General features: G+C 65.5%; 56 protein-coding genes and 2 pseudogenes (1 of these 58 cut by a window edge). 32 read left to right on the plus strand and 26 right to left on the minus strand.

The window, feature by feature from the left end; all coding sequences use genetic code 11:
• Positions 1-216: hypothetical protein (locus tag AC50YA_RS07125; protein WP_494981617.1), on the plus strand; the 216-nt coding region annotated here is incomplete at its 5' end.
• Positions 217-1,027: 811 nt separating this feature from the next.
• Here the strand turns inward: AC50YA_RS07125 and AC50YA_RS07130 are convergent.
• Complete coding sequence (locus AC50YA_RS07130) at positions 1,028-1,465, minus strand: VOC family protein (RefSeq protein ID WP_494981837.1); 438 nt, start codon at positions 1,463-1,465, stop codon at positions 1,028-1,030.
• A 118-nt stretch (positions 1,466-1,583) separates the two neighbouring features.
• Between AC50YA_RS07130 and AC50YA_RS07135 the strand changes: the two genes are divergently transcribed.
• The gene (locus AC50YA_RS07135; protein ID WP_494981618.1) at positions 1,584-2,144 is read left to right on the plus strand and encodes a dihydrofolate reductase family protein; all 561 of its coding nucleotides are present in this window, start codon (positions 1,584-1,586) and stop codon (positions 2,142-2,144) included.
• Between the two features lie 848 nt (positions 2,145-2,992).
• Here AC50YA_RS07135 and rpsN read toward each other — a convergent pair.
• From rpsN to AC50YA_RS07160, 5 genes are all read right to left on the minus strand, one after another.
• Positions 2,993-3,298: a 30S ribosomal protein S14 gene (gene rpsN / locus AC50YA_RS07140; RefSeq protein WP_026266887.1), complete on the minus strand. Its 306-nt coding sequence runs from the start codon at positions 3,296-3,298 to the stop codon at positions 2,993-2,995.
• A gap of 4 nt (positions 3,299-3,302) precedes the next feature.
• On the minus strand, positions 3,303-3,470 hold the full coding sequence (rpmG, locus tag AC50YA_RS07145; RefSeq protein WP_013602737.1) for a 50S ribosomal protein L33: 168 nt from the start codon (positions 3,468-3,470) through the stop codon (positions 3,303-3,305).
• On the minus strand, positions 3,470-3,706 hold the full coding sequence (gene rpmB, locus AC50YA_RS07150; protein ID WP_056342125.1) for a 50S ribosomal protein L28: 237 nt from the start codon (positions 3,704-3,706) through the stop codon (positions 3,470-3,472). Before rpmB ends, rpmG begins: the two co-directional genes overlap by 1 nt.
• A gap of 253 nt (positions 3,707-3,959) precedes the next feature.
• The gene (locus tag AC50YA_RS07155; protein ID WP_494981619.1) at positions 3,960-4,721 is read right to left on the minus strand and encodes an SGNH/GDSL hydrolase family protein; all 762 of its coding nucleotides are present in this window, start codon (positions 4,719-4,721) and stop codon (positions 3,960-3,962) included.
• 59 nt (positions 4,722-4,780) lie between these two features.
• Positions 4,781-5,272, minus strand: a complete 492-nt coding sequence (locus AC50YA_RS07160; protein ID WP_494981620.1) for a MarR family winged helix-turn-helix transcriptional regulator — start codon at positions 5,270-5,272, stop codon at positions 4,781-4,783.
• Positions 5,273-5,353: 81 nt separating this feature from the next.
• Between AC50YA_RS07160 and AC50YA_RS07165 the strand changes: the two genes are divergently transcribed.
• A complete protein-coding gene (locus AC50YA_RS07165; RefSeq protein ID WP_494981621.1) occupies positions 5,354-5,641 on the plus strand; it encodes a YciI family protein in 288 nt (95 codons plus the stop codon).
• A 115-nt stretch (positions 5,642-5,756) separates the two neighbouring features.
• On the opposite strand, the gene AC50YA_RS07170 is transcribed toward AC50YA_RS07165, so the two are convergent.
• The 5 genes from AC50YA_RS07170 to AC50YA_RS07190 all read right to left on the minus strand — a co-directional run bounded on the left by AC50YA_RS07170 (position 5,757) and on the right by AC50YA_RS07190 (position 10,766).
• A complete protein-coding gene (locus AC50YA_RS07170; protein WP_494981622.1) occupies positions 5,757-6,878 on the minus strand; it encodes an ABC transporter ATP-binding protein in 1,122 nt (373 codons plus the stop codon).
• Positions 6,879-6,887: 9 nt separating this feature from the next.
• Positions 6,888-7,715 carry an ABC transporter permease gene (locus AC50YA_RS07175; protein WP_494981623.1) on the minus strand — a complete coding sequence of 276 codons (828 nt, stop codon included), beginning with the start codon at positions 7,713-7,715 and terminating at the stop codon, positions 6,888-6,890.
• On the minus strand, positions 7,702-8,586 hold the full coding sequence (locus AC50YA_RS07180; protein ID WP_494981624.1) for an ABC transporter permease: 885 nt from the start codon (positions 8,584-8,586) through the stop codon (positions 7,702-7,704). The genes AC50YA_RS07175 and AC50YA_RS07180 overlap by 14 nt, the downstream gene beginning before the upstream one ends.
• Position 8,587: 1 nt before the next feature.
• On the minus strand, positions 8,588-9,679 hold the full coding sequence (locus tag AC50YA_RS07185; protein ID WP_494981625.1) for an extracellular solute-binding protein: 1,092 nt from the start codon (positions 9,677-9,679) through the stop codon (positions 8,588-8,590).
• A 229-nt stretch (positions 9,680-9,908) separates the two neighbouring features.
• Positions 9,909-10,766 carry an SGNH/GDSL hydrolase family protein gene (locus AC50YA_RS07190; RefSeq protein WP_494981626.1) on the minus strand — a complete coding sequence of 286 codons (858 nt, stop codon included), beginning with the start codon at positions 10,764-10,766 and terminating at the stop codon, positions 9,909-9,911.
• 552 nt (positions 10,767-11,318) lie between these two features.
• Between AC50YA_RS07190 and AC50YA_RS07195 the strand changes: the two genes are divergently transcribed.
• Together AC50YA_RS07195 and AC50YA_RS07200 are read left to right on the plus strand one after the other, a co-directional pair.
• Positions 11,319-11,594, plus strand: coding sequence for a hypothetical protein (locus AC50YA_RS07195; protein WP_494981627.1), 276 nt, complete (start codon positions 11,319-11,321; stop codon positions 11,592-11,594).
• Positions 11,557-12,234 carry a glycoside hydrolase family 16 protein gene (locus AC50YA_RS07200; protein ID WP_494981628.1) on the plus strand — a complete coding sequence of 226 codons (678 nt, stop codon included), beginning with the start codon at positions 11,557-11,559 and terminating at the stop codon, positions 12,232-12,234. Before AC50YA_RS07195 ends, AC50YA_RS07200 begins: the two co-directional genes overlap by 38 nt.
• A 368-nt stretch (positions 12,235-12,602) precedes the next feature.
• Here AC50YA_RS07200 and AC50YA_RS07205 read toward each other — a convergent pair whose 3' ends face one another.
• The 5 genes from AC50YA_RS07205 to AC50YA_RS07225 form a co-directional block, all read right to left on the minus strand.
• Complete coding sequence (locus AC50YA_RS07205; protein WP_494981629.1) at positions 12,603-13,643, minus strand: siderophore-interacting protein; 1,041 nt, start codon at positions 13,641-13,643, stop codon at positions 12,603-12,605.
• Positions 13,640-14,455: an ABC transporter ATP-binding protein gene (locus AC50YA_RS07210; RefSeq protein ID WP_494981630.1), complete on the minus strand. Its 816-nt coding sequence runs from the start codon at positions 14,453-14,455 to the stop codon at positions 13,640-13,642. The genes AC50YA_RS07205 and AC50YA_RS07210 overlap by 4 nt, the downstream gene beginning before the upstream one ends.
• Before the next feature lies 1 nt (position 14,456).
• Positions 14,457-15,494, minus strand: coding sequence for a FecCD family ABC transporter permease (locus AC50YA_RS07215; protein ID WP_494981838.1), 1,038 nt, complete (start codon positions 15,492-15,494; stop codon positions 14,457-14,459).
• Between the two features lie 89 nt (positions 15,495-15,583).
• Complete coding sequence (locus AC50YA_RS07220) at positions 15,584-16,705, minus strand: FecCD family ABC transporter permease (RefSeq protein ID WP_494981631.1); 1,122 nt, start codon at positions 16,703-16,705, stop codon at positions 15,584-15,586.
• Positions 16,706-16,715: 10 nt separating this feature from the next.
• The gene (locus AC50YA_RS07225) at positions 16,716-17,807 is read right to left on the minus strand and encodes an iron-siderophore ABC transporter substrate-binding protein (protein ID WP_494981632.1); all 1,092 of its coding nucleotides are present in this window, start codon (positions 17,805-17,807) and stop codon (positions 16,716-16,718) included.
• Between the two features lie 210 nt (positions 17,808-18,017).
• Here AC50YA_RS07225 and AC50YA_RS07230 point away from each other — a divergent pair, with 210 nt between their 5' ends.
• The gene (locus AC50YA_RS07230) at positions 18,018-19,988 is read left to right on the plus strand and encodes an MFS transporter (protein ID WP_494981633.1); all 1,971 of its coding nucleotides are present in this window, start codon (positions 18,018-18,020) and stop codon (positions 19,986-19,988) included.
• Positions 19,985-20,530, plus strand: coding sequence for a TetR/AcrR family transcriptional regulator (locus AC50YA_RS07235; RefSeq protein WP_494981634.1), 546 nt, complete (start codon positions 19,985-19,987; stop codon positions 20,528-20,530). The genes AC50YA_RS07230 and AC50YA_RS07235 overlap by 4 nt, the downstream gene beginning before the upstream one ends.
• A 106-nt stretch (positions 20,531-20,636) precedes the next feature.
• Here AC50YA_RS07235 and AC50YA_RS07240 read toward each other — a convergent pair whose 3' ends face one another.
• From AC50YA_RS07240 to AC50YA_RS07250, 3 genes are all read right to left on the minus strand, one after another.
• Positions 20,637-24,104 (minus strand): ATP-binding protein, encoded by a 3,468-nt coding sequence (locus tag AC50YA_RS07240; protein ID WP_494981635.1) that lies wholly within the window; start codon positions 24,102-24,104, stop codon positions 20,637-20,639.
• On the minus strand, positions 24,101-25,057 hold the full coding sequence (locus AC50YA_RS07245) for a DUF4194 domain-containing protein (RefSeq protein ID WP_494981839.1): 957 nt from the start codon (positions 25,055-25,057) through the stop codon (positions 24,101-24,103). Before AC50YA_RS07245 ends, AC50YA_RS07240 begins: the two co-directional genes overlap by 4 nt.
• A 143-nt stretch (positions 25,058-25,200) precedes the next feature.
• Positions 25,201-26,661, minus strand: a complete 1,461-nt coding sequence (locus tag AC50YA_RS07250) for a DUF3375 family protein (RefSeq protein WP_494981636.1) — start codon at positions 26,659-26,661, stop codon at positions 25,201-25,203.
• 250 nt (positions 26,662-26,911) lie between these two features.
• On the opposite strand from AC50YA_RS07250, the gene AC50YA_RS07255 reads away from it, so the two are divergent.
• The 3 genes from AC50YA_RS07255 (at position 26,912) to AC50YA_RS07265 (ending at position 30,154) form a co-directional block, all read left to right on the plus strand.
• Positions 26,912-27,214 (plus strand): hypothetical protein, encoded by a 303-nt coding sequence (locus AC50YA_RS07255; RefSeq protein ID WP_494981637.1) that lies wholly within the window; start codon positions 26,912-26,914, stop codon positions 27,212-27,214.
• Positions 27,215-27,277: 63 nt separating this feature from the next.
• The gene (locus AC50YA_RS07260) at positions 27,278-29,308 is read left to right on the plus strand and encodes an acyl-CoA dehydrogenase family protein (protein ID WP_494981638.1); all 2,031 of its coding nucleotides are present in this window, start codon (positions 27,278-27,280) and stop codon (positions 29,306-29,308) included.
• Positions 29,309-29,359: 51 nt separating this feature from the next.
• Positions 29,360-30,154 (plus strand): TIGR04086 family membrane protein, encoded by a 795-nt coding sequence (locus tag AC50YA_RS07265; protein WP_494981639.1) that lies wholly within the window; start codon positions 29,360-29,362, stop codon positions 30,152-30,154.
• A gap of 7 nt (positions 30,155-30,161) precedes the next feature.
• On the opposite strand, the gene AC50YA_RS07270 is transcribed toward AC50YA_RS07265, so the two are convergent.
• Entirely contained in the window at positions 30,162-30,563 is a 402-nt protein-coding gene (locus AC50YA_RS07270; RefSeq protein WP_494981640.1) for a YchJ family protein, read from the minus strand.
• 230 nt (positions 30,564-30,793) lie between these two features.
• Here AC50YA_RS07270 and AC50YA_RS07275 point away from each other — a divergent pair, with 230 nt between their 5' ends.
• The 5 genes from AC50YA_RS07275 (at position 30,794) to AC50YA_RS07295 (ending at position 35,905) form a co-directional block, all read left to right on the plus strand.
• The gene (locus AC50YA_RS07275; RefSeq protein WP_494981641.1) at positions 30,794-31,657 is read left to right on the plus strand and encodes a hypothetical protein; all 864 of its coding nucleotides are present in this window, start codon (positions 30,794-30,796) and stop codon (positions 31,655-31,657) included.
• A gap of 170 nt (positions 31,658-31,827) precedes the next feature.
• Complete coding sequence (locus AC50YA_RS07280; RefSeq protein ID WP_494981642.1) at positions 31,828-32,892, plus strand: aldo/keto reductase; 1,065 nt, start codon at positions 31,828-31,830, stop codon at positions 32,890-32,892.
• An 83-nt stretch (positions 32,893-32,975) separates the two neighbouring features.
• Positions 32,976-33,980: an aldo/keto reductase family protein gene (locus tag AC50YA_RS07285; RefSeq protein ID WP_494981643.1), complete on the plus strand. Its 1,005-nt coding sequence runs from the start codon at positions 32,976-32,978 to the stop codon at positions 33,978-33,980.
• Between the two features lie 275 nt (positions 33,981-34,255).
• Positions 34,256-34,642, plus strand: a complete 387-nt coding sequence (locus AC50YA_RS07290) for an RNA-binding S4 domain-containing protein (protein WP_494981644.1) — start codon at positions 34,256-34,258, stop codon at positions 34,640-34,642.
• 192 nt (positions 34,643-34,834) lie between these two features.
• Positions 34,835-35,905: an amidohydrolase family protein gene (locus AC50YA_RS07295; RefSeq protein ID WP_494981645.1), complete on the plus strand. Its 1,071-nt coding sequence runs from the start codon at positions 34,835-34,837 to the stop codon at positions 35,903-35,905.
• On the opposite strand, the gene AC50YA_RS07300 is transcribed toward AC50YA_RS07295, so the two are convergent.
• A complete protein-coding gene (locus AC50YA_RS07300; RefSeq protein ID WP_494981646.1) occupies positions 35,902-36,408 on the minus strand; it encodes a hypothetical protein in 507 nt (168 codons plus the stop codon). The genes AC50YA_RS07295 and AC50YA_RS07300 overlap by 4 nt on opposite strands.
• A gap of 118 nt (positions 36,409-36,526) precedes the next feature.
• Between AC50YA_RS07300 and AC50YA_RS07305 the strand changes: the two genes are divergently transcribed.
• Complete coding sequence (locus AC50YA_RS07305; RefSeq protein ID WP_160676430.1) at positions 36,527-37,144, plus strand: uracil-DNA glycosylase family protein; 618 nt, start codon at positions 36,527-36,529, stop codon at positions 37,142-37,144.
• Positions 37,145-37,243: 99 nt separating this feature from the next.
• On the opposite strand, the gene AC50YA_RS07310 is transcribed toward AC50YA_RS07305, so the two are convergent.
• Complete coding sequence (locus tag AC50YA_RS07310; RefSeq protein ID WP_494981647.1) at positions 37,244-38,485, minus strand: type II toxin-antitoxin system HipA family toxin; 1,242 nt, start codon at positions 38,483-38,485, stop codon at positions 37,244-37,246.
• Positions 38,482-38,757: a helix-turn-helix transcriptional regulator gene (locus AC50YA_RS07315; RefSeq protein ID WP_494981840.1), complete on the minus strand. Its 276-nt coding sequence runs from the start codon at positions 38,755-38,757 to the stop codon at positions 38,482-38,484. The genes AC50YA_RS07310 and AC50YA_RS07315 overlap by 4 nt, the downstream gene beginning before the upstream one ends.
• Before the next feature lie 189 nt (positions 38,758-38,946).
• Between AC50YA_RS07315 and aspA the strand changes: the two are divergent.
• From aspA to AC50YA_RS07375, 12 genes and pseudogenes are all read left to right on the plus strand, one after another.
• Positions 38,947-39,159, plus strand: a pseudogene (aspA, locus tag AC50YA_RS07320) (aspartate ammonia-lyase); the annotation flags it as partial.
• A gap of 223 nt (positions 39,160-39,382) precedes the next feature.
• On the plus strand, positions 39,383-39,811 hold the full coding sequence (locus tag AC50YA_RS07325; RefSeq protein ID WP_494981648.1) for a cation:dicarboxylate symporter family transporter: 429 nt from the start codon (positions 39,383-39,385) through the stop codon (positions 39,809-39,811).
• A complete protein-coding gene (locus AC50YA_RS07330; protein WP_494981841.1) occupies positions 39,784-40,665 on the plus strand; it encodes a dicarboxylate/amino acid:cation symporter in 882 nt (293 codons plus the stop codon). Before AC50YA_RS07325 ends, AC50YA_RS07330 begins: the two co-directional genes overlap by 28 nt.
• Before the next feature lie 28 nt (positions 40,666-40,693).
• Positions 40,694-40,960 carry a winged helix-turn-helix domain-containing protein gene (locus AC50YA_RS07335; RefSeq protein WP_494981649.1) on the plus strand — a complete coding sequence of 89 codons (267 nt, stop codon included), beginning with the start codon at positions 40,694-40,696 and terminating at the stop codon, positions 40,958-40,960.
• A 136-nt stretch (positions 40,961-41,096) separates the two neighbouring features.
• Positions 41,097-41,831: a FadR/GntR family transcriptional regulator gene (locus tag AC50YA_RS07340; protein WP_494981650.1), complete on the plus strand. Its 735-nt coding sequence runs from the start codon at positions 41,097-41,099 to the stop codon at positions 41,829-41,831.
• A 19-nt stretch (positions 41,832-41,850) separates the two neighbouring features.
• Positions 41,851-42,951 carry an asparaginase gene (locus AC50YA_RS07345; protein WP_494981651.1) on the plus strand — a complete coding sequence of 367 codons (1,101 nt, stop codon included), beginning with the start codon at positions 41,851-41,853 and terminating at the stop codon, positions 42,949-42,951.
• An 11-nt stretch (positions 42,952-42,962) separates the two neighbouring features.
• Positions 42,963-44,474 (plus strand): amino acid permease, encoded by a 1,512-nt coding sequence (locus tag AC50YA_RS07350; protein WP_494981652.1) that lies wholly within the window; start codon positions 42,963-42,965, stop codon positions 44,472-44,474.
• 177 nt (positions 44,475-44,651) lie between these two features.
• Positions 44,652-44,900, plus strand: a complete 249-nt coding sequence (locus AC50YA_RS07355; protein WP_494981653.1) for an SCO4226 family nickel-binding protein — start codon at positions 44,652-44,654, stop codon at positions 44,898-44,900.
• 96 nt (positions 44,901-44,996) lie between these two features.
• Positions 44,997-45,485: a universal stress protein gene (locus tag AC50YA_RS07360; RefSeq protein WP_494981654.1), complete on the plus strand. Its 489-nt coding sequence runs from the start codon at positions 44,997-44,999 to the stop codon at positions 45,483-45,485.
• A 131-nt stretch (positions 45,486-45,616) separates the two neighbouring features.
• Positions 45,617-46,933 (plus strand): ATP-binding protein, encoded by a 1,317-nt coding sequence (locus AC50YA_RS07365; RefSeq protein WP_494981655.1) that lies wholly within the window; start codon positions 45,617-45,619, stop codon positions 46,931-46,933.
• Positions 46,934-47,077: 144 nt separating this feature from the next.
• Entirely contained in the window at positions 47,078-48,691 is a 1,614-nt protein-coding gene (locus AC50YA_RS07370) for an HNH endonuclease signature motif containing protein (protein ID WP_494981656.1), read from the plus strand.
• Between the two features lie 120 nt (positions 48,692-48,811).
• A pseudogene (locus tag AC50YA_RS07375) lies at positions 48,812-50,067 on the plus strand (low temperature requirement protein A).
• Here AC50YA_RS07375 and AC50YA_RS07380 read toward each other — a convergent pair.
• Both AC50YA_RS07380 and gluQRS read right to left on the minus strand, forming a co-directional pair.
• Entirely contained in the window at positions 50,048-50,725 is a 678-nt protein-coding gene (locus AC50YA_RS07380; RefSeq protein ID WP_494981657.1) for an HD domain-containing protein, read from the minus strand. The pseudogene AC50YA_RS07375 and the gene AC50YA_RS07380 sit on opposite strands and share 20 nt — an antisense overlap.
• A 43-nt stretch (positions 50,726-50,768) precedes the next feature.
• Positions 50,769-51,653, minus strand: coding sequence for a tRNA glutamyl-Q(34) synthetase GluQRS (gene gluQRS, locus AC50YA_RS07385; protein ID WP_494981658.1), 885 nt, complete (start codon positions 51,651-51,653; stop codon positions 50,769-50,771).
• A 326-nt stretch (positions 51,654-51,979) separates the two neighbouring features.
• On the opposite strand from gluQRS, the gene AC50YA_RS07390 reads away from it, so the two are divergent.
• From AC50YA_RS07390 to AC50YA_RS07400, 3 genes are all read left to right on the plus strand, one after another.
• Entirely contained in the window at positions 51,980-52,438 is a 459-nt protein-coding gene (locus tag AC50YA_RS07390) for an Lrp/AsnC family transcriptional regulator (protein ID WP_494981659.1), read from the plus strand.
• Between the two features lie 176 nt (positions 52,439-52,614).
• Positions 52,615-54,015 (plus strand): WXG100 family type VII secretion target, encoded by a 1,401-nt coding sequence (locus tag AC50YA_RS07395; protein WP_494981660.1) that lies wholly within the window; start codon positions 52,615-52,617, stop codon positions 54,013-54,015.
• 137 nt (positions 54,016-54,152) lie between these two features.
• Positions 54,153-54,665, plus strand: a complete 513-nt coding sequence (locus AC50YA_RS07400) for a hypothetical protein (RefSeq protein WP_494981661.1) — start codon at positions 54,153-54,155, stop codon at positions 54,663-54,665.
• A gap of 45 nt (positions 54,666-54,710) precedes the next feature.
• On the opposite strand, the gene AC50YA_RS07405 is transcribed toward AC50YA_RS07400, so the two are convergent.
• Positions 54,711-55,166 (minus strand): Lrp/AsnC family transcriptional regulator, encoded by a 456-nt coding sequence (locus tag AC50YA_RS07405; protein WP_082575850.1) that lies wholly within the window; start codon positions 55,164-55,166, stop codon positions 54,711-54,713.
• A gap of 104 nt (positions 55,167-55,270) precedes the next feature.
• Here AC50YA_RS07405 and AC50YA_RS07410 point away from each other — a divergent pair, with 104 nt between their 5' ends.
• Positions 55,271-55,855: the 5' portion of a LysE family translocator gene (locus AC50YA_RS07410; protein ID WP_494981662.1), read on the plus strand. Its footprint extends 69 nt past the window's final position; 585 of the gene's 654 nt are visible here — the first part of the coding sequence; the start codon lies at positions 55,271-55,273; its stop codon lies off the right edge, out of view.

A 55,855-nucleotide genomic window follows, 5' to 3' on the forward strand; every position in this document is an offset into this window, starting at 1 on the left:
ATCAACAAACTTGGCACACTATTGAGTTCTCAAACAACAGACACACCCGGCACCACCACAACCATTCAATCGGCCGTGGATCGCTCCGGAGCAACTTTTCAAAGTTACCCGGTTTCCCGCCCCGATGCAAATCCATATTCCAGGACCCGCACCAGCAGAAAACACATCCCCCACCAAACCGAGGCGCTCAAAAGAACAACCAACATATGGTCTTGAATTCGGGGGGTTTGGCCGCCCGCGGTAACCAGCTCTTCGCTGTTCCCCTCGCGGCGACTTAGAAAACAATACACCCACCCAACCCCCACCGCAAATCCACCCCCACACAGGGTCCTATGCCCCCAGGATCCGCGTCGTGGCGGGGAATCTGAGGGGCTCACCGGGGTCCCTGTGCAGTAATCGGCCAGAATGGGTTTCTGTTGGCTGGATCACACCAAGCGGGGATCAGCCAGCAGCCGGGAAGGCGAAGGCTGTGGCCTTTCCGGTGGCAGGTCGGGCTCTCTGCCTTGTTGTAGTTTTGCCCTACAGTGCGCCTGCACGTGTGCTGGTGATCTTAGCCAGCGGCTGCCCGCTGTCTACAGGCATTCGCCGACCCATTCGCCTCAGTTCCTGCCCCGTAGGGACGCTGAGCACTGCTGTCCATCAACATCTGCACGGATGCCACGACGCGTTGGTTTGCGTGCAGGTTCGGGAGGACTGCTGTGGGCGCCGGCCACAGCGGTAGTGGAGGCCAGGATCGTCCCCTGCCAGTGGGCCGCAGCAGTACCAGGTTGATTGAATAACCAAGCAAAACCACGCTTCCCGGGCATCCCATTCCGTGTCGCCTCAGTCACGAGTCCCGAGCTTCGGAGACGAGTGGTTCACCGTAAGCGCGCTCTACCGCCGCGGTCGATACCACCCCCACTGGCCGGATCCAAAGCAGCCGGCGGTCGGCAGGGCTGCGCGCTCGTCGCGGCCGGGCGTCGTTGGCTACGGAGCGGGGGCCGGCACGCGGTGATGCCGATGCCGATGCCGGTGCTCGGAGTGCCCTTCAGCGGAGCTCCTCGACCAGCCCGATGATGATGCCGGCGGGGCCGCGAACGTAGCAGTACCGGTAGATGTCCCCGTACAGCGCCACCTCGCCCACGAGTTCAGCGCCGTGGGCGCGCAGGCGGTCCAAAACGCCCTCAACGGCGTCGACGACGAACGTGAGGCGAGGGATGCCCGGGGTGTTCATCGGCGCCCTCGGCGCAATGCTGATGGCCACCGGCGTATGGAACGTCGACAGCTCGACCCGGCCGTGGCCGTCCGGGGTCCGTACGACGGCGATGTCCGCCCGGACGCCGTCCAGCCCGACGAGCTGGTCCACCCATTCGCCCTCGACTGCTGCCTCGCCCTCCAGTTCCAGGCCAAGTTCGACGAAGAACGCAATAGCAGCCGCGAGATCCTCGACCACAACGCCGACGTGATCCATCCGGTAGATCGTCATGCCACACAGTGTAGGGGACCGAGGATTCTTGCCGTCGGCGAACACCGCGCCGGCCGGGACCTGCGCTACGAGATGGGGCGCGTTGACCGCCCGCCAGCGGGCTACTACAGTCGGCGCCATGCGAAAACTCGTAGTCCAGCAGTGGGTTACCGTCGACAACATCGCCGCGGAGGAGGACGGCGGGCTCAGCTTCGTGTCAGGGGAGCCCTTTGCCGAAACGGACACCAGTGCGTTCAAGGCGAGTGTGATGGGGTTCATCGACTCTGTCGACACGATGATCCTCGGCGCGAATACCTACCAGCAGAACAAGGACTACTGGCCGTACGCCGATGAACAGGGCGAGTACGGCGAGAAGCTCAACAACCTCGCCAAGTTCGTCGCCTCGTCGAAGCTGGATGACGCCCCCTGGGGCGACTTTCCCGCCGCGACCGTGACGCCCGACCCGGTCGCAACCATCCGGGAGCTCAAGGAGCAGAGCGGCAAGGACCTCTGGCTGTGGGGGAGCTTGAAGCTCATGCACTTCCTGCTGGACGCCGGCATCGTCGACGAAGTCCGGATGCTGGTCTGCCCGGCGTCACGCGGCAAGGGAAAGCGCATTTTCGAAGGGTTGGCAGGACCTGTTGCTGCTCGAGGCCACCTCGTTCGAAAACGGAGTGGTACTCCTGCGCTACGAAATTAAGAACTAAGCGGAAAGTCCGCATCGTCGACTCTTCCTGGAAGGTCCAGGACGCGGCAGAGGACCTCACCCCCGGACGGGGAGTCGCAGTCCTTCCGAAGGTACTGGCACTGGAAAGGTGCGGTGCCGGTAGGCGGAACTCCGCCGGGAAATCAGGACACCGAGGTCTCAGTCGGCATGGTCGGCGACCGCATAACCTGGGATGTCCACCGTATCGAAGCCGCTGACCCGTGCCCGAGAACTACGACGCAGCATTGACCGAATCACACCAGCCCCGCGCACAGGAACGCAGATGGCCAAAGGCCATATCAGCCATGGATGAGCTCGCTCACAGGCACCAACAATGGCGGCGTCCAAGACGTTTCTTCCTGGTCTGCGACCGGACTCAACCGGGAACATGAGGCAATCTACTTGCACGCGAAGTTGGGCCTGATGTGCGGGAGTGTGTTGGAGTTCACTGCGGGTGGTGTGGGTGGGGCCGGGCTTTGGTGGTGGGTGTTCGGGGTGTGTTTTGGTGTGGGTGGTTAAAGTGGGAGAGCCTCCAAACAGTGTGTTTGGAGGCTCTCAACCGTAATGATGTTCCGGCGGTGACCTACTCTCCCACANTCAGGATCCGCGTCGTTCCGGGCCCAAAACCGGCATCGGCAGCCAAAACCGGGCGCCGCCGTCGTACGTGACTTCTGTGTGCTGCACCACAACCGCCGACGCCGCGTGCGGATCTTGACAAGCTCGACCACCCGGGGGGCTCGATCACCAGAGGAGGCTCGATCCCCGGAGGCCTTAAATGCAGAAGGGCCGGCAACCAAACGGTTGCCGGCCCTTCTCAAGCAGCTGGAATCAGCGGTACTGAATTACCAGGAAGACTTGGTGATGCCCGGGAGCTCACCACGGTGAGCCATGTCGCGGAAGCGAACACGGGAGATACCGAACTTCTGGAAGGTACCGCGGGGACGGCCGTCGATGATGTCGCGGTTACGCAGACGGACGGGCGACGCGTTGCGGGGAAGCTTCTGCAGGCCGAGGCGTGCTGCTTCGCGAACTTCGTCGGTCGAGTTGGGGTCAACCAGAGCCTTCTTCAGTTCGAGGCGCTTTGCAGCGTAACGCTCAACGATGACTTTACGCTGTTCGTTCTTTGCGATCATTGACTTCTTAGCCATGTGTTTAGCGCTCCTCTCGGAATTCGACGTGCTGACGGATCTTGGGATCGTACTTCTTCAGAACCATACGGTCCGGGTCGTTACGACGGTTCTTCCGCGTCACGTAGGTGTAACCCGTGCCCGCAGTCGACTTGAGCTTGATGATCGGACGTACGTCCTTGTCCTTAGCCATTAGAGCTTCACTCCCCGAGCAAGGATGGCGGCGACGACTACGTCGATGCCGCGCACGTCGATGGTCTTGATGCCCTTTGCAGAAAGCTGCAGCGTGACGTTACGGCGCAGGGACGGAACCCAGTAGCGCTTCTTCTGAATGTTCGGATCGAACCGACGCTTGTTGCGACGGTGCGAGTGCGAAATGCTGTGCCCAAAGCCCGGCTCGGCTCCGGTCACTTGGCAGTGTGCTGCCATGACTTCTCCTCAAGAATTGAATGTAATGATCCGCATATCTGCTGCAGGATCATGCGGCTAAGTGCGACCCAAAGTGATCAGGGTGAACGGTTAGTCACGCAACTTGAGCCCCTAACTACCGGCTACCCTGGAGAAAATTACCGGGCCACCGGAGCAATTGCGCACGCTCCGCGCACTTAGCGCTTACCAAGTCTACGAGTTCATGCAATTAAAGGCCAATCCGGGCTCGGACGGTGTATAAGGGCGCGTTGCTTCAGGGGCGGGTGAGCTGGGCGTACTTGGGGGCCAGGCCGTCGCCCGAGGACTTGCCGGTGACGCGGCGGACCACCCACGGGCCGGCGAATTCGCGGACCCAGCGGGCGTTGGCGCGGATGGCCTCCGCCCGGTTCAGCTCGGGCACCGGAGTCATGGGCGGGACTTCGATCGAGTGGTCGTGCTCCAAGACGGTGAGGACCCGTTTGGCCATGTTGGCGTGCCCGGCGGCGGACATGTGCATCCGATCTTTGGCCCACATGCCCCAGTCGTAGTACTCGTTGAAGCGCCAGTAATCCACCAGCAAGGCTCCGTGGTCCCCGGCAATGCCGCGGACCAGTTCGTTGTAGATGGCGGTGCGGCCGCGCATGGTGCTGAAAACCTTGGAGCCGCGCGCGTCGAAGCCGGTGAACATCACCACGGTGGCGCCGGTCGCCGCCAGCTTGCGGATGCCGGCGTCGTACTCCGCCAGCAGATCGTCGATGTCGATCCTGGGCCGCAGAATGTCGTTGGCACCTGCGTAAATGGTCACCAGGGTGGGGTTAAGGTCGACGGCGGCGTCCACCTGCTCTGCCATGATCTGGCGGAGCTTCCTGCCGCGGATGGCCAGATTGGCGTAGCCGAAGCCGGGATCCGCCGCGCCCAGCTGCTCCGCTACGCGGTCCGCCCAGCCGCGCACACCGTTGGGGCGGCCGGGATCGTCATCCCCAACCCCCTCCGTGAAGGAGTCGCCGAGCGCTACGTACCGGGTCGAAAAGTCCATGGCGTCAGTCTTTCATCTGTTGCCGAGAGCAACCAAGACGGGCGTGCCAGGGCGGCGGCTTAGGGCCGGTTTTCGGTGTCCCGGAGGATCCAGTGGCCACCGTCCAGCCGGGCCACGATCTTTTCGCCGATGCGTGCCAGATCGTGGACGTCGCGTTCCGTCAGGGCGTCCAGGAACTTGGTACGGACTGCCTCCACGTGCCCGGGTGCGAGCGCCTCCAAAGTGGCCATGCCGACGTCGGACAGGTGTGCGGTGGTGACACGGGCATCGCGGGGGTGCGGACGCCGCTCCAGCCATCCGCGCTTCTCCAGTTTGGCAACCACGTGCGAAAGCCGGGACAGGGACGAACTGGTGCGGGCGGCCAGTTGGCTCATCGGCAGGAAGCGGCCCTCAGCTTCGGACAGCATTGCCATGACGTTGTAATCGAACAGGGACACCTTGCCGGCGTTGTGGAGCTGGTTGTCCAGGGCAGCCGGCAGCATCGTGTTGATGCTCAGGAGCGCCAGCCAGGCACGGCGTTCGTCGGCGTTGAGCCAGCGCGGTTCGGTCATGCGTACATTCTAGAAGCAGAGCGCGGTTGAGAGTTCAAGTGACGCACCCGCTCCGTGGACCCATCCGAGTAGGCTGACCCTATGTATGTTGTGTCGCTGACCTACAAGGTGCCCGAAGACATTGTGGACTTCCATTTGAACGGCCACGTTGAATGGCTGAAGAAGGCCTTTGACGACGGCGTTTTTGTCGCCGCCGGACGCAAGGTACCCCGGACGGGCGGGCTGCTGCTGTCCAGGGCGGACCGTCCAACGTTGGAGGCGAGCCTGGCCAGGGACCCGTTTTACGTCAACGGCGTGGCTGAGTTCGAAATCATGGAATTCGCGGCCAACAGGGTGGCCCCGGGCTTCGAAAACCTGCTGGACACGTAGGCCTTCTCGGCATCTTTCCTGGGAGCACGCCCTCCCGCGGCGGCTCTGGCCTCCGGGCCGGTGGGCGCAGGCTCCGGGGAACTGCCCGGTATCCCCGGCAGTCCCCCGGGAGGACCTACTGCTCCAGAACCAGGAGCTGCGCTTTGTCCGGCTCCCAGGCGACGAACAGCTCCGCGCCGGACGTGGGGCGACCCGACGCGTCCGAACTGAGTTCGCGCACCTGCAGCTCGTGGCCGCCGGCCGTCAGCCTGTGGCGCACCGTGGCGCCCAGGTTGGTCGAGGACACCAGCGTTGCCAGGCCGCAGTTGTCCGCGCTTGCCTCGGAGCTGAACTTGAGGTGTTCGGGACGGATGGACACGGCGTATTTCTCGCCGGTGACGCCGCGGTCGCGAACCCTTCCCAGGCCCAGGCCGCCGAGGTCAACCAGCGCCTCTCCGTCCTTGCGTTCCAGGACGGTGCAGGGGATCAGGTTGGTGTCGCCCAGGAAGCTGGCCACCCAGTCCGTGAGCGGGTGGTTGTAGACCTCCTCGGGCGGGCCCGACTGGACGATCCTGCCATCCTTCATAACCACGATCCGGTCGGACATGGCCATGGCCTCGTCCTGGTCGTGCGTGACGAAAAGGACGGAGATGCCCAGGCTTTTCTGCAGCGTCTTGATCTCTTCCTGCATGTGTTCGCGGAGCCGCTTGTCCAAGGCGGCCATGGGCTCGTCCAGGAGCAGCGCGGCCGGGTTGAACACCAGCGCGCGGGCCAGGGCCACGCGCTGCTGCTGCCCGCCGGAGAGCTGGCGAGGCTTGCGGTCGCCCATCTTGCCCAGGCCCACGCGTTCCAGCGCGGTTTCGGCGCGTTGACGCCGTTCGGCCTTGGGCACTTTGCGCATCCGGAGCGCGAACTCCACATTTTCGCGGGCGGTCATGTGCGGGAAGAGGGCGTAGTTCTGGAATACGACGCCGAGGTTCCGGTCCCGGGGCGGGAGCGCATCCACGGGCTTCCCGTCGATCAGAACGCTCCCGGAGGTGTGCTCCTCGAAGCCCGCCACCATCATCATGGTGGTGGTCTTGCCGGATCCGCTGGGTCCCAGCAGGGTGACGAATTCGCCGGGTTCCACCACCAGGTCCAGCTCGTCGACGGCAACCACATCGCCGTACGTCTTGCAGACCTGCCGGAGTTCAATCGAACCTTGCGCGGACGCCGTCGTCCGGGTGTTTGCCGCTGCGGAAATCACTGAAGTAGTCATGGGCCTTCCTTAGTTTGGTGCGGACACGGCCAGCGGCAGCATCCTGGCGGTGGAGCGCCGTTTGAGAACGAACATGACCTGGAACAGGAGCCCCAGGGTGGCCACGGTGACCAGCAGTGCCGAGGACACGGCGATCTTGGGGGTCAGGTTGAACTGGATGTCCGTGAACATCTTCACGGGCAGGGTGGTGGCGCTGGGCGTCTGCATGAAAAGTGACATCACGGTCTCGTCGATGGAGACCGAGAAGGCGAACAGTGCCCCGGAAACCAGGCCGGGCAGGATGACCGGCAGGTAGACGTGCCGGAACACGGATAGCCATCCGGCGCCCAGGCTCTGTGCCGAACGAACCAGCGCCGGGTTCAGTCCAGCGAGGCTGGCGCGGGTGGTTAGATACACGTACGGGGTGGCAATCACGGCATGGGCCAGGCCAATGGGGAGGATGCTGCCCAGCACACCGAGCGAGATGAAGAACTGGTAGAACGCCAGCGCCAGCACCACGGTGGGGACGATCATCGGCGCCAGGATCAGCCCCACGACAGCCTGCTGCCCGGGGAACTTGCGCCCGTGCAGGCCGATGGCCGCCATCGCGCCGAGAAGGACACCGATCACGACGGCGATCGCTGCCGATTGGAGGCTGGCCGTCAGGGCCGAGGTCCAGGCCTTGTCAGCGAAGAAGCCGGCGACGGCCGCGAACGAGATCCCTTCGGGGGGGAACGTGATGTAGCGGCTGTCGTTGAGCGCAACAGGCACCACGATCGCCGTCGGGACCACCAGGAACAGGAACACCGGGATGGAAAGCAGCGTCAGCAGGCGCTGCCGGGGATTAGTTGTCTGCATGTTGGCCTCCCGCCTTGAGCACGCGCTGGTAGATGGCAACGAGGATGCTGACCAGCACCGTCAGGATCACGGCCAGGGCCGCGGCTCCGGAGAAGTCCGTCAGCTGGCGTGCGTAGTAGTCGATCTGGTTGGCGATCATCATGTCCCCGGGTCCGCCCATGACCACCGGAGTGATGAAGAAGCCGGTGCTGATGATGAACACCAACAGGCCTGCCGCGGAGATGCCGGGCGTACTGAGCGGCAGAGTGATCCGGCGGAAGATCGAGGCTTCCTTGGCTCCGAGCGACCGAGCCGCCAGGGCCAGCCGGTCATCGATGGAGGTCAGCGACGAGAAGATCGGGAACACCGCGTACGGGAGCAAGCAGTGCACCATGCCGATGATCACGGCCAGGCGGTTGTGCAATAGTTCGATGGGAGCATCTGTGAGGCCCACCGCCTGGAGGAAGGAGTTCACGATGCCGTTGTCCTGCAGGAGTACGGCCCACGCGAAGTTCTTCACCAGGATGCCTGTCCAGAACGGCAGGAGTACCACGGCGAACAGGATCACGCGTGTCACCGTGCCTGAATGCCACAGCACCAGGGCAATCACGTAGCCGAGGACCACGGTAACGATGGTGGAAGCCAGGCTGATGCTCAGGGTGTTCACCAGCGAGCGGATCACCAGCGGGTCTTCGAGGACCCGCTGGTAGGCGTTGCCGGTGAAGCTTGAGCCCACCAGTTTGCCCAGCGGGCTGAGGAACAGCAGGACGTCAAAGGCCAGGATCGGTGTGAGCAGCAGCCACCAGCCGGTGCGCCGCCGTCGGGGTTTCTCCTGCTCCGGCGCCGAGGTGCGCCCCTCCGGACGCGCCCGTTGCAAGGTTGCGTTGCTCATCTCAGCTGGCCTGCCACAGCTTGAACTGCTGCTCGGTCTTCTTCAGGTTCTCGGACCACCACTTGTCGTCACGGACCAGGATCTTGTCGGCCAGGCGCGGGCTGGTGGGCAGGGTGTCTGCGATTTCCTTGGGCAGCTTGGACAGCGCCGGAGTGTTGGCCAGAGTCAGGTTGGTGACCTTGTCGAAGGCGGCTCCCGCCTCGGCATCGTTGGACATGAAGTTCATCAGCTTGAAGGCGGCTTCCTTGTTCTTGGCCCCCTTCGGCACCACGAAGTAGTCGCCGGCGAGGACGGCGTTTTCCGCGCTGAAGTTCAGCTTGGCACCGTCGTTGCGGGCCGCGTTGATGCGGTTGTTGAAGCTCGTGGACAGCGAGACCTCGCCCGAGGTGAGCTGCTGGATGGGCTCCTGGTTGGCCGCGTGGTAGAGCAGGCGGTCCTTGCCGGGGTGGTGGCCCAGCACGCGCAGGGCGCGGTCGACGTCGAGCGGGTAGATCTGGTCGAACGGCACGCCATCGGCCAGGAGTGCGGCCTCCAGGACGGAGCTGTCAGAGAGCTGGTTGTAGACCGAGCGCTTGGTGTCGTACTTGCCCTGGTCGAAGAACTGCGCCCAGTCCTTGGGCGCCTGCGCATCGGGGATGGCCTTCTGGTCCCAGGCCATCACGAACAGGAAGCTCAGGTACTTGATGCCGTACTCCGCTTTGGCGTAGCCGGGCAGGCCCTTGTCGCTGATGATGTCGTAGTCGAACGGCTCCAGGAGGCCTTCTGCCACGGCCGTTTCGTATTCCGGGGCAGTGATTTCCACGAGGTCCCACTGCACGTCCCCGGACTGCACCTGGGCCTTGAGCGCGGCCAGGCTGGTGTTGGCCAGCAGCGTGGTTTGTATCCCCGACTGTTTGGAGAACGGGTCCAGAATGGTCTGGGTCAGCTGGTCGTTGTAGGAGCCGCCGTAGGACGTGACCGTGACGGTCTTGTTGGCTGCCGCGCTGCCGGCCGGTTTGGCCCCGCAGCCGGACAACGCCAGGCCGGCGAACGGCGTGAGTGCTGCGGCTTTCAGGAGTTTCCGGCGGTCAAAGTGAAGGGAATTTTCAGTCATCGCGGTGGTGCCTCTCAAGGCTGTGGCCCGCCCGGCGCACGCCAAAGGACGCCGTGTGCCGGAGGGAGCAGGTTGGGGATTCCACGTTCACGCCAGGACACCAACGGCGGCGGTTCACGCCCCGGACGGTCCCCTCTGCGTTGAGCGGACTTGCGCTGACGGATTGAGTCGTCGTCAGTGGGGCAACACTAACTGTGATGTTGCCCACAAGTCAACAGTTGTTTACGAGCTAATCATTCGGGCGGGTCTTCTGAGCGGTGGCGTCCGAGTCCATGAGTCTCTTCAGCCCGCCCTTCCGGGGCACCTTGACGGGCTCTGGCCAGCGCGGGCGGAGGGCGTCTCCCAGGGTGACGCCCCTGATCTTCCGGCCGAAAAGCGGTAGGACCCAGTCATGTACCCAGCGCCGTTGGTGCCTTTCCCACTCCCGCAGGCTGAGCCTGACGGGGGGATCCCATTCCTTCGGTCGGATCTTGTGCGGCACGCCGAGCTGGTCCAGGACCCGCCCCGCGAGGTACTTGTGGCCCGCTTTGGACATGTGCAGGCGGTCAGAATCCCACATCCGCCGGTCATGGAACGCGTCCAGGCACCAGTAGTCCACCAGCACAGCACCGTATTTCGCCGCAATGTCACGCACGCGCTGGTTGTAGCTGGCGTTGCGCTTCTTTAGCGGCTCCAGCACGGCCGAAACTTTGACATCGAAGCCCGTGAACAGGACGACAGTTGCTCCGGTTCCGGCGAGCCTGGCCACCAGGTTTTCGTAGTCGGCCATCAGGGCGGCCATGTCCGTGCCGAGGTCCAGGATGTCATTCCCGCCGGCGTACAGGGTGACGAGCGTGGGCTTCATTGCCAGCGCAGGTTCCAGCTGTTCGTTGATGACATGCCGGAGCCGCTTGCTCCGGATGGCCAGGTTGGCGTATCTCCAGCCGGGGTCAGCCTTGGCCAGCTTCTCCGCCACCCGGTCCGCCCAGCCCCGGACTCCGTTGGGCAGCCGTTCATCGCGGTCCCCCACACCCTCGGTAAACGAATCCCCCAAAGCAACGAATACCCGCCGGCCCTCACGGTCCGAAAGTAAAGGATTAGAACCCATCCACTGAAAGTAACCGCCCAAAGAAACGCCAAGGTAAACGGACAGCAACAGGATGTGTAGAAGGGTTGAGATCTAGAGGCAGAGTGCGAGGGAGCGTTTGCGAACCAGGGCCGGGTGCAAGGTGTGTCCATCAAGCCGCCGCCGCTGGCTTGGGCCGAATCCCCCAAGTTGCGCCGGTTTGGCTGGGTTTCCAGATAGTGGCAGTACATGGCTGGCCGCAGGCAACAGCTACAGGCGGAGTCCACGAATCGGGGCCAGATCGGTCTGATCATCAGCAGCTGCTCAGCCTTTGTCACATTTTGCGACCGAAGGTCACGATCAGGTAACGTTGGCGGCTGGCCCCAATGCAGGGCCCCGGGCGCCCGAACACTGGACCCCCGATGCGCCCCTTCGGCGCCTGCTAGCTCCGGCCCTACCAAGGGGCCGAAGGATGCTTTCCGCACCCGTCATCGTCTCAGGTGCATCAGTCGTTTCTTCCAGTCCTAAGCCCGGAGGTATCTTGTTCAAGAAAATAGCCATCGTAATGACCATGGGTGCTTTGTCCCTGACAGGATGCGGCCTAGCCCCTACGACCAATGGGGCGTCTGCCCCATCCTCGGCTGGCCGCGCGTCCGCACCTGCCACTCCAGCCCCAACTACCGCAGCCACGGCGTCTTCAGCCGCCGCATCTCCGGCGCCCCCGGCTTCGAGCAGCGGCCAGACCCCCGCTTCGGCGGCGGCAACCCCGGCGACAGCCGTCACCTCGGCGCCGACGCCCGCGCCTGCCGCGGCCCCGGCGACGGCGACGGTGGTGCCCGCAGCCAGCCAGACTCTCGCCACGACGGGTGACGGTGCGCAGGCAGCTACCGCCTTCGGTTGGGGCCCGGTCCTGACGGGCGACGAATTCTCCAACACCGGCGCACCGGACCGGACAAAATGGAGTGTCTATAATGGTGCAGGGCATGCAGGCAAAGGCCTGCGCAGTCCCCAGGCTTGGTCGGTTGCCAACGGCGTGGCCACCGTTAGCGGAGACGCAGCCGGCACCACGGGCGGCATGTCGGCAAAGTTCGCGCAACAAAAGTATGGTCGCTGGGAAACCCGCATGAAAACCAATGCACGCGACCCGAAATACCACCCGGTCCTGATCCTCAACAACAACGCTGCCCCGAACTGTGCCGAGGTCGATTATGCCGAGGGCAGCACAGCCACCAACCTGATGCGGTTCTTCCTGCACTACGCCTGTGGTGGAGCGGATTTCCAGACCACGACGGCGACGCCCCTCGATAGCACACAGTGGCACAACTACGCGGTGGAGTGGACCCCGGCCGCCATCACCGGATACGTCGACGGGGTAAAGACCTTCACTGACACGAACCCGGCGCACCAGCCCTCGGTCGCCATGAAACAGACATTGCAGCTGGATTGGTTCCCGGACGGCTCGGCTACCAAGCCCTCGCAGATGCAGGTCGATTGGGTCCGCGTCTACTGATAAGACAGCCCTTTCCGGCCTAGGGCTCGCCGCGGAACGGTTGGATTAGCCGCGGGACCGACTCGCGGGGTGCCGCAAGTCTCTGAGCGGCAACGAAGTGAATGAGAAAGACCCACTCGCACCCTGGCGAGTTCCAGCGGTCGTTGCAACACCCTGACTTTCGGGAGTGGCAACGACCGTGGTTCGTTAAGGTGATGATTCATCAAGGTCCCGGTGGTAGAGGAAGGACCAGAAGGATTCGTTTCTCGCTGTATTTGAGCTGTTGAGGCGTACCGAGCCGGAGTTTGGCGTGCTGCGCCTCGGCGGGATGGGCAAACTCTTCCACTCCTGCTAGGCGCCTTCAACCCTAGGCGCGTTCCTGCGCTCGCCTAGACCTCGGCCTTGCCCTGGCGCCAATACCCCATGAACGCAACCTGCTTCCGGTCGATCCCCACGTCCCGCACCAGGTACCGCCGCATGTCCTTGATGGCGGCTGCTTCACCGGCGATCCAGGCGTAGAAAGGCATGGCGCCTGCAGGCATGTCCGGGTTCTTGGTGGCACCGATCGCCGCGGTGTCCATCCGCGCAGGGGTCTCCCAGAGGATGTCCACATCCACGTTGACGTCCTCTGGCTCGGGTCCCGCGCCGGCGTCGGACGCTTTGATAGCCACCCAGCCCGGCACCGGAACGGCCAGGCGGACGGCTTCCTGGAGCATCTCCCCGTGCGGGCGGGAGCGGCCGATGGCCGCGCCGCGGGCAAGCCAGGTGATCTCGACGTCGGCGGGCGTCTTGAGATCCAGGAAGTCACCCGCCTCCGGCACCTCAAGGAAAGCGTGGCCGGTCATGTACGCGGGAAGGCTTTCGAGGATGGCGGAGATCGCGGGGATGGCGGTTTCGTCGCCGCCAAGGAGGACGCGCTGGGCCATGCCCGGCCGCCATTCGATGCCGGAGTAGATCTCCGCGGTCACGCAGTGTGCGGCCCGGTTGTTGGGGCCGATGATGGTGATCGCATCGCCCGGCTTTGCGTTCAGCGCCCAATTGGCGGCCGGCCCGCCGTTGCCATGGTCGTCGAAGTGCATCACAAAATCAACGTCGATTTCCGGGTACACCGAATCCAGCCGCGACCGGCGCACAGTGTAGGTGCGCATGGAGCCGCGGACAGCCGGATCCATGGCGAGCCACTCCCGGTACCAGCCGGCCTGCTCCATCTCGAAGACCGGCAAGGGCAGCTTCGTGCCGTCGGACGCCAGGGACGGGATCATCAGTTTGATCCGCAGGTCCATGGTGTCGCCGTGAACGCCAAAGTCCCGCAGCGAGTAGCCACCGAAGGTGATCCGGCGGAAGTTGGGGCTCAGCTCCTGCACCGAGGAAACGGTCACCTCGAAAGCCAGGGTCATGGGCTCGGTGGCGGCGATGTCGCGGGTCTTCATGAAACGAGCTCCAGTTCGGTTGCGGTGGTGTGGTGGCGGCCGATGGGGATAATCAGGGGCGTGCCCGAGACGGGGTCGGGAATCACCCGGGACTCAAGGCCGAAGACGTCACGGACCAGCTTTTCGGTGACAACAGTTATGGGGTCACCCAGGGCAACCACGGCACCGCCCTTCATGGCGATGACGTGGTCCGCGTAGCGTGCCGCCAGGTTCAGGTCGTGCAGGACGATGGCCACGGTGGTGCCGCGCTTGCGGTTCAGATCCGTGACCAGGTCCAGGACCTCCACCTGGTGCGCCAGATCCAGGTAAGTGGTGGGTTCGTCCAGCAGGAGCACGTCGGTTTCCTGGGCAAGCGCCATGGCGATCCAGACGCGCTGGCGCTGGCCGCCGGACAGTTCATCGACGTTCCGCTCAGCGAGTTCCAGCGTTTCTGTCGCTTCAAGCGCGCGCTGCACGGCGGCGTCGTCCTCGGTGCTCCAGCTGCGGAAGAAGCCCTGGTGCGGATACCGTCCCCGTCCCACAAGGTCGCGGACGGCGATGCCGTCCGGCGCGGTGGGGTGCTGCGGGAGGAGCCCCAGCGTGCGCGCCAGTTCACGGGCCGGGCGGGCGTGGATGTCCTTGCCGTCCAGCGTGACCACGCCGGCTGCCGGTTTGAGAAGGCGGGACAGTCCGCGGAGGAGCGTGGACTTGCCGCAGGCGTTGGCGCCCACAATCATGGTCACTTTGCCCTCGGGGATATCCGCCGTGAGGCCGTCCACCACGCAGCGCTGGTCGTATTTGAGGGTGAGGTCCTGGGCGCTAAGAACGGCCATGTCAGGCATCCTTTCGGTTGGCCGTGACCAGAAGCCACAGCAGGAACGGGGCACCGAGCGCGCCGGTGATAACGCCGACGGGCAGCACGGTGCCGTCCAGCAGCAAGGGGGCGAGGTTGGCCGCGACGTAGTCGGCGGTGAGGACAATCAGCGCACCCACCAGGGCCGACGCCGGGAGGCTGGCTTTGAGGGTGAAGCGCCGGGCGATCGGGCCGGCCAGGAAGGCGACGAACGAGACCGGCCCGGCAGCTGCGGTCGCCACCGCGGCGAGTGCGACGGCGGTGACCACCACGGCGAGGCGGGTGAACCCGACGCGGATGCCCAGCCCGGCCGCGGCGTCGTCGCCGAGTTCCAGAATGCGCAGCGGCCCGGCAAGGGCGATGACGGCGGGGACCAGGACCAGCAGCGCCAGTGAGAGCATGCCCGCCCGGTCCCAGTTGGCGGAGTTGAGGGAGCCGTTGAGCCAGACGAGTGCGTCGGCTGCCGTGCGGATGTCCGCGCGGGTCATCATGAAGTTGACCACCGCATGCAGGGCGGCGGCGATGCCCACACCGGCCAGAATCAGCCGGTTGCCCGCGGCGTTCCCCCGGTTGCCGCCGCCTGAGCCCAATGACGGTCCGCGGGAAATGGCGTAGATCAGCGCTGCGATGCCCAGCGCGCCGCCGAGTGCCGCTCCGGACACGGCGGGACCGGTGGCGCCGAAGATCACGATGGCGGTGACCGCGGCCGCGCTTGCACCGTAACTGATGCCGATCACGTCCGGACTGGCCAGCGGGTTGCGGAGCATGGTCTGGAACAGGCCGCCCGAGAGGCCGAACGCGGCACCGATCATCACGCCGATGACGGCCCGGGGCAGCTTGTTCTCCATGACAATGAAGCTTGCGCCAGGGATTTTCTCGCCGCCGGTCAGGTGCCCGATGAGGATCTTGAAAAAGTCCGGGATAGTCACGGTGTAGCTGCCCAGGAGCACGTACACCGAGAACATGACCACGACGCCGAGGGCCAGGGCGGCGGTCCGGTTCAGGAGGGTCCGGCGCATCAGGGGCGCGCGAACTCGCAGATAATCCCCTGTTTTCGCGGTTTTGAGGGCGTTATCTGCCAGTTCGCCCCCCGTGGAGGTGGAGGTGGTCACAGTCCGGCCGCCTTTCCGCGGCGGATGAGCCAGACGAAGACCGGCGCTCCAACGAGTGCAGTCATGATCCCGGCCGGAACCTCGCCGGGCAGCAGCACTATACGGCCGATAATGTCCGCGCCGAGCAAAAGTGCCGGAGCGAGGACCAGGGAGAACGGCAGGATCCAGCGGTAGTCGGGGCCGGTGAGTGACCGGACGGCGTGCGGAATGACCAGGCCAACAAAGCCGATGGGCCCTGCCAATGCCGTCGCTGAGCCGCACAGCAGCACGATGCCCAGGGCGGTGACGCCGCGGGCCAGGCCCACACGCTGGCCGAGGCCGCGGGCGACGTCATCACCCAACGCCAGGCTGTTGAGGATGCGGCCTGTGCCAAGAACAATAAGTGCCCCAGCGGCCAGGAATGGGAGGCCCGGGAGCACCACTGCCCAGTCGCGGCCGGAGATTCCGCCCACCTGCCAGAAACGGAAGCGGTCCAGGGTGTCCTGGCTGGAGACGAGAATGACGCTCATCAGGGAATAGAGCCCGGCGCTGAGCGCGGCTCCGGCGAGGGCGAGCTTGACCGGCGTCGCACCGTCGCTGCCCATGGACGCAACGAAGTAAACCACGACGGCGGCGGCTCCGGCGCCGATGAACGCGAACCAGATGTAGCCGCTCAGGGACGTGACGCCGAAAAGGTAGATGCCGGTGACCACGGCCAGCGCGGCCCCGGCGTTGACGCCCATGATGCCCGGATCTGCCAGCGGGTTGCGGGCAACGCCCTGCATGGCGGCGCCGGCCAGGCCCAGGGCACCGCCGGCGAGTATTCCCAGGACGGTGCGGGGGATGCGCGCGTGGACCACGGCGTGGTCCCCGTTGGCGGCGTCGAACTGGGTGAGCGCCTGCCAGACGGTGGCTAGGGAAAGGCCCCGGGCGCCGATGGCCAGGGACGCGGCGGCTAACAAAGAAAGTACGACGACGGCGGCCAGCAGCCAGGCAGCCTGCCTGGTTCTGGCCTTTCCGCCGGCGCTAGCCAATCGACCGGCGCGAACGGACACTTGAGGCCCTCGTTGCGACCCGATCGGGGTCCCAAGTGTCCGTTCGCGCTGTCCGGCGGGTGCCGTCGTCGTACTTTCCGTCATGGAACGGTGCTTACTTCACTGCATCCGCGGCGGTGGCGAGCTGCGGGAGGAACGTGTCCAGCGCCCACGGCAGGCTCAGCGGCGAGGAGGCGGAGATTGCCAGGACCAGGCTCTTGTCCGCATCTGCAACGAACGCGCCGTTCTTGATGGCCGGAATCTGGCCCAGCAGGGGGTCGCTCTTGACGGCCGCAGCGGTCGCGGCATCCTCGACCGAGCTCAGGAAGATATCGGCCTCAAGTTCGTTGGCCTTCTCGGCGGACCACGGCACGAAGAAGTCCTTGGAGCCGGCGGAGGCCTTCTCGGCGACCGGGGCCAGCTTCATCCCGATGGCTGACAGGAACTTCGGACGGTTGTCATTGGCGGTGTACAAGCCCGTGGCCGTGAGATCTGCGGGATCGGTGTAACCGTAGATGAAGCTCTTGCCGGCGATCTGCGGGTACTTGGCAGCTTCTGCCTTGACCGTGGCCTCAGTCTCGGCGATGAGCTTGGTGGCCTCAGCCTCCTTGCCCAGCGCCTTGCCGATGATGGAGGTTGCATCCTGCCATGAGGTTCCGTAGGCAACCTCGGGGTGGGCCACCACCGGCGCGATCTCGTTGAGCTTCTTGTAGTCCTCTTCGGTCAGGCCGGAGTAGGCGGCCAGGATGACGTCAGGGGTGAGCTTGGCGATCTCGGTGAAGTTGATGCCGTCGGCCTCGGAGAACTGGACCGGGGCCTTGTCGGAACCGAAGCCGGCGCCGAGTTCTTTCAGCGCTGCGTCCTTCCACGGGGTGGAGCCCTGCTCATTGCCGCCCCATTCGTTCTTGGGGACGCCCACCGGGACCACGCCGAGGGCGAGGGAAACGTCGTCGTTGACCCAGGAAACGGTGACCACGCGCTTGGGCTGGTCCTTGATGGTGGTCTCACCGAAGGCGTGCTTGATCGTGACCGGGAACTGCGAGCTGCTGGAGCTGGAAGCGCTGGCGTCCGAGGTGGAGGACGCGGGGCCGGTGGAGCAGGCGGACAGGGTGAGCGCCGCGGCGGCCAGAACTGCCGTTGCCTTGCCGGCTGACTTGAACAGCGTGCGGCGGGTGGCGCTCGGGCCGGAGAAGAGGGGGGAAGTCACGGAACTCCTTAGGTGAATGAAGCGAACCTAAGTAAGGGTAGCCTAGCCTGCTCATAATTAGAAAAGCTTTGTATTGCGTAATTGATAATGTGACGCATCAAATAGCATCAGGTCATTGCCGGCAGGGGGTGAACAGTGGTTCACTCTTAAGGGGGTAAACGCGCGTTCACCGCACGAACCCCCTCCCCAGCCCACACTTGAAAGCACCTGATGACGCGTTCCAACGCCAACACCTACCGGGCCCCGTCCCCGTCCGCCATCACCGCCGTCCTGGCCCTTAGCGGCACGGTGGTGGCCCTCATGCAAACACTGGTGGTGCCGCTCCTTCCGGACTTCCCCCGGATCCTGGGTATCACTGCCGACGACGCCTCCTGGCTGGTGACTGCCACCCTGCTAGCCAGCGCCGTGGCAACGCCCATCGTGTCGCGCAGCGCGGACATGTACGGCAAACGCAAGATGATGGTGGTTTGCCTGGCGATCATGGTGGCCGGTTCGGTCATCGCCGCGGTCGGCGGTTCCTTCCTGTGGCTGGTCATCGGTAGGACGCTCCAGGGCTTCGCTTCGGCACTGATTCCGGTGGGCATCAGCATCATGCGAGATGAGCTGCCCAAGGAGAAGATGGGCTCCGCGGTTGCCTTGATGAGCGCCACCCTGGGAATCGGCAGCGCCATGGGCCTGCCCCTGGCCGGAGTGCTGTACGAGAGCCTGGGGTGGGCCTCGATCTTCTGGGTGTCCGCTGGCGCCGGCGCACTGCTGCTTGTTGCTGTGGCCCTGGTGGTCCCGGAATCCAAGGTCCGCACGCCCGGGCGCTTCGACTACGCGGGAGCGCTGGTGCTCTCCGCAGCCCTGGCTGCCCTGCTGCTGGCGATCTCCAAGGGCGGCGCCTGGGGCTGGGACTCGGAGCCGGTTCTGCTGCTGTTCCTCACAGCCGCAATACTCCTGGCCGCTTGGGTCCCGTATGAGCTGAAAGTCAGCCAGCCGATGGTTGACCTGCGGACATCGGGCCGCAGACCGGTACTCATGACCAACGTGGCCTCCCTGCTCATCGGCTTCGCCATGTTCGCCAACATGCTCCTTACCACCCAGCAGCTCCAGCTGCCTACAGCCACGGGCTACGGTTTCGGGCTGAACGTCATCACCGCAGGGCTGTGCATGGTCCCCTCCGGGCTAGCCATGGTGATTTTCGCGCCTGTTTCCGGACGCATCATCCGCCTCTTCGGCGGCAAGTCTGCGCTGATCGCCGGCGCCATCGTGATGATTGTGGGCTACGTGAGCCGCGTCTTCTTCTACGACTCCATCGCGTGGGTCATCATCGGTTCAACCGTGGTCAGCGTGGGCACGGCCATCGCCTACGCCGCCATGCCCACACTGATCATGGGCGTGGTGCCGATCACCGAGACCGCTTCGGCCAACGGGCTGAACAGCCTGGTCCGGTCCATCGGCACCTCGACGTCGAGCGCCGCGGTTGCCGCAGTCCTCACCTCAGTCAGCATGACGGTCGGGGCCGTACAGCTTCCGTCGTTCGATGCTTTCAAGGACGTATTCTGGCTGGCCGCGCTGGCAGCGGCAGCCTCGATGCTGGCGGCCCTTTTCATCCCGCGCGCCGCTGCTGCGCACCGCCCGCCGACGCCCGCCGTCGCCGCCACCGAACTGGTGGTACAGGGCCGCGTCCTGGCCCCGGACCACCGCCCCCTCACCCCCGCCGTCGTCACCGTTCTGCAGACCGACGGCGAGCCGGTGGACTGGAGCCGGGTAGACGCTGAAGGCAACTACTCGGTGGCGCTGCCCGGCGCGGGGAGGTACCTGATGGTGGCCAATGCCGGCGGCTGGGCACCCATGGCCGAAGTATTTGACTTCGACGGCCGCACCCTCCAGCAGAATTTCCTCCTCCGGGACCGCTTGGAGCTCAGCGGCTCGGTCAGCGCCGGCGGGGAGCCTGTGGCCAGCGCCATGGTGACGCTGATACAGGCCAGCGGCGAGCATGTGGCCACCACCCGGACGGACGACGACGGCGGGTACGCCTTTCCGCTGCCCGTCGCCGGCCGCTACGTCGTGACCATGCTTCACCCAGTGACCCACGGGGCTGTGGCTAAGAAGCTCGCGATCGACAACCGCTCCATGACCCTGGATTTCGCCGCGCCATCTGTGGAGGAAAAGTCCGGAGAGCGCGTGGGCGCGTGAGCGGCCCCAGCCATGACGCGATCCTCGGCTCCGCCGGACGCCTTTTCGGGGAACGCGGCTACCGCGCCGTGACGGTGCGGGACATCGCCGCAGACGCAGGTGTTTCGGCGGCCCTGGTCATGAAACTCTTCGTCTCCAAGGAAAAGCTCTATGCTGCGGTCCGGCCCGACGAGTCGCAGCTCGCCGAACTGCAGGTCCCGACGTCGGAACTCGGCAGGGCCCTGGTGTTCCGCGTGTTGATGCGCCGGGAACGCGGAACGCAGGAGCCGTGGGCCACCATCCCGCTCGCCGTGCTGGACTCCCCCGACCCCGAGGCTGCCCGGACAGACATCCGCGAACGCTACCTCGCCACCACCGCCCGGCTCGTCGGGGACACCACGCCGGAGCGCCGGTTCGCCTCCACCGTGGTGGCCCTGATGACCGGCTTCGGCGAGACCGTCCGCACGCTGGGCCTCTTCGACGGCTGGGAATTTGACGAGCTGGTGGGACACTACGGCGCAATCGTCCAGGCCCAGATCGACGCCTGCACGGCTGCCGAGTAGACGCTCTCTCAGCTCCTGCAGCAAAAACCCGAACGCTCCCTCTACGTCTTGAGGCAAGTGAGAGAGCGTTCGTAAAAAACGTGCAGGAAGTGAGAGAGCGTCCGGGTCAGCGGAGCACGATGTCCACGGGGTTCGCCTCGGACCGCCACTGACCTTGTGCGCCGGGCCGGGGCCGGATCACCGGGGCGGTGAGCACGCCGGAGCGGTTGGTGCGCTTGTCCCGCAGGATCTCCGTCACGGAGCCCAGGTGCCGGGACAGGTCGATCACGTTCTCCGGAGCGGCCAGCAGCAGCTGGAATCCGAACTCGTGCAGCGCCTTGATCCCGGCGCCGGCGAACTCCTCCGAGGCCAGCACAAACGCCTCATCCATCATCACGGTGCCGTACGTGGTAAACCCCTGCTCGGCGATGCCCAGCTGATAGCTCAGGGCCGCGGCCATGATGAACGCCGTGAAGCGCTGCCGCTCGCCGCCGGACATGGAGCCGGTGTCAGCATGCATGTAAACGTCCGTCCGCTTGCCGCCGCCCTTCTTGCCCGACGCCGGCCCGGCCACCTCCCGGTGCTCCTTGCACTGGATGAACAGGTGCCCGCGGACATCCAGCACTTCGGCACGCCAGCGCCGGTCCTCCGGCGTGGGCGAGCCGAGCCGCTTGACGAGCGTTTCGAGGGTCTTGTACCGGGCGGTGAGCTCGGCGTCGTCGCCTCCCCCGGTTTCCGGGCCCGAACCCGCACGGGCAGGACGCGCGTGCCGGGCCTTCAGCGCGTTCTGGATGGCGTCCTTGAACTGCTTGGCCGTGGCCGGCAGGGTCTGCTTGATGTCCAGTTCCAGGAAGCTGCCCTCGTGGAAGTTAACCTCGGACAGGATGCCGTTAAGTGGCAGGATGCGGCTGGTGATGGACCGCCGCTCCTCGTCCAGCAGGTGCAACAGCGTGCTGAACGATTCATGCGTGCGCTGGTTGAAGAACTGCCGGAACTCGGACTCCTGGGCGGGCAGGCCGTCGCTGATGATGGCGTGGTAGCGGCCCTCGAACTCCCCTGCCGCGCCGATGGAGGTGCCGTGGTCCGCGGAGATCGCGGAGCCCCACTCACGCACAAAACCCTCGAAGATCCGGGTCAGCCGCTCGGAGGTCGCCTGCCCGCGCGTCTCGGCGGCGTGCAGCTCCCCGAGCAGCGCCGTCCGGACGCGGTTGGCCAGGTTGTCCAGCTCATGCATCTCGCTGACGTCGCCGAAATCGATGAAGTACGGTTCCAGCGCGGTGACGGTAACGTCCGACGGCGGCGCCTGCTCCAGGCGGGCACGCGCGGCTTCCAGCAGCGAATCGGCGGTGCTCAGCTGCCGGTCGAGTGCCTTGTATTCGCTCTGCAGGACGGCTGCGGCTTCGGTGCTGGCCTGGTGTTTCTGCCGCGCGGTTTCGATGTTGGCCCGCAGCGGTTCCAGGTCGGCCTGGGCTGCGAGGGCATCCTTGAGCCGCTGTTCAATCCTGGCGAGTTCATCGGCGGCGACGGCAGCGGAGACCTGTTCCCAGGGCCGGTGGTCCTCCGCGATCCGGCGGAGGGCATCGAGCTGCCGGCTCATGCCCTGGTGGGACTCTTCACGGTTCTGGGCCAGCTCGGCGGCCTTGGCGAGTTCCTGCTGCAGGTCCTCCACCTGGGCGGCCACGAGTTCCAGCTTGGCGGCGTTGTCGAAGCCGAGCACGTAGTCCTGGCGGCTGGTGAAACGGTCGTCCTTCTCTACCGTGTGCCGGTTGCGTTTGACCACACCGCCCAGGCTCAGGCCCTTGTCCAGGGTGGCCAGTTCGTTGGGGTCCTCGACGCACGGGTAGGCGAAATCGAGGGCGATCCGCTCCCGGATCCATTCCCCGGCCTCCGCCACCGCTCCGCTGGCGAGGATGTCCAGCTTGGTGAGCAGGTCGCCGTCGCGCGCGTCCTCCACGGCGAGGGCGCCGCCCGCGAGCGGCTTGGACACGTCCACCGCCCGCAGGGCACCGCGTACCTTGTTGTCGTTCAGGTAGCGGGTCACCGCGGCGAAATGTTCGCCGGGGACCAACAACGTGGTGGCGAGGTTCCGGAGGGCGCGCTCCGCGGCCGGCCGCCACCGTTCCGCCCCCTCGGCGAGGTCCATCAGCTCGCCGCCGAACGGCATCCGGTCCTCAGGAACACCCGTGGCAGCGGCGATTGCCGCCCGGTTTTCAATGCTCGACGGCGGCAGCAGGGACTTGCGCGTCTTCAGCGACAGCAGCTCCTGCTGGGCTGCCGCCAGCTCACGCTTTTTGGTGGCGTGGCCGTCGAACGCTTCGAAACGAAGCTCCTGAAGGGCCTTCGAGTCATCCTTGAGCTCAGCCGACCTGGCGGCAGCCTGCTCGTGGGCCTGTTCCCACCCCTCAGCGGTCCACTCCAGCTGCAGGCCGGCGTCGGACAGCGCCTTGCGGGCCGCTTCCTCCACCTGCTCGCGCAGCCGCAGACCCACCTTGGCGTTGTCCAGCGACTGCTCGATCGCGGAGATCGCGTTGCCGCCCTGGCTGTTGTAATCGGTCTCCAGTTGGCGCAGATCCTTGGCCAGCCCGTCACGGACCGAGCGTTCCGCGCCCAGCTCCTTGGCCTTCGCCTGGGCCAGGTCCTTGAACCGGGCCAGTGTCTTCTGGTGCACCGTGACGGCGAGCTGCTGCTTGTAGGCTTCGAACTCCTCCCCCGACAGCTCCCGCAGCCGGTTCGCGTCCAGGAGCGACTGAGCATATTCCTTGTTCAGCCCGGGCACGGGGGCCAGCTGGTCGCGCTGCTGCCGCACGTCCTCCAGCCGCTGCCGGATGGACATGAGGTTGCTGAATTCCTCCACCACGTCGTCCGCCGCGGCGAGGGTGGCGGGGGCATCCAGGACCTGGTCGCGGAAGAACGTATTGACGCTGCCGCCCAGGCCCTTGCCGGCCTGGATCACGCGCAGCAGGGGCAGGGCCTGGTCCGAGCTGATGCCAAGGAGGCGGCGGAAACGCTCCGCGAAGGCCTTGTGGACATCGAAGATCTGCGCGTCCGGGAAGATCGTCTCCAGCGCAGCTTTGGTGAAGCGCTTTTCCGCGATGTCCTCGATGGCCGGCAGGTCCAGCGGCTTGCTGTCGATCAGGTAGAAACGCCCGACGCTGGACTCCGTGCCGTTTTTGGGTAGGTCGAACAGGGCGGACACCGTGATGCGCGTGCCCGCGGCGTTATCGAACGTCAGGGCGACGGCGGACCACGTGGCACCGGGGCGCTGGAACGCACTGGCCGAGCCTTCGCCCACGGCCTTGTCGCCCACCTTGCCGCGCATGTAGGTGAACGTGGTCCGCTTGTCCTCCACGGCACCGCCGGCACGCTGGGCCGCGGCCTCGTTGGAGCGCGGCCGGGCATCAAACACGCGCAGCATGGCATCAAACAGCGTGGACTTGCCCACGCCCGAGTTGCCCGTCAGCAGGGTTCCGTTGCGGTCCACGTGCATCGTGTGCGCCCCATGGAATGTGCCCCAGTTGACCACCTGCACCAAAGCAAGGCGCATCTGGCCGGGATTCGTGAGGTCGCCCATCGGCAGCATGGTTGCGATGCTCACTTTTCGTTCCCTTCTTCGTGGTCGCCTATCGCGCCGCCACCGGACACATGCTCTGCATGCTCGCTCGTTCCGCCCCGCGGACTCCCTTGCCTCGCAAGCTCGGCCAGGGAACCCTGTCCGCGTGGGCCCAGCTGAGACGCATGCTGCCGCATGTCCCCGGTGTCGTCGCTGCTGTCAGTCACCGAATCGTCATCCTCAGTGTCGTCGTCTGTGCGGAGGGGATTCTCGCTGTCGAGTTCTATTAGTGCTTCTGTGCCTGTTGGGTCTGTGGTGGCGGCTACCAGCGCGTCGATTTGGGTGGGGATGTCGCCGATGTTTTCGAAGGGGAGGGCCAGCGGGAGGGCGTTGGAGATGGTGTAAACATCGTCCAGGCCCGTGGTGAGGAGCAGTTGGCGGGCCAAGAGCTTGGTGATGGCACGGGTGACCACGTCGGAATCGCGCAGCGCGTCCTGCTGGCCGGCGGGCTGGTAGTGGGCCACAAGGTCAGCGATTTCCTCGCGGGTGATCGTGGCATCGGTCTGGGCCGTGACGTGGCGGTCCAGCAGCATCCGCAGGCGGAGCAGCACGATGGTCTCCACCCGGCTCAGGGCACGCTGTTGGCGCAGGATGCTGGAGCGGCTGCTGCCGCCGATGGCCTCAGGATCCACCGGGCGCAGGACGGCGATCTTGCGTTCGTGGTCCAGTTGCAGGGTCAGAAACAGCTCGGACAGGCGGCTTCGCAGGATGATCTGGTTGTCCAGCAGCATGGTCCATAGCTTCTCGTCGCGGCCGCCGTCAACGTACGGACCCTTGAGCAGCTTGACCAGCGCCTGGCGCACCTTCATCGAGAGAACGCCCGTGTCGCCGGGAAACAGTGCCGCGCCATCCACAAACGTGTCGCGGGGCGTGACGCTGAAGGGTCGTTCAGCACCAGATGCCGCCCCCGCCCCTTCGCCGCGAAGCTGATCTTCGATCAGCTCAGCGCGCGGCTCCGACAGCGGGACCGTACTTCCCGATTCTCGCAAGCTCGCATCGGGGCCCTCGTCCAGTCCCTTAGATGCCACTCCCTGGGCGGCATCTGGTGCTGCACTCGTGTCGCTTGAAACTTCAGTCATCGTCAATCCTTCTTGAGGGTGACCACCGGCAGGTACGCCGTGCGGGTGGTGCCGTCGATCTGTTCGTAGTCCAGGCCATCCCAGGCGTCGCGGTCAAAGGCCGCACCCTCCTGGAGGGCGTGCGAGAGGAGTGCGCGGACGGAGTTGATGTGCTGCTCCTCCGGCGGCAGCTGGACCCAGGCCTCGGCCAGGGTGGACGCGCCGGCCACGGCGGCCCGGATGGCGTCGGGGCGTGCTTTGCCCGTTCTCGGCGAGCGCACGCGGTCGGAGTCGCTGAAGGCGATGGGGTCAGCCAGCTTGGGCGGGACGGCGAACTCGTCCGGGTCGTAGAGCTTGACCATGGCCAGCGATTCGAACCCGGCGTTGAACAGCACCGGACCGCGGACCAGGCCCGGCCGTTCGCGTTCATACGGCAAGGACCTGATGGCTTGCTCGGCCTCGCGCAGCACCTTCCGGAGGCGGACGGACTGGCGGAAGTCGTCGCTCTGGACGTATGTGTTCAGGCTTTCGCTGAGCTTGCCGTAGATCCGCTGGATCTGGCTGTGCTGGTGGCGGAGCTCGGCCACCAGGTTCTTGAGCGTTTCGCGGTCCTCCGGCGAAAGGTCGTCGGCAAACTGCCGGCTGAGGACTTCGCCGATGGCCGAACGGAACCGGACCTGCTGCTGCGGGTCTTCCAGGAACGCGGTGAAGGAGCGGAAGGTCCTGCCCTCGGGGCTCTGCCGCAGCCGCTTGTCCGCGTCGAGCACCTGCGCCATGGTGGCGCCCTTGCTGAGCGACTCCTCGATGATCTGGTTGCGCAGTTCGCCCACGAGTTCCTCGATGCGGTCGCGCATCTTTTTGTAGTCGGCGGGCAGGCTGGCGGCGAGGTCAAGGATGTTACCGGCGGCTTCCAGGGCTTCGTCGTCGTCCAGCAGGCCGTCAAAGTCGCCGGAGCTGATGTCCTGGATCAGCTGCTGCCGTTCCCCGATCTCGTCCTCCAGGGATTCCAGCCGGGCGCTCTGGTCCGGATTGGTCTCATTGGCCAGCTTCTCCACGTCGCCCAGGAGGGTGCCCAGCCGGGACCCGTTCAGCGTGGAACGTTCGCTGGAGAGGCTGTCCAGGAAGGCGAGCACGCGGGCGGCCGGCTCCGTGACCTCATAAACGATCTGCCCCGACTGGTTGCGGCGGGTCAGGAAATGCTTGCGCGTCCACTCGTCCGCATAGTTCCTGCCGGACGACGTTCCGATGGCGGCGCCACCCAGCCCGGGCTCCTGGCGCCGGAGCTGATCAAGGAAGGAGTCGACGTCGGCGTGGAACTCCTCGAGCGGAAGCTGCGGACGTGTACGGGTAAAGGATGCCTGGAGCACCGCGATCACCCACGGCGCCGAGCGTGTCAGGGCCCATGCGGGTCCCTTGGTGAGGAGTTCGAGGTCCCGGAGCCGGGCACTGATCGCGTCAGCGGATGACCTGGCGGAGCGGGGCACGCGCTCTCCTTCAGCTGCTGGGGGATGGTTGGGCAGCGCGGATCGCGAAAACTGCCAACTACAAGGTTAACGCAGACCCTCCGCCCCTAAAGGTGAGGATCCCGCGACCGCTCCGTGACCTACGTCCCGGTAGCATTGCGATCCCGTATCAACCCGCCGTGACGGCCGGGCAGGTCTGGCTGGGGCGCCCAAGCACCCCTACGCTCATGCTACCGATCTCAACCGAAGCAACGGCGCAGCAGGGGGAACAATGCAGTTCGACTTAAGTGCAGTGGAGACCGCAACCATGGTGTTCATCGGAACCCTGGTGTTTGCCATGGTCCTGGTGGGCTTCGTCCTGACAGCGGGCTTCCTGGCCCTGGTCATGGTGGGGGTAGGCAAGTTCGTCTGGTTCCTCGCCTCCACCACGCTGCTGGCGGTGGTCCACGGGATCAACCACGGCTGGGACAGGCTGGTCCACCACGCCTCCACCGTGGAGATCCCCGGGGACTTCCAGGGCCAGCCATCCCCTAGCACTGGAAGCTACCCGCGGGTAATGTTGAGAGACAGCTGAAGGGTTCTCCAACCCGGCGGATCCATGGCTTGAACCGGCCACACCGGTCTGAGGAGATACCCCATGAGCTCCGCCACTGACAGTCCCGCCACGAACCCGCCTGCCACGGAAGTTTTTGCCACAGACTCCCCGGACGCCGAAGTCCCCGTCGCCGCGGCCAAAATCGGACCCGAAGCCACCGCGGCGGACGCCCGGGCACTTGCTGAAGCCTCGCGCGAGATTGGCTGGGACCGGCCCAGCTTCGCCAAGGGACTCTACCTGGGGAATTTCGACCTTAGCCTCATCCATCCCTGGCCGAAGGCAAAGGCCGATGACGTGGAACGCGGCGAAGCCTTTATGGAGCGCCTCACCCAGTACGCCCGCACCATGTCCGGCCGCATGATCGAACGCGAGGCCAGGATCCCGGACGAATACCTCCAGCGTCTGGCGGGCCTTGGCGTCTTCGGCATGAAGATCCCGCAGGAGTACGGCGGACTCGGATTGTCCCTGGTTTATTACGGCAGGGCCTTGGCTTTGCTCGGCAGCGTCCACCCCAGCATTGGCGCCCTGATCTCCGCGCATCAGTCCATCGGGGTGCCCGAGCCCGTGAAGGTCTTTGGCACGCCGGAGCAGAAACGTGAGTACCTGCCGCGCTGCGCCGCCGGCGCCATTACCGCGTTCCTCCTGACCGAACCGGACGTGGGCAGCGATCCCGCCCGGATGGGCAGCACCGCCGTTCCAACGGACGACGGCGGGACTTACGTCCTGGACGGCGTGAAGCTTTGGACCACCAACGGTGTGATTGCCGAACTTGTGGTGGTGATGGCCGTGGTGCCGGCCCACACCGATGCGGACGGCACCGAGCATAAGGGCGGCATCAGCGCCTTTGTGGTGGAAATGGACTCCCCCGGCATCACCGTAGAGAACCGCAACACCTTTATGGGACTGCGTGGCATCGAAAACGGCGTCACCCGGTTCCACCAGGTGCGCGTGCCCGCGGCCAACAGGCTGGGACGTGAGGGCCAGGGCCTGAAGATCGCGCTCACCACGCTGAACACGGGCCGGCTCGCCCTGCCGGCGTTGTGCGTCGCGTCCGGCCGCTGGAGCCTGAAGATCGCCCGGGAATGGTCCAACGCCCGCACCCAGTGGGGCCGGCCGGTGGGCCAACACGAAGCCGTGGGCAAGAAGATCGCCTTCATTGCCGCGTCCGCCTTCGCCCTGGACGCCGTCTTCGAACTGTCCGCGGAACTCGCGGACGCCGGGCAGAAGGACGTGCGGATCGAGGCGGCCCTGGCCAAGCTGTGGTCCACCGAAATCAGCTGCCGGATCGCCGACGAGCTGGTCCAGATCCGCGGCGGCCGTGGCTTCGAGACAGCGGAGTCCCTGGAAGCCCGGGGCGAACGTGCGGTTCCGGCCGAGCAGCAGCTGCGCGACCTCCGGATCAACCGGATCTTCGAAGGTTCCTCGGAGATCATGAAACTGCTCATCGCCCGCGAAGCGGTGGATGCCCATCTTGCCGCCGCCGGCGACCTTGCGTCCGTGGACGCGAGCCTCCAGGACAAGGCGCGGGCCGCCGTCGGGGCTTCAGGTTTTTATGCCAGATGGCTCCCCAAACTCGTGGCTGGCGCCGGAATGGACCCCAGGTCCTACAGCGACTTCGGCAGGCTGGCCAAGCAGCTGCGCTTTGTGGAACGGTCCTCGCGCCGGCTGGCCCGCCAGACGTTCTACGGCATGGGGCGGTGGCAGGCAAAGCTGGAGTACAAGCAGGCGTTCCTGGGCCGCGTGGTGGATATCGGCGCCGAGCTGTTCGCCATGGCCGCATGCTGTTCACGGGCCGAGATGATCCTTCGCACCACGCCGGAGCATGCCGCCAGTGCCTACGAACTGGCAGAGGCGTACTGCGAGCAGGCCCGCGTCCGCATTGACGAGTACTTTGACCAGCTGTGGCGCAACACGGACGACGGCGACCATATACTCTCCCGCAAGGTCCTGGCCGGGGACTACACCTGGCTTGAGGCGGGCGTGCTGGATCCGTCGGAGGGCACCGGCCCGTGGATCGCCGATGCCACACCGGGGGCCTCCACCAAGGAAAACCTGCACCGGAAGTACCGTTAGCTACTACTAAGCAGCCTTGTTATCGCTGGTCACCAGTGGTTGAGTTGACCCATGAGCAACCAAACGGACCCAGAGGACAGATTTCCGCCCACGACGCGGAATGCGAATCTACGGAATGAAACTGCTCGTGACCAAACCTTCGCCACTGGCGAGCCCACGCGCGCCTTCGACCAGGCGCCGGCGCCCTATGCCGAGCAGGACTATGACCCGGCAGCCCAGGCGCCGCTGACCGACGATCCGGTGCTGGATCCACGCCTGACGGATCCGCGCCTGACCGACCAGCAGACGGCCGTGGCCAGGGAGAAGGACCAGTTCGGCGGCATCAAGGTAGGTTCGGCCTTTTTCGGCTGGCTTGCTGCTACCGGCATGGCCGTGCTGCTCACGGCCTTTGTGGCGGCAGCCGGAACGGCGGTGGGGCTGGCGAACAACACTGACGTAAACGAGGCCGTCAACCAGGTAACGACGAACGGCGCCATCGGGCTGGTGGGCATCATCGTCCTGCTGGTGGTCCTGTTCATCTCCTACTACTCGGGCGGCTATGTTGCCGGCCGGATGGCACGGTTCAACGGCGCCAGGCAGGGCTTTATGGTGTGGATCTGGGCACTCATAGCCGCGGTGGTTATCGCGATCCTGGGACTCGTCGCCGGGCAGCAGTTCAACGTCCTGGCCAGCCTGAACAGCTTCCCGCGCATCCCCATTAACGAAGGCGAACTGACCCTCACCAGCATCATTGCCGCCGTCGTGGTGGCCCTGGTCGCGCTGGTGGGTGCCGTGCTCGGGGGCCTGGCGGGCATGCACTTCCACCGCAAGGTGGACCGGGCCGGCTTCACCCCGGACGAAACGTAAACGGGAGCTAGGCGAGCATCACGGCGTCGACGTAGTACCAGCGGCGGTTCTCGCGGACGAAGCGGCTGGTTTCGTGGTGGACTCCGCGTTCGCCGTTGTGCCGGAAGTGGGCTTTGAACTCCACGGTCCCCTCAGTATCCAGCGGGCCGCCGCGGCTCGTGGACAGGATGTCCAGGCGGCGCCACTCCATGGCCGGGTCCAGTTCCAGGTCCGAAGGCGCAGTATCCGGATGCCAGGTTTTCCGGAGGTATTCGGCGTTCAGCAGGGCAAACGCGCTGTAGCGGAAGCGCATCAGCTGCTCCGCCGTGGCGGCTTCGGCCCCGCCGTTGTGGAACCGCCCGCAGCAGTCCGTGTACGTCTCGCCCGACAGGCAAACGCAGGGGCCGGCGTTGATCGGATTATCGGGCATGGTGCTCCTGTCGCGGTTGTCCGGGCCGCTGTCCGGCGGCCTCGTGGATCCCTTCCGACTATAGGGCGCTGCCGGTGTTGTCATTTCCGGTAACAGCTTCGAAACAACCTCGGACGAACCCCGCCCGGAGCCCGCAAGAGCGATAAATAGTCCGTAAGGTGGTGGAGGGCTGTTGCCCGTGGTGAGGGGTGCCGGGACGGACTCCGCCGCCGGCAGAGAGGAGAGGTGACGTGGGAGATTCGACGACGATTGCCCTCAACCTGACTTTTTTCGGCACGCTCGGCCTCGCGTTCCTGATGTTCCTGGGCCTGGTCCTGCTGGTGGTCATCACCTTGCTGCTCGCCGGCGTCGGGCGGCTGTTTGTACTGACCGTGATGGCCCTCTTGGGGCGGCTCCCCAAAAACGAAACCCTCCCCCTGGTTCGGTTGACCGGGGAGCCCGGGCCGCCGTCGGACGCCAACGCTGCAACGCACGACGACGCCGCTGCCGCCTCCACTGCCGGTAAGCCGGCCCGCGCCGGGGTGCTGCGCGCAAAGGCCGGCGCCCTGCGGACGACGGCCGGCGGAGCCCTGTACACCGTGCGCGCCCACAGCGCTGCCGCCGCGGCCGTTGTGAGCACGCCGCGCGACTGGCGCAAGGCCCTTCGAGACGGCCGCAACTACCTGAAGCCATCCGAAATCCGGCCCCGCTTCCACGACGCGGTGGAGCATCACCCCCTGCTGACCGCGGCCCGCAAGGAGCAGCCGGTGCTCGCCGAGGACTGGGCCGCTGCTGTGGCCGAAGCTGATGCCCGGGCCATGGCGCGCGCCCGTGCCGCCGCCCCCGAAATCAAGATCTCGGTGCGCGATCTTCCCGGCCCCTCCGTTCCCGCAGCGAAGGTCGAAGCGGTGGCTCCGCTAGTGGAGTCGGCGCTGCATCAGGACAACCCTGGGCACGACAAGCCCAACCGTGAGACCGCCGCCAGTGGGGCTGCCCGCTCGTTCACGAAGCCGCCCGCCCCGGCACCATTGTCCCTGCTGGACACCGGATCGCTGGTGTCGCTGTCCGGCCATGCGGAGGTCCTCAAGGCCAAGCTGCCCGCCGACAAGCGCTGAGGACGGCGCGGCGCCCGGGCGTCACAAACCGTCACCGTTCCGGCCCGCGTTACCCCGTACTACGAAAAGCGAAGCACTGTGGCTCTCTCCTGCGGCCCCGCGCCGAATTTGTGTAGCGTCGTGACGATCCACAGCAATCCGCGTGGACAAACGATTGTGAGGAGCCGGGGATGAGCCTCAGCGAACTTCGTGTGTTCGGCCGGTCCGGCACGCCCATCAGCCCGCTCACGCTGGGCACCATGAACTTTGGCGAAGGGCCGGGCGGCGCGTCCGGCGGCGCCCTGGCAGGCGGCGCCCCGACCGGAGCGGATGAAAGCATCCGCATCATCCACACCGCCTTCGACGCCGGCATCACCGCGGTGGACACCGCGGATGTGTACTCCCAGGGTGAGTCCGAGCAGGTGGTGGGCCGCGCGCTCCGCGGCCGCCGGGACGACGTCTTCCTGGCCACCAAGTTCCACGGGCAGATGAGCGCCAACCCCGCGCACTCCGGGAACTCCCGGCGCTGGATCATGCAGGCGGTGGAGTGCAGCCTTCGCCGGCTGCAGACGGACCGGATCGATCTTTACCAGGCGCACCGGCCGGACTACAACACCGATGTGCTCGAAACCATCACCGCCCTGAACGACCTCATCCGGCAGGGAAAGATCCTCTACTACGGCACCTCGGTATTCACCCCGGCGCAACTCGTGGAGGCCCAGTGGCTGGCCACCACCAACCACCTGATCCCGCCTGTTGCCAACCAGGTCCCGTATTCGATGCTGGTCCGCGGCAACGAGCGCGATGTCCTGCCCATTGCGCAGCAGTACGGCCTGGGCGTGCTGGCCTACGGTCCGCTGGCCGGCGGCTGGCTATCCGGCGAGTTTGTCCTCGATGCCGGGAAACCGCCAACCCGGGTGCATTCACTCCCGGGACGCTACGACATTTCCGGGCCTTCCAGCGAACGGAAGCTGCTTGCTTCGGATTCGCTGGCCCGGCTGGCTGACAAGCTGGAGATCTCGCTCGTGGAACTGTCCATCGGGTTCGCGCTGAACCACCCCGCCGTCAGCAGTGTGATCATCGGCCCGCGCACCGAAGACCATCTCAAGGCCTACCTCAGGGCAGCGGACACCCTCCTGGGCGAGTCCGTGCTGGATGCAGTCGACGAACTGGTCCCGCCCGGGACCAACTTCGTGGAGCGCGACGCCGGCGCCGTGGTGCCGTCCCTGGAGTACGCGGAACTCCGCCGCCGCTGAGCACGGCAGCCGCCGCACCGCCGTCGGACATTCCGGCCGGAAAGCCCTTACCCAGAGCAACCAACTCCGTTAGCGTGGAACCCATGGAATTCAGATACCTCGGTAACAGCGGCTTCAAAGTCTCGGAAATCACGTTCGGCAACTGGCTGACGCACGGCTCCCAGGTGAAGAACGACGTCGCCACCCAGTGTGTCAAGGCAGCGCTCGACGCCGGCATCAGCACCTTTGACACGGCCGACGTCTACGCCAACACCGCCGCGGAAACCGTCCTCGGCGCGGCGCTGAAGGGCGAGCGCCGCGAGTCCCTGGAGATCTTCACCAAGGTCTTCGGCCCCACCGGGCCCAAGGGCAAAAACGATCTGGGCCTGTCCCGCAAGCACATCATGGAGTCCATCAACGGCTCGCTCAGCAGGCTGCAGACGGACTACGTGGACCTCTACCAGGCCCACCGCTACGACTTCGAAACGCCGCTGGAAGAGACCATGCAGGCGTTTGCAGACATCGTGCGGCAGGGCAAAGCGCTGTACATCGGCGTCAGCGAGTGGACGGCGGAGCAGCTCCGCGCCGGCCACGCACTGTCCAAGGAACTGGGCTTCCAGCTGATCTCCAACCAGCCGCAGTACAACATGCTGTGGCGCGTCATCGAGGCGGAGGTGGTGCCGGCATCCGAAGAGCTGGGGATCTCCCAGATTGTCTGGTCCCCGATGGGGCAGGGCGTGCTGAGCGGCAAATACCTGCCCGGCCAGCCTGCACCCGCGGGCAGCCGCGCCACGGATGACAAGGGCGGCGCCAGGATGATCGAGCGCTGGATGCGTGACGACGTCCTGGCCAGTGTCCAGGACCTCAAGCCGATCGCCGCTGAAGCCGGGCTCTCCATGCCCCAGCTCGCGGTGGCCTGGGTGCTGCAGAACCCGAACGTTGCCTCGGCCATCGTGGGCGCGTCCCGCCCTGAGCAGCTCGCAGACACGGTGGCCGCAGCGGGTGTGACGCTGGAGCCGGAGACCATGAAGACGATCGATGCCGCCATCGGCTCGCTCGCGGAACGCGATCCGGCGCAGACGAAGTCCCCCGCCACCCGCGAAGCCTAGGAACTCCTTCTCCTGGAGTTTTTGTCCAGACAATGGCCGGAAAACGCACGAATCGCGCCATTATCTGGACAAAAGCTCCGGGCCGGGGTGGGTGAGCCGGGACTGAGGGCGATGACTCAGCAGTCCACAACCGCGCCGCTGGAGATGTTGATCGTGGCGTCCGTGATGGCACCTGCCTTGTCCGAGGCCACCCACGCCGCGGCGTTTGCCACGTCGCGTGGAACGTGGCAAGGGCGGCGGTCAGCGAACGCGACGCCGTATACTCGGTGCCAGCCATGACCATCCTTCCGTCCTCCCTCGCCAGCGTCCGCATTGATGCGTGGCTGTGGGCGATCCGCGCCTACAAGACACGCTCGGCCGCCACCGCTTCGTGCCGCGCAGGCCACGTGCGGCTGAACGGAAGCCCGGCCAAAGCCTCTGCCACTCTGGTCACGGGCGACACCGTCACGGTGCGGATGTCCGGCTTCGAACGCACCCTCGAAGTCCGCCGCCTCATCGCCAAGCGCGTGGGGGCAGAGGCCGCGTCGCACTGTTTTACCGACCACACTCCGCCAAGGCCGGTGGCACCTGCGCTGGGGCTCCCGCAGCGGGACCGTGGTGCGGGGCGTCCCACGAAGAAGGATCGCCGTGAGATGGAACGGCTCAAGGGCTCCGCAACCTAGACGCCGGCCGAATGGCTAGCTGGTAAGGCAGGCAGGGCCGGTGCGCACCCCGTGCCGCGTTCGACAATTGGGGCCGCCGCCGACGTGCGGCCGCAGATCGGAGAGAATCATGGGCACCGCTGCGAAACTCTTCAACAACGTTCCCGTCGAGTCGGGGTCCTGCTCCGCCGACGGGCTCACGGGGTTGGCTCCTTGACAGGCCTCATCCTGGCCTCCGTCCGCCAGCCCGGCGAGGACGCCGTCACGGACCTGCACATCATTGATGGCGTGGTGGCCCGGATCAGTAGCGGCGGCGGAATCCCGGGCGGCGCCCGCGTGGTCAGCGTGGACGGGCGCTACGTCATTCCAGGGCTCTGGGACGAACACGTCCACATGACCCAGTGGGCGCTGCACTCAAACAGGCCGGACCTGTCCGCCGCCGCATCCGCGCAAGAGGCTGCAGCCGCCGTCGGATCTTATGTTCACGGCGCCAATCCTTCGGTCACCACCGCGGGGGTGGGCTTCCGCGACGCCTTGTGGCCGGACGTCCCCACTTTGGAAATGCTCGACGCCGCCACCGGCAACCAGCCCACCGCCCTGATCAGCCACGACCTGCATTGTGTCTGGCTGAACAGCGCTGCCGCCCGGCGGTACGGGGTGGAGGTTGATGCCGGCGGCCTTCTCCGGGAGGAACCTGCTTTTGCGCTGACCCGTGAGCTGGGCAAACTCCCGGACTCGGTGGTGGACGGCTGGGTCCGCGATGCCGCAGACGCGGCATCCGCCCGGGGAATTGTGGGCATCGTTGATTTTGAAATGACGTGGAACCGCGACGTCTGGTTGCGCCGCATCGCCGGGCCTCTGGGAGTTGCGGCCAGCGTGCAGCCGGTACATGCACTGGATGACCGTGACGCCGCGGAGTCCAACTGGGGCGGCCGCACGCAGCGGGCGTTTCCGCTGAGATCGCTCCTCGACGCCGGAGCCACGTTGGCGCTGGGTTCGGACGCGCCGGTTGCGCCGCTGGATCCGTGGGCGGGGATGTCGGCGGCCACCACCAGGTACCGGCAGGACGGCCGCGGGCCGTGGCATCCCCAGGAATGCGTCAGCCGACGGCAGGCACTTGCTGCCTCAGCAAGGGGCCGGAACCGGATCCGGGTCGGGGACCCGGCGGACCTGGTGGTGCTCGACGCCGATCCGCTGTCCTCGCCGGACACGGAATTCGCCGCCATGCCGGTTGCGGCAACGCTCCTGGCTGGCCGCTTCACGTACGACGGCGGCCTGGCTTAGTTCCGCACTTTGGCCTGCACGAGATTCGCGAACGGCAGCCGGCCATGGTCCGCAACAAAGGCTGCGTGATAGGCGGCCTCGGCTTGGTTTAGTTCTTCGGCGGGCACCTCTTTCCACGCGATGATAAGTTCATCCGTGTGGGTCAGCTGCCAGATGAGCCGGCCGTCCCAATGGCCCGGCGGCCTGCCCCTGCCGAAATCCAGGAACTCCTTGATCTGATTCCGGAGGCCGCGGTTGCCCTTGCTTCCCGGCCCGGCTTTGCCAACATAGAGAATGTCCGCGCCGTCCACCCATTCCGCCAGAATGGCTTCCGCCGGCAGGGTGGGATTCTTTTTCTTGAAGGTCCCGGCGGTGCTGATCTTCAGGAAGTGCGGCTCGAACTCATTCGGCCGGAGAATGGCGAACACGCCGGTGCCCTGCGGAACCCTCATGATCTCAAGGCTGTCGAAGGCCCGGAAGCCGGCAAAGCCGTCGGACTTGAGCGTTTTCCTGTTCATCATCATGACGTTACCCGGCCCGGCGCCGGTCCGGAGCTAACTTGCACTGCGCACCTAAACGTCCAAAAGCGTAGAGTGGGTTTAGACGCCTGTTTCTGGACGCCGTGCTGCTGAGGGAGAGATCGTGACGATTGACTGGGACGAAAAAAAGGCCCTGCTGCAGGAACCAAACATCGCGGCGGTAACGCAGCTTTGCGATGAACTGATGGAAAAGAAGCCAGGGTCCGTCGTCCCGTACATCGACCCCGTGCATGACGAGGACGAATGCAGGATCGTCAGCCTCCACGTCACTCCCGGCAAGGGCACCGAATCCGGCTTCGTCTCCCATTTCAACGACGACGAAGCCGCCCGCCGCGCCACCCAGATTTACGAACTTGCCGAGCTTGATCCTCGCTATGTGATGCCATGGAATGCGTACCCGTGGGTGCGGGATCCGGAGCTTCCATCGGCGCTGAACGTCCAGGAAAAGACTGACGGACTGCGGCCCTTCCGGCAGTTCCTCAAGATCAACCGCCGCGTCTCTGCAGTCATCGCCCATGGCACGGACGCCTCCACGTTCCTCACCCTCTTCGAGAAGACCTACCATTCTTCCCTGAAGAACAGCGGCATCAAGATATATAAGGCCAGCGCGCTCGGCGGGCGGGCCTTTGCTGTTTCTGAAGCAAAACAGGAGGACCTCCTCGCCAAGAGCGTGGACGTCTATAAGGACGCCATGCAGCGGGCAGGCATCCAGCACCTCTAACCAACTCGCGAGATGACAGTTCGCGGCAGTTCCGGAGCCGGATACTGCTGCTAAGTGCCACCTCGCGAACGCACGACGGCGGCAGTCACCGCGGGTGCCTCAGCCTTCCAGCAAGCGCCTGCGGTGCTTGAGCTCCTTCACCCACGCCCTGGTGACCATGCCCGGGAACGGCGAGCCGCCGTCGTTCTTCTCCGGCCCACCGAGCCCGGCGAACGCGGCGCCTGCCTCCAGGTCGGCGATCAGCGGACCTGACGCCTTCAGCGCGAGCTCCACCACCTGGATGGCCGTGCGCTCTGTGAGTCCGAGCTCCGCAGCCCAGCCCAGAAAGTGGCGGCGAGAGATCCCGCTCCGCTTCCCTTTCAGGGTCAGCGCAAGGGTCTTGTCCCCGTAGACCACTGTGGACGGAATGTCGTAGACCGGGGCGATGGTCCACTCCCCGTGCGGCTGCTGGACCATGGAAACGTTCTTGGCGTGTAGGTCCCCGTTGCCGCTCAGCCACGCAAACGCCCCCTGGATGACCAGGTTCCGGAGTGCCGGGAGAGGCGCCGAGCAGTAGGCGGCCAGAGCATGGCAGACCTGGCCATAGCCCACGTTGTACTTGTCCGCCGGGTAGAGCTTCAGTACCTGGGCCCCGTCCTCCACGGCCAGCCGCCGGACGTCGCCGGGCCCGCCGCCTGGGATGGGCACCCTGTCGAAGCGTTCCACCAGAAGCCCGGGCCGGGCCGCAACATCCCGGATCAGCCGGACCCGGCTCAACGGAATCCGCAGCCTGGCCGCATACCGGAACATCACCAGCTCGTTCTCCACCACATGCGGGAATTCGGGGGCGTTGAGTTTGAGGATGAACCGCTTGCCGGCGCTGGCCACAGGGAGCGAGATCATGCCGGCAGACAGCTTGTCCTGCACCCCGGCCAGCACCACGGGATCGATCAGGTCCGGATCACCGAGCAACTTATCGAAGTCAACCGGCAGCTTGGGATCCAGCTGGACAGCGTGCTCGTCGGGATCCAACGCTTCGCCGTGGCCTACGATCTGGACGTCGCCCACCGGGTTCCCGCCGGCCGCGATCAGCAGGGAGAGGTCGTCGTCGGCGCTGGTTTTGATGGACCGCCGCAGCGCATTGAGCCGGCGGCCTTCCGGCAGAAGGCCGGTGAAATAGGGCGGCGCCGCCCCGGCCGCTGAATGGACGGGCGCTCCGGTGAGCGGCAGGGAACTGGCGACGGCGGGACCTCCGGACGCGAGGTACGCCGGCACGTAGCTGAACCGGGTGCCGCCGTCGTGCCGTTCTAGCCGCGCGGCGAGCACACCGGCCTTGTAGATGTCCGCGATGCGGTGCTTCACGGTTTGATTTCTTGGTCGCTGGTAGGCGCACCCGCCGGACCGCCGAGACTGCGGGCGGCTTGGCTGGTCCGGGTGGCCAGCCGGAGTTCAAGGCCCAAGGTTTCCAGGACTGCCGTCAGCGAATCCAGCTGCACACTCTGCTTGCCCTGCTCAACGAACCGGACGAAGCGTTCCGAGACCCCGGCCATGTCGGCGAGGTCCAGTTGGGTCAGGCCCAGCTGGCCGCGGCGGGCACGGACCTCCGTGGCCATCAGGTCCGCAAGTAGCTTCATCACGAAAACTCCGATAGGTACGTTCATGCCGTTTTGGTGGCTGGCACGAGCCTACGCCCGATCCAGCTTCCTGACCAGCGGCTGATCGGCACGAACGTACCGCTCAACGCGCGGACCCGCGCGGGACCGTGCGGGACCGTGCGGCAATCTTCGGCGTGCGCCTTGACACCACTTAGTGACAACTGCCAGGCCAACACCGAGCACCTCCGGCTCACCGTGGAACAATCAATCGGGCTGGTCACCGCCCTTAATCCCCACCTTGGCTACGCCACCGCCATCGCCCAGGAAGCACTCGCCACCGGCAAGGGTGTGGCCGAACTCGTGCTCGAGCACGGCCTGCTCACCGCTGGCCAACTCGAGGACCTCCTCAGCCCGGAACGCCTGGCCAACCTCAGCAAATAGTCCCCAACCGCCCCTAACCTCGCAAGCTCTGTCAGGGAACCCTGCGGTCGTGGGCCCACCCAACCTCGCCCTAACAGCACACCTCTCTCCCCGATCGCTTCATCCGATCCGGGGCACCCCGTCGTGCCCAAAATCCCCCGCCGGATTCAGAGAATCGGCCTTCAAAGACGAGGGCCGCGCCCCAGACCAGGGCTGAATCACGGCACCAACCGAAGGATTGACTTTGAAAAACAAATCAACGAGATGGATTCTGGCGTCACTCCTGATGGGAATCATCAGCGGCCTGGCATTCCACTGGCTTCTTCCGGTGGACACGCGGGACTCCCTCGTAGCCGTCTTCGACACAGTGACGCACATGTTCCTGAACCTGATCAAGATGATCATTGCTCCACTGATCTTCGCTACCTTGGTCTCGGGCATCGCCGGAGCCGCGAAATCCGCCGGCGTCGGCAAGCTGTTCGGGCGCGCAATGATCTGGTTCCTCAGCGCCTCGGCACTGGTGGGCGCGTTCGGCTTCATCATGGCGCACTTGCTCAATGTAGGCCATGGCCTCATCTCGCCCCCACAGGTGATGCGGTCCTGGAGTCGAAGCCCCTCGATTTCCAGGCGTTCATCACCAACATCATCCCCACCAGCGTTTTCTCAGCCCTGACCACGAACAACCCACTCCAGATCCTGGTGTGCGCGCTCTTCGGCATTGCGCTGCTGAACCTTCGAAAGAAGGGCCACTCCTCCATAGCGGATGCCATCGACGAACTGATGAGAGTCATGTTGAAGGTCACCGGCTACGTGATGCTGGCAGCTCCAGTGGGTGTTTTCGCTGGGATCGCTTCGGCGTTCACGGCAGAGGGCCTGGACGCATTTGCCACCTACGCTTCCTTTATCGGCGGATTCTACGTCTCCCTTTCGGCTCTGTGGGTCATCATGATCGCCGTCGCCGCCGCGTTCCTCGGCCGGGCGGCATTCCGCCTGGTGCGCATAGTCCGCGAGCCGATGGTCATAGCGTTTGCAACGTCAAGCAGCGAAGCCGCGTTGCCTAAACTCATCGAAGGCCTGACCAAGTTCGGCATCGAAAAACGGACCACCGGCTTCGTGCTGCCGCTGGGTTACTCCTTCAACGTTGACGGTTCCATGATGTACATGACCTTCGCTTCCGTCTTCCTCATCAACGCCTACGGTATCGACATGGACCTGGGCCAGCAGATCGCCATGACAGCCATGCTCCTGCTCAGCAGCAAAGGCATGGCCGGCGTTCCCCGAGGTTCGCTCGTGGTTCTCGCCGCCGTCGTCCCCGCCTTCGGCGTCCCGGCCGCCGGCATTGCCGTCCTGTTGGTAGTCGACCAGTTGCTGGACATGGGCCGCACGGCCACTAATATCCTCGGAAATGCCATCGCCACCGCCGTCATCGGCAGGAAACACGACCAAGCCACACCCGACGCAGACGGGTTCCCGGCAGCGGACGTGGACCAGAGCCGGGCCCCCGCTCCCGCTCACGCAATGTACTGATCGCGTCAGGCCCTGAAAGGAATTCGAAATGGTTCGTTCATTCCCCCAGTACGCGGCCGGGCTCACCAACGTGAGGTCAAGGATCATCGGGTACCTCGCCAGCAACGGGGCGAGCAAGGTGTCCGACATCAGCAGCGCCGTCGGGTCCTCCAGGGACAACGTCCGTTACCACCTGGCTGTGCTCGAGGCCGATGCGCTGGTCCGCTCCAACATTTCCCCCGGGACAAGGACCGGCTGCACTCCCTTTTATGCCCTTGCCCCTGCGACTGCGGAGTCCAGGGAGCGGATCCACTGATCCGCGGCTGATGCACGGTGGCGGAGCTCGCCCGAGGAAGATGACCTGTTCCACCTCCTCGGGCGAGAGCCCTCCGGATGACCGGCCAGTCAGCACCCGGGTTGACACGGCGTGTGACCAGTGCCATATTTTAAGCGTGAACCTGTCAGACAGCCGGACAGCAGGACAGCCTGCGGAGTCCATCCGCGAGCAGCCCGCCGGAGCCCAGCCCCTGGCCCGGCTCAGCGCTGCCGAGGCGGTGTTCAACGCCATACGTACAGACATCGAGTCCGGTCAGGTGGCGGTAGGTGGAAAGCTCAGCTCCGAGGCCACCCTTTCCCAGCAGTACGGGGTCAGCCGATCGGTCATCCGTGAAGCCCTCCGTTCCTGCACCGCCTTGGGCCTGACCGTCACCAAGACCGGCAAGGGCACGTTTGTGGTTGCCAGCAAGGTAGCCAATGACCTCACACTGGGTCAGTACTCTGCCCGGGATCTCACGGAAGCCCGCCCCCACATCGAGGTGCCCGCAGCAGGATTGGCCGCCCAGCGCCGGACCGTTGAAGAACTGGAAACGCTGCGGCACATCGTCGCCGCGATGAGCACTGAAACCGACCCTGAATCGTGGGTGGCCTTAGACTCCAGCTTCCACGCCGCCATCGCCCGTGCCAGTGGCAACAAGGTGTTCGCCAGTGTGGTGGCCGACATCCGGGGAGCCGTGGCCTTCCAGTCTGAAACCCTGAACATGGCGGCCGACCGCCAGCAGGCATCGGACACTGAGCACCAACAGATCCTCGCCGCTATCGAGGCCGGCTCCGCTGAAGCCGCAAGCAAGGCCATGGCCGAACACCTGCGCGCCGTGGGCGTTGCCCTCGACTCCATCCTTAACAAGTAACCCCTGCCCCGAGGACTACATGCCACTCCCTGCCATGCCCGCCGTCCAGACCGCTCCCCCCGGTACGGCCGCCACCGGATCCCGGACCGCAACCGAAACCGGGACTCTCCCGCAGCACGCGCCCCTGGTGGTGGCCACCCGGGGCGGCCTGGTGGAAAGCGTCCACTACGGCTCGGCCATCGCCACCGCAGCTGGCGGCTCGATCCTGGCCGCGGCAGGCGACCCCCTGGCCCCGTTCTACCCGCGTTCTTCCCTCAAGCCCCTGCAGGCCGTTGCCATGGTCCGCGCCGGCCTTAACCTCCCCCCGGATCTGCTCGCGCTGACCGCGGCCAGCCACTCCGGCGGAGCCAAACACCGCGGTGGCACGCAGCGCATCCTCGCCATGCACGGGCTCACCGTGGGCGACCTCGAGAACAGCACCGACATGCCTTACGGCACCAGCGAGCGCGAGGACTGGCTGCGTTCCGGCTTCAACCCCACGCAACTGACCCAGAACTGCTCCGGCAAGCACGCCGCCATGGCCGCCACCTGCGTTATCAACGGCTGGCCGGTCAAGGGTTACCTGGACCCGTCCCACCCGCTGCAGCAGCTGGTCGCGACCACCGTCACCGAGTTGACCGGCGAGGACCCCTTCGCCCGCAGCACGGATGGCTGCGGCACGCCACTCTTCGCCCTCACCCTCCGCGGCATGGCCCGCGCCTTCGGCAGCATCGCGGCCGCCGCCGCAGCCTCAGTCAGCACCTCCGACGACGGCGGGACCGCCCCGCTGCCTGCGGAAGCCGCCGTCGGACTGGCCATGCGGCAGCACCCGGACATGGTGGCCGGCGAGCGCCGGGACGTCACCGAGCTGATGCGGCTGCTCCCCGGTGCGGTGGCGAAGGACGGTTTTGAAGGTGTGCAGCTCGTGGGCCTGCCCGATGGCCGTGCAGTAGCGGTCAAGATTTCCGACGGCGGTGACCGCGCCCGGATGCCCGCCACCGTCCGCGTGCTCGAATCCCTCGGCGTGGCCACCGCGCCGCTGGCCGGCATCGGCACCACCCCTGTCCTGGGCGGCGGCCACAACGTGGGCCTGCTGCAGCCCACAGATTTCCTGTCCACGCCCGTCATCGAAGCCCTGTGAGGACCCCCATCATGACAAACTCAACCATCACGGACCACACGGTCCCACCCCAGGCGCACGCCACCGAAAATGCCCTGCACGCGGAGGACAAGGGTTACCACAAGAACCTTAAGCCGCGGCAGATCCAGATGATCGCGATCGGCGGAGCGATCGGCACCGGCCTGTTCCTCGGCGCCGGCGGCCGGCTCAACGCCGCCGGCCCGTCCCTGGTCATCGCCTACGCCGTCTGCGGCTTCTTCGCGTTCCTCATCCTCCGCGCGCTCGGCGAACTGGTGCTGCACCGCCCCTCCTCGGGCTCGTTTGTTTCCTACGCCCGTGAATTCTTCGGCGAGAAGGCCGCGTTCGTCTCCGGCTGGTTCTACTGGATCAACTGGGCCACCACCACCATCGTGGACATCACCGCCGCCGCGCTCTACATGAACTTCTTCGGCAACTACATCCCCTGGATGGCGGCCGTCCCGCAATGGGCCTGGGCCCTGACCGCCCTGCTGGTGGTCCTCGCCCTGAACCTCGTCTCCGTCAAGGTCTTCGGTGAACTCGAGTTCTGGTTCGCCATCATCAAAGTCGCCGCCCTCGTGGTCTTCCTCGTCGTCGGCACCTACTTCGTCATCTTCGGCACCCCCGTCGACGGCCAGCCCGTGGGCCTGAGCCTCCTCTCGGACAACGGCGGCGTCTTCCCCAACGGACTGCTCCCCATGATCATCCTCATGCAGGGCGTCCTGTTCGCCTACGCCTCCATCGAACTCGTAGGCACCGCCGCCGGCGAGACCGAAAACCCCGAAAAAATCATGCCCAAAGCCATCAACTCCGTGGTCTTCCGCATCGCCGTCTTCTACGTCGGCTCCGTCATCCTCCTCGCCCTCCTGCTCCCCTACACCTCCTACGAAAAGGGCGTCAGCCCGTTCGTGACATTCTTCGGCTCCATCGGCATCCAGGGCGTGGACGTCATCATGAACCTCGTCGTCCTCACCGCCGCGCTCTCCTCGCTCAACGCCGGCCTCTACTCCACCGGACGCATACTCCGCTCCATGTCCGTGAACGGCTCCGCCCCCAAGTTCGCAGGCCGCATGAACAAAGCCGGCGTCCCCTACGGCGGCATCGCCATCACCGCCGCAGTGTCCCTCCTCGGCGTCCCGCTGAACTACCTCGTACCCGCCCAGGCCTTCGAAATCGTACTGAACGTCGCCTCCGTCGGCATCATCATGACCTGGGCAACCATCGTCCTCTGCCAGATCCAGCTCCAACGCTGGGCACACAAAGGCTGGCTCAAACGCCCCTCCTTCCGCATGTTCGGCGCCCCCTACACCGGCTACCTCTCACTGCTCTTCCTGCTCAGCGTTCTCGTGATGGTCTTCATCGACTCGCCCCTCACCATGCTCGTGACCGCCATCGCCTCCGCCCTCATGGTCGTCGGCTGGTACGCATGCCGCCAGCGGATCCGTGAAATCGCCGAAACCCGCGAAGGCTTCACCGGCACCGCCCCCGTCGTCGCCAACCCGCCAGCGGAGGCCTTCAAGAAGTAGCTCCCTGCCGGCCGGCCGGCTGTGACGTCCGACGGCGGCACCTGGGTTCTGTGGACACGGAACCCAGGTGCCGCCGTCGTCGCTTCCAGAATCCTCTTGACGGTTCACAGACGCAGGTCTAACGTCGGCCACATCCTGCTGTATCAACGGCGAACCCAGTTAAGGAGCATCAGTTTCATGCCGGAATTCATGGATGTTCATCGCAATATGACCGGAATCACCCAGGAAGCCCTTCAAGCGGCCCACGACGCCGATCTCGCCATTCAAAGCGACGAAAGCGTTGACTTTAAATCTGCCTGGGCCGATCCCGAGTCAGGCTTGGTTTACTGCCTGTCCGAGGCCCCGTCCGCGGACGCTGTACGGCGAATCCACGAGCGCGCGGGCCACCCCGCCGACGAGGTCCACCCTGTTCCGATCAAAGTCTGATCAGCCAGCCCAGTTCGACGCCGGTACGCCGGGTTCCATTCACCCGGAACCCGAGGTGCCGCCGTCGTCAGCTTCCATCTTCCAAGGAGGACCGTCATGGACAACCCGGAAGCCAAGATTGTTGTAGGCGTGGACGGCTCCGATTCCTCGGTGCAGGCGCTGCGTTTCGCGGCACGTCTGGCGCCCGCCCTCGATGCCCGGATCCACGCGGTGGCCTGCTGGGACTTTCCGCAGATCTACGCCGGCTACGTTCCGCCGGACTTTGACGCCTTCGAAGGAGCCGCTGCCAAGACACTGGCCGAGGCGCTTGGCAAAGCGTTCGGGCCGGACGTTCCTGAGAACCTCAGCCAGGAACTGGTCCGCGGCCCCGCGCCTGCCAAGCTGGTCGAAGCCGGTGCGGACGCCGCGATGCTGGTGGTCGGCCGCCGCGGGCACGGCGGAGTCGTGGGTATGCATCTGGGGTCTGTGAGCTCAGCATGCGTTTCTCACGCTGCCTGCCCGGTCCTCGTGGTGCATACGGACGCAAGCCACCGACCCCACCATCTCTGGAAGGGCTCCAAGGGCAAGAAAACGTCGAGGCTGTAGCCCCGGATCCGCCCGGGCGTAATGCAACGCTCCCGCAACCCCCGTGTGGTAGGTGATCGCCTATGCTCAGCAGAGCGATTCACACGCGACCTCTGTGAAAGTTCAACGACGAACCACCCGGGAGACACGGCATGACCAACTGGCGCATCAGGGATTTCCATTCAGCAGACCTGGACGGGATCCTGCACCTCTGGGAGTCGCTCAAGGCCTCTGATGTGGAGCCTGTCTATGCCCTCTCCGAGGTTCTGGCATCCTGCGAGAAGGACCACGCGGTGGTGGCGGTGCAGGGCGATCAGGTGGTGGGCGCCGCCGTCGGACGCGCCGCGCATGACCAGGGCTGGATAGTCTTCCTGGCCACGCTGCCTGAATACCGCGGGCGCGGGATCGGCACGTCGCTGCTCGCCGCCGTCGAAAACCGCATGGCCCCGCACGGCCTCAACAAGCTCTCCGCGCTGATGCCGGAAGCGGAGACCAGGGTGGAGGCGTTCCTCAGCCGCGGCTTCGCGCTCAAGAAGAACCTCCGCTATTTCGAGCGGACCATCCCCGTCCAGCGGCAGGAGCTCGGCGCGCTGGGCCAGCTGGGCGGCCGGATCCTCGCCCGGGACCTGTGGGAGAACGTGGCCGGCATGCGCAAGGAAAAGGAACTCCTGGAGCGCAGGCTTGTCCTGCCCCTCGCGGAGGCCGACCTCGCCGATGAATACGGTGTAGTGCCGCCGCGCGCGGTAGTGCTGTTTGGTCCTCCCGGGACCGGCAAAACCACGTTTGCGAAGGCCATCGCGTCCCGGCTCGAGTGGCCGTTCGTAGAGGTCTTCCCGTCCCGGCTTGCCTCCGATCCCAAGGGCCTCGCCGGGGCCCTTCGCGAGACCTTCCTGGAGATCGCGGAGCTGGAGCACTGCGTGGTGTTCATCGACGAAGTGGAAGAGATCGCCTCCCAGCGCTCCGGCGAACCGCCGTCGCCCCTGCAGGGCGTCACCAACGAGCTCCTGAAGATCATCCCGGCGTTCCGCGAACAGCCCGGCCGCCTGCTGGTCTGCGCCACGAACTTCATCAAGTCCCTGGACAGCGCCTTCCTGCGCCACGGTCGGTTCGACTACGTCATCCCTATCGGCCTCCCGGACCGCCAGGCCCGCGAAGCCATGTGGCAGCGCTTCATCCCTGCCACCGTGGTGGACGATGTGGACGTGGAGCTCCTGGTGGAGCGGACCGAGGGGTTCTCCCCCGCGGACATTGAGTACGCTGCCCGCAGCGCCTCCCAGCGGGCGCTGGAAAAGGCAGTGTACGACGACGGCGGAGCGGCTTCCGGCGGCAACGCTTCAGTTCGCGAGGCGGTCCGGAAAGGGCCCTGCACGGAGGACTACCTCTTCACGATCGGCGATACGCGGACCACCGTCAGCCAGGAGGTCCACGAGCAGTTCCTTGAGGACATCGACGCGTTGGGGCGGGTCTAACGCTCGCTCCTCCCGCGCGAAAATTCCCAGCGCGAACGTACAGTTGTGGCCCACCTCCATGCGACCGAAAAATTTTCCCATAATCTTTTTTGAAACGGGCGGCGGGGGACCTTAAATGTCGTACCCCCTCACGATGATGGAGGTATGGAAAGCAGAGCAGTAGTGGAGGCGTTGGATGCGCTTGACGCATCCAGTGCCGCGCTGCGTGCCTTGGTTGACCGCGAAGATCCCTCAAGCTCCTGCGACCGTGACCGGCTGCGCGAATGGATTGATGCCTGCCTGGATGGCCTCTCCGAAGTCGCCCGACACGAGGCCGGCACTGCCGCCCTGAAGGTCCGGCTCTTGGCCGAGATCGCGGAAGGATCCCAGGCCTTGGCCGCCCCGAACGCGCTGCCGCAAGAGCGGCCGGCGCAGGACATGGCCGTGGTCTCCGAGGTCGCATGCGTGCTGACTGTCAGCGAACGCACGGCTTCGGCGCTGTTGGCCCAGTCCCATGAACTGACCACCGCCCTGCCGTTGACGCTGGCTGCTTTGGCGGAGGGGTCGATTTCGTGGCAGCACGCCCGAGCGATGGTCGACGAGGCCGGTACCCTGGACCCCGCCGGGGCCGCGGCGCTGGAAGCCCACTTCCTGGACCCTGACGCGGAGAACCCAGCGCGGGGGTGCTCGGCCGGGGAGCTCGTCCCGTCGCGGTTCCGGCACAAAGCGCGGACGTGGCGGGAGCGCCACCACCCGGACAGCCTCGAAAAACGCCACATCAAGAGCTTCCTGGACCGGCGGCTGGAGTACGCGCCGGACCGGGACGGCATGGCCTGGCTGTCCGCCTACCTGCCGGCGGATCAGGCCGCAGGCATCTGGGACCGCACCACCGCGGCCGCCCGAGCACTGCAGGGCCCAGCGGAGGGCAGGACCCTGACTCAGCTCCGCGTCGACAGTTTCGCGACCTGGCTCCTCACCGCGAGCACTGAAACGACGGCCGCGAAAAGCACCAATAACGGGGTTGGCGCTGGTGTGCGTTCGCCCACGGCGCAGGTACTGGTGACCGTGCCGGTGTTCGCGCTCATGGGCCTCACAGACGAACCCGCAACCCTCGACGGGTACGGGCCGATCCCGGCTTCCATCGCCCGCCGACTCGTGGCCGACGGAGCGTCCTCGTTCCGCCGGGTCCTCACCGACCCGCGCGACGGGGCGCCGCTCGAGATCGGACGGACCAGCTACCGCATCCCCCCGGCGATGCGGCAGTGGTTGAGACTCCGTGACGGAAAGTGCCCGTTCCCCGGATGCAGCAACCAGTCCCTGGACAACGAAGCCGACCACCTCCTCGCTTGGGCCGACGGCGGCACCACCGGTATTTCGAATCTTGGCCAGCCGTGTCCCAAACATCACCGGTTGAAGCACGCCACCGGATGGAGACCCACCGAAGCCGGCACAGACAAACCACCCGGCTGGATATCACCCACCGGCCGCCGGTATCAAAGTGAACACCAGGACTGGGAACCTCCCCAGTGGCCAGGCCAGATCATGAACCAACTGAAGCTCCAAGGGCTTGGTCCGGCGCTGCCCGAACATGACTCACCCGACCAAACATTGTCTAAAGCCCTGCCCAAAGATCCTCTCCCGGAGTGGGCCTGGCTACAGGCAGTTCTCGAAGAACCGGCTCCAAACCCCTACTTGCCGGTGCCTGACCTTTTCTGGCTACCTGAGCAACCGTTCGCCAAACGCGCGGCACGTCCGCACCCCTCCGGTGGCACCGGTTAGGCGACTCAAAATGGCCCCGTTTAGCCGCTTCGGGAGGCACAGAATTAGCCGTCCAACATACAGCGTTCAGTATTCAGCCGCACTGGAGCCGGCCACCGCGCTGGCGATAATCTTTGACCCATGTCCTCCAATCCGCTCCGGCATGCTTTCTCCCGCATGGGCGGCCGGGATCCGCATGAGAAGCACCGGGCCGCCACCCCGCTGGAACTCTTTTTCGACCTGACCTTTGTCATTGCCTTCGGTGTGGCTGGCAGCCAGTTCGCCCACGAGATCGCGGAAGCCCACTTCGACGCCGGACTGCTCGGATTCTCGTTCGCGATGTTCGCCGTGATCTGGGCTTGGATCAATTTCACGTGGTTCGCCAGCGCCTACGACACCGACGATTGGGTATTCCGGCTGGTCACCATGGTCCAGATTGTCGGCGTCCTGATCCTGGCGATGGGCATTGAGCCGCTGTTTCACTCCATCGTCGAAGGAAACCACGTCGACAACCGGGTGATCGTCGGAGGCTATGTGCTCATGCGTCTGGCGCTCGTGACCCAGTGGGTGCGCGCGTCCAGGCAGGACCCGGCCCGTCGTGAAACCTGCCTGCGCTATGCCAAGTACCTCGCTGTGGTGCAACTGGGCTGGATCGCGGTGCTGATCATCGAGGCCGACGTCGCCACCACCTTCCGCATGACGGCGCCGCTGGTTGTGCTTGAAATGGCCACGCCCTACTTCGCCGAACGGAAGGCCAAGACGCCCTGGCACGCCCACCACATCGCCGAGCGCTACGGCCTCCTCGCCATCATCGCTCTGGGAGAATGCCTGATCGGCGCGATAGAAACCCTTCGTGCCATTGTCGCCAACCACGGCTGGAGCATTGACGCCGCCCTCGTCGGCTTCGGTGGCACGGCGCTGGCCTTCGGGATGTGGTGGATCTACTTCATGCTGCCCGCCGGACGCGCCCTTCACCTCCGTCGGCACAAGTCATACCACTTCGGCTACGGGCACATCCCCATCTTCGCGGCCATTGCGGCAACGGGGCCGGACTGCACGTGGTCGCCTACTATATAGACCACGAGGCACACATCAGCGGAGCGGTTGCTGTGGCCAGCATCGCGGTACCGGTGGCACTGTTCAAACTCGCCCTGACCTGGCTGTTCAGCGTCATGATGGGCCGGGACCGGACTGTGCTGGCGGTCGCCGCCGGCATAATGGTGGCCCTCGCCCGGTCCATCGGCCTGGCGGCAGCCGGGGTTTCGGTCCCGGTATGCCTGCAGGTCATCGTTTTGGCACTGGGGGCTTCGATTGTCATCGATGAGCGGCGCGGCGCTGAGCGCGTGAACGCTGCGTTGGCGAAACTCGAAGCCGAGGCTACTTCTCCTCGCCCGTAGTGGCGTCCGCCTGATCGACAGGCTCAACAACCGGGTCGGGCTCGACGACTGGAGCCTCGTCGTACGTCAGATTCTCGTAGTCCGTGTCGTCTTCGTCGTCGAGCCTGTCGTTCAACTCGTCCAGCAGCCAGCGATTAACCCGTGCAAGGATCTTGCGGACTTCCTCGACGTCGACGGCGGCGTACAGCACCGGACGCGCATCCCGGTACTTGGTGACGGGCGGCTTGTCCGGCCATTTCGCGGCCAGAGCCCGCACTCGTTCGGGCAGCGAATTGTGGGCGTTGTCCGCGATCTTCACCAGTGCCGCGTCATGGTCCTCGGCGATGAAGTGCATCCCGGCCTGATAGTCATCGGGATTATCGTGCAGCCGGTTGGTGACCCGCTCGATGATGTCGGCCGCCCGCTCGGAAACGCCCATATCCCGCAGCGCCTGCCGGGTGATGGGAGTGTCCTCGGCAATGTCATGAAGGTAACCGGCAATCCGGATATCGTCATCGAAATCCGCCAGGGCATCACCCACCGCAATCACATGGTCACGGTAAGGGCGCTTAAGCTTGTCCTTCTGCCGGTTGTGGGCCACCTCGGCCAGGACTTTCGCGGTCTCGACAGTGAATCCCGGTTGAGGGATTTTGGCTTCAGTGAATTCGGGTTCCGACATGGCTTAAGCCTACGCGCAGGGCCGCAAGTGTCCGTTCGCGGGCCTACTGGGGGCCGCTCCACACCCATGGTTCCCGTGGAAGGTTCGCCGGCCGGAACGCCACGAGTGCATGTTCCAGCGTCCCTGCCGGCAACCCCAGGGACCGCAGGATGAGGTCCCGTACATCGGCCACGGGAACACCTTCGCGGGAAAGGTCAGCCAGCGTGACGGCACCGTCACGCTTGGCCAGCCGGGCGCCGTCGGAATTCACCACCAGGGGCACATGCGCATATTCCGGAATGGGAATGTTCAGCAACGACGCAAGATACGCCTGCCTGGGCGTGGAGGGCAGCAGGTCATCGCCCCGCACCACCTGGTCGATGCCCTGTGCGGCGTCGTCCACCACGACGGCCAGATTGTAAGCGGTCACGCCGTCGTTGCGGCGGAGGACAAAATCGTCCACCACGCCGGTGAAATCGCCGTGCAGCACATCCCGCACGGTGTACTCCGTCGTTCCGGCGCGGAGCCGGATGGCGGCAGGCCGTGTGGAGCGTTTGAACTCCAGCTCAGCAGGATCGAGGTCCCGGCAGGTGCCCGGGTACGCGCCCTGCGGCGCATGCGGCGCTGACGGCGCTTCCTGGATTTCGCGGCGGGTGCAGAAGCATTCGTAGGTGAGGCCTGCAACCGTGAGCCGCCCGATCGCTTCAGCGTAGACGGCTCCGCGGTCCGTCTGGCGTACGACGGCGCCGTCCCACGTCACGCCCACGGCCTCCAGATCGCGGAGCTGCTCCGCCTCCGCGCCGGCCCGCGCCCGGTCGAGGTCCTCGACGCGCAGCAGGAAGTCGCGGCCGGTAGACCGGGCAAACAACCAGGCGAGCATCGCAGTGCGGAGGTTTCCTGCATGCAGCTCGCCGGAAGGGCTGGGGGCAAATCGGCCGGCTGGGGTCATGGATCAACCCTAGTCCGGACAGCACAAGAGCCCCTCAGCTACCGATGACTTCGAAGGATCCGACGTCGGTGGCTCAGGGGCTCTTGCCGTGTGTGCAGAATGACCGTGGTGTGAACAAGTGTCAATCAGCGGCGTCCTCCTTGCGGAAGGGTGTGTCCAGTTACCGGGTGGTGTGCCGGGGATCCTGTAGCCTGCGGGATTCGGCGGTAGCCTCAGCCCTTGTTGCCACAATTTGAGCAGACACCATACAGTTGGCACAACCGGCAAGCCGTTCGTTGGTCAGTCTGACTAATAGCGGTTGCACACTCCGACAGGAACTGATCAGATTGCAGCAATTGGACGCCACGGACAAACGCATCCTCAACGCCCTGGACGAGGACCCCCGCGTCCCCGTCATGGTGCTGGCCCAACGGCTGGGCCTGGCGCGCGGGACCGTCCAGTCGCGCCTGGAGCGGATGACGGCGTCGGGAGCACTCCGCCCCAACAGCAGCCGGGTGCTCCCCACCGCCTTGGGCCGGGGTGTGGCGGCGGCCGTCAGCGCCGAACTGGACCAGAGCCACCTCAACGAAGCGATCGCGGCGCTCCGCAAGATCCCCGAGGTCCTGGAATGCCATGCCCCTGCCGGCGACACCGACCTGCTGATCCGCGTAGTGGCCACCAGCCCGGACGATCTCTACCGAGTGTCCGAGGAGATCCGGCTCTGCCCGGGAATCGTCCGCACCTCCACCAGCATGTTCCTGCGGGAGGTCATCCCGTACCGGACCACCGGGCTGCTGCGGGACTAAATTCCTTCCCCGACTCTTGGGTTGTACGGGGAGCTCTCCCCATCGCCCGCCCGGACGCATCGCAGCTAGGCTGGCACGGGAATCCATTCAGGGGGAAACATGGCGGGGAACTTTTACGGCGGCGACGTTGCCCAGTTGCGGCAGCTCGCCAAAGACCTTGCAGCGGCGCCAACAGGTTGAGCCTGCTCAATCAGCAGCTCAGCAGTGTCATCAGCACCGGCGCCTGGAAAGGGCACGACGGCGAGCGCTTCCGCAGCGACTGGACGTCATCGCTCGTGTTGCTGCTGAAGTCCGCAACGTCCGGGCTGGAGCTGGCATCCAAGACGCTGCTCACTAACGCCGACGAGCAGGACAAAGCCAGCAACGGGACTGGTTCAGGCGGCAGCGGTTCCGGGGGCAGCAGCAGCAGCGGTTCCGGCGATGGCACCGCCCAGGACCTGACGGACCGGCTGAACGGCATGACCCCCGAGGAACGCCAGGACTATCTCGGCGGCGAGGAATTCAGGCAGTGGGCGCTCGAAAACCCTGAGGCCGCCAAGGCGGCCATGGACGCTGCCGCAGACTCCGGCCTGATCGACAAGAACTCCGGGGAATACGCGGATTTCCTCAGCTCCTTTTGGAACAACCAGGCCATGCTGGACATGGGCATCGACCCTTCCAGCTGGGACACGTCCAAGGGCACAGAAGCCAACTGGGAGACCATCAGGAAGGTCTACGAGTTTTACGGCCAGGCCTACCTCTCCAATCCGGACCTGCAGTGGGCCGGTATGGCCAACATGATCGGCCCGTCCTTCGCCGGCGGTTTCAAGGACATGGCCATGCTCCGGGATCTCGCCCAGCAGATCGCGGACAATCCGGCCTCGGACATCCGACTCCCCATCCTCGACCAGATCGAACAGCTCGCGGGCATGACCGACGGGCAGATCCGCTTCTACGAAACCAGCATGCTGGACATGAACAAGGAAATCTTCCTTGACCAGGCCCGGCAGCACCAGGCGTACATGAACGGCGGCATCGAGGAAATCAACCGGCTGCGGGACTCGGGTGCCATTGATACCGGTACCGCAGAGGAGTGGGCCAAGATCGATTCCGGCGACCCGGACCTGGTTCAGGAGGGCAACACCGCCCTCCTGTACCGCGAGCAGAACGAGATCATCGCGGACGACTACGACAACATGCGCAACCACCCTGGCGGAGAGGCCGTGACGTATTTGGTGACCTTGGCCGGCGAGCCGTCCATCCCCGGCGCGAAGAGCTACCCGGAGGTCTTTCCCTACACCTTCAGCGTGGAGAGTCCCGGCCCGGAAAACGTGCCCTTCAACCCCACCCAGTTCCGCACCGACTTCACCACAGGCTTCCCCAACGGGAACATCTCCAACGCGGACCAGCGGTGGGAACTCATCCGGCAGGACACCCTCTCGACGTACCAGAACCTCCTGGCGACGGATCCCGCACGTGCGGAGCAGATCATCGGCTCGGACTTCAACGACCGGGTGGAGCAGCACCGCCCCACCAACAACATCCCCGGCATCATGGACCGCTTTGTGGATGGCTTCGGCGCGGAGGTCCACCAGTGACGACCACATGCCCAACCGCAGCCCCCCGCCCGAGGCGGCGGCCCGCCGTCGTACTTCTTGCACTGTCCGCTTGCCTCGCCCTGGCCGGCTGCCAGATCAGTGGCACTACCACCGAACCAACCTCTCAAGGGAGCACCATGAGCACCTCGGAATTCTCCGCCCTCGACGCCGCCGGTGTGGCCACTATCCACGAATCCAGGAGCGCACGGCTGGACATGAGCTCGGGACGGCTGGACAAGGCGGCCGTCCGTGTCACCGAAGACAGCTACGGGCCCGAAATCAACACCCGGGACTCGGGAAAGATCAAGCTCACCATCGTTGCCCCGAGCGGCGAGATCAGTGGGGAAACCGACCGCCTCCGCTTCAACACGACGGACAAGCGGCAGGACTTCAGCGAGGTCACCTACTTCCTCACCGCCGAGTCTTCGGACGAGTATTTTGAGCTCATCCGGGACGGCGTCGAGCGGTACGGGATCGACGCCGGCTCCGCAGAACGCTGGATCAGCAGCACCGAGCGAGACCCGGAAACCACAAGCAATTTCTCCATCACGTCCGGTACGTCAACGGGACTGGACGTGAACTACGACCTCCGGTACGACGGCGGCAAGGACACCAAGGTGATAATCGTCCACGTCAGACCCACGGACTGACGCAACGCCGGACTGATGCGAGCCTGGCTGGCGCAACGCACATGGCTACACCGGCGGACCGGCATTGGACTTCAGGTTCTTCATCACCAGCGTGGACGTCAGCCGCTCAACCCCGGGCAGTGACGTGAGTTCGGCGTCGTAGAAGCGCTGGTAGCCAGGCAGGTCCTCGGCGATGACCTTCAGCAGGTAGTCCGGGGAGCCGAACAGCCGCTGTGCCTCGACAATGTTGGGATTGTCCGCCACCCGGTTCTCGAAGATCTCCATGGTGGAGCGGTCCACCTGGCGCAAAGTCACAAACACAATAGCCTCGAAACCCAGCCCGACGGCGGCCGGATCGATGTCCGCCTTGTAGCCGCGGATCACTCCCGACGTCTCCAGGTCCCGGAGCCTTCGGTGGCATGGCGCCACCGTGAGCCCGACCTTCGCGGCGAGCGCCGTGGCGGTCATCCGGCCATCTTCTTTGAGGTGGCGCAAAATATTTCTGTCAATGTGGTCAATCACGCAAGTATCTTACCAATCTCGCCTCGAAGGGGGCGAAAATGGTAAGCACTTATGGCTGGAAACTTCATAAGGTTTGTTCTGTACCCAACGGACAGGAGCCCGCCATGAATCCCCAGCTGTTTTTCGCTTTTATAGTGGTGGCAGTCGCCCTCGCCTGCACCCCCGGCGTGGACTGGGCCTACTCCATCACCGCCGGGCTGCGGCAGCGCAGCTTCGTCCCGGCCGTGGCCGGACTTTGTGGCGGCTACGTCCTGCATACTCTGCTGATGGTGGCGGGTCTCGCGGCCCTGCTGTCCGGCCTGCCCGGCGTCCTGGGCTGGCTTACCGTGGCCGGCGCGGCGTACCTGCTGTGGCTGGGCATCAGCACCCTCCGCTCCTGGCGCGGCGCCTCCTTCAGTGCGGCAGACGCCGTCGGGAAGCCCGCCAACCAGCTCCGGACCTTCCTGCAGGGCATGGGCACCAGCGGCATCAATCCCAAGGGGCTGCTGTTCTATGTGGCGTTGGTGCCGCAGTTCGTCAGCCCGGAGGCCGCGCTCCCGGTTCCCGTCCAGTCCGGCCTGCTGGGCCTGACGTTTGTCCTGCTGGCCGGAACCGTCTACACCTGTGTGGCACTGCTGGCCCGCAAGCTCCTGCAGTCCCGGCCCGGCGCCGCGCGGACAGTCACCCTGGCCAGCGGCATCATCATGGTG

The sequence above is a fragment of the Pseudarthrobacter sp. RHLT3-21 genome, from assembly GCF_059383495.1.

Bases quoted from the DNA above. Each gene is read 5' to 3' on its own strand.
- AC50YA_RS07130 (WP_494981837.1), bottom strand. From the start codon at position 1,465: ATGACGATCTACCGGATGGATCACGTCGGCGTTGTGGTCGAGGATCTC.
- AC50YA_RS07135 (WP_494981618.1), top strand. From the start codon at position 1,584: ATGCGAAAACTCGTAGTCCAGCAGTGGGTTACCGTCGACAACATCGCC.
- rpsN (WP_026266887.1), bottom strand. From the start codon at position 3,298: ATGGCTAAGAAGTCAATGATCGCAAAGAACGAACAGCGTAAAGTCATC.
- rpmG (WP_013602737.1), bottom strand. From the start codon at position 3,470: ATGGCTAAGGACAAGGACGTACGTCCGATCATCAAGCTCAAGTCGACT.
- rpmB (WP_056342125.1), bottom strand. From the start codon at position 3,706: ATGGCAGCACACTGCCAAGTGACCGGAGCCGAGCCGGGCTTTGGGCAC.
- AC50YA_RS07155 (WP_494981619.1), bottom strand. From the start codon at position 4,721: ATGGACTTTTCGACCCGGTACGTAGCGCTCGGCGACTCCTTCACGGAG.
- AC50YA_RS07160 (WP_494981620.1), bottom strand. From the start codon at position 5,272: ATGACCGAACCGCGCTGGCTCAACGCCGACGAACGCCGTGCCTGGCTG.
- AC50YA_RS07165 (WP_494981621.1), top strand. From the start codon at position 5,354: ATGTATGTTGTGTCGCTGACCTACAAGGTGCCCGAAGACATTGTGGAC.
- AC50YA_RS07170 (WP_494981622.1), bottom strand. From the start codon at position 6,878: ATGACTACTTCAGTGATTTCCGCAGCGGCAAACACCCGGACGACGGCG.
- AC50YA_RS07175 (WP_494981623.1), bottom strand. From the start codon at position 7,715: ATGCAGACAACTAATCCCCGGCAGCGCCTGCTGACGCTGCTTTCCATC.
- AC50YA_RS07180 (WP_494981624.1), bottom strand. From the start codon at position 8,586: ATGAGCAACGCAACCTTGCAACGGGCGCGTCCGGAGGGGCGCACCTCG.
- AC50YA_RS07185 (WP_494981625.1), bottom strand. From the start codon at position 9,679: ATGACTGAAAATTCCCTTCACTTTGACCGCCGGAAACTCCTGAAAGCC.
- AC50YA_RS07190 (WP_494981626.1), bottom strand. From the start codon at position 10,766: ATGGGTTCTAATCCTTTACTTTCGGACCGTGAGGGCCGGCGGGTATTC.
- AC50YA_RS07195 (WP_494981627.1), top strand. From the start codon at position 11,319: ATGCGGCCTAGCCCCTACGACCAATGGGGCGTCTGCCCCATCCTCGGC.
- AC50YA_RS07205 (WP_494981629.1), bottom strand. From the start codon at position 13,643: ATGAAGACCCGCGACATCGCCGCCACCGAGCCCATGACCCTGGCTTTC.
- AC50YA_RS07210 (WP_494981630.1), bottom strand. From the start codon at position 14,455: ATGGCCGTTCTTAGCGCCCAGGACCTCACCCTCAAATACGACCAGCGC.
- AC50YA_RS07215 (WP_494981838.1), bottom strand. From the start codon at position 15,494: ATGCGCCGGACCCTCCTGAACCGGACCGCCGCCCTGGCCCTCGGCGTC.
- AC50YA_RS07220 (WP_494981631.1), bottom strand. From the start codon at position 16,705: ATGACGGAAAGTACGACGACGGCACCCGCCGGACAGCGCGAACGGACA.
- AC50YA_RS07230 (WP_494981633.1), top strand. From the start codon at position 18,018: ATGACGCGTTCCAACGCCAACACCTACCGGGCCCCGTCCCCGTCCGCC.
- AC50YA_RS07255 (WP_494981637.1), top strand. From the start codon at position 26,912: ATGCAGTTCGACTTAAGTGCAGTGGAGACCGCAACCATGGTGTTCATC.
- AC50YA_RS07260 (WP_494981638.1), top strand. From the start codon at position 27,278: ATGAGCTCCGCCACTGACAGTCCCGCCACGAACCCGCCTGCCACGGAA.
- AC50YA_RS07265 (WP_494981639.1), top strand. From the start codon at position 29,360: ATGAGCAACCAAACGGACCCAGAGGACAGATTTCCGCCCACGACGCGG.
- AC50YA_RS07270 (WP_494981640.1), bottom strand. From the start codon at position 30,563: ATGCCCGATAATCCGATCAACGCCGGCCCCTGCGTTTGCCTGTCGGGC.
- AC50YA_RS07280 (WP_494981642.1), top strand. From the start codon at position 31,828: ATGAGCCTCAGCGAACTTCGTGTGTTCGGCCGGTCCGGCACGCCCATC.
- AC50YA_RS07285 (WP_494981643.1), top strand. From the start codon at position 32,976: ATGGAATTCAGATACCTCGGTAACAGCGGCTTCAAAGTCTCGGAAATC.
- AC50YA_RS07290 (WP_494981644.1), top strand. From the start codon at position 34,256: ATGACCATCCTTCCGTCCTCCCTCGCCAGCGTCCGCATTGATGCGTGG.
- AC50YA_RS07300 (WP_494981646.1), bottom strand. From the start codon at position 36,408: ATGATGATGAACAGGAAAACGCTCAAGTCCGACGGCTTTGCCGGCTTC.
- AC50YA_RS07315 (WP_494981840.1), bottom strand. From the start codon at position 38,757: ATGAAGCTACTTGCGGACCTGATGGCCACGGAGGTCCGTGCCCGCCGC.
- AC50YA_RS07335 (WP_494981649.1), top strand. From the start codon at position 40,694: ATGGTTCGTTCATTCCCCCAGTACGCGGCCGGGCTCACCAACGTGAGG.
- AC50YA_RS07345 (WP_494981651.1), top strand. From the start codon at position 41,851: ATGCCACTCCCTGCCATGCCCGCCGTCCAGACCGCTCCCCCCGGTACG.
- AC50YA_RS07350 (WP_494981652.1), top strand. From the start codon at position 42,963: ATGACAAACTCAACCATCACGGACCACACGGTCCCACCCCAGGCGCAC.
- AC50YA_RS07355 (WP_494981653.1), top strand. From the start codon at position 44,652: ATGCCGGAATTCATGGATGTTCATCGCAATATGACCGGAATCACCCAG.
- AC50YA_RS07360 (WP_494981654.1), top strand. From the start codon at position 44,997: ATGGACAACCCGGAAGCCAAGATTGTTGTAGGCGTGGACGGCTCCGAT.
- AC50YA_RS07365 (WP_494981655.1), top strand. From the start codon at position 45,617: ATGACCAACTGGCGCATCAGGGATTTCCATTCAGCAGACCTGGACGGG.
- AC50YA_RS07370 (WP_494981656.1), top strand. From the start codon at position 47,078: ATGGAAAGCAGAGCAGTAGTGGAGGCGTTGGATGCGCTTGACGCATCC.
- AC50YA_RS07380 (WP_494981657.1), bottom strand. From the start codon at position 50,725: ATGTCGGAACCCGAATTCACTGAAGCCAAAATCCCTCAACCGGGATTC.
- gluQRS (WP_494981658.1), bottom strand. From the start codon at position 51,653: ATGACCCCAGCCGGCCGATTTGCCCCCAGCCCTTCCGGCGAGCTGCAT.
- AC50YA_RS07400 (WP_494981661.1), top strand. From the start codon at position 54,153: ATGAGCACCTCGGAATTCTCCGCCCTCGACGCCGCCGGTGTGGCCACT.